Source organism: Marivita sp., from assembly GCF_048006345.1.
In the GTDB taxonomy this organism is placed as follows: Bacteria; Pseudomonadota; Alphaproteobacteria; order Rhodobacterales; family Rhodobacteraceae; genus Marivita.
Genome location: NZ_CP180351.1, coordinates 2,988,888 through 3,044,667, shown reverse-complemented (window position 1 = coordinate 3,044,667; position 55,780 = coordinate 2,988,888). Strand labels below are relative to the sequence as shown.

The window sequence follows — 55,780 nt, the reverse complement described above, 5'->3', positions numbered from 1 at the left end:
GTCCGTTCTTCTCCCAGCCTCAGAAATCTAGCGGAAAGATCCGGTTTGCAGAGGGCAGATCAGTCGAAACCAGCCTGTTGAAGGTATCATTAACTATGATCTGCCCTTGGTGATGATTGAGCCATCCTTGTTCGTCGTCATGTTAGGCGTTTTGGTCACCCGCCGAGCGTCCTGGAAGGTGTACGCCCGGCGAGGCCAAGGGCACTGGTTGATCCGGGCAATAGGAGGTTGCCGCGACACTTGTTGCCCGTTTGAAATCGATAGGGGACCGGGTGCTGCTCCGGCCCCCGAGTCCATCAATTGATGGCACTGTTATAGAAATTCGCCTCCAGTTCGGCCATATCGAGAGCTGCAAGGTCGTCGGGCAGCGCATAGGCCTCGGCATCGGCCTTTACCTGATCGTGGTCAAAAGCGTTCCCTTCCGCGATGAAGTCGTTCAGCACGTAGTCGGCTGCGTTAATCTCGGTCGACAGGAGGCCGATCTCGCGTTGCACGTCGAAGAACCGCTGGAAGCCTGCGATGTCGTGTTCGCCCCAGCCAGAGCGCTGCGACAGGTCGCCCTTGAAGGTGCGGTGGATCTGCATGAGGCTTTCGGTTCCGGAGCGGGCACCAAAGCCTTCGCGGGTGGCCGGAAGCGCTTTGAAGACGATGTCGGCGGCCGCACGCGGGTTGTGATCTGCGAATTCGTGACCCATTGCCATGCCCTTCACATAGGCCTGAAGGAAGGCTCGGCGGTCGGGGTCTTCCACGTCGGCCCGGCGCACCACCTGGCTGTTCGATGGCAGCGGCGAGCCGCGCATGCCCATCCAGTAGTCGAAGGACTGGCCGTTCTTTTCCAGAAGCGCCCGCAGGCCTTCCCAGGCGAGACAGGCATCGCCTTCGCCCGCTGCAAGGGCAGCCGTCCAGTTCGGGAAGCCAGCCTCGACATAGCGCACCTTGGTCACATCGACACCGACCGCCTTCAGCATCGGATCGGCGATGGACTGCCACGCGGCCGAACCGAGCAGGACGGTCTTGCCTTCAAGACCGCGCAGATCGGTCATGCCTTCGCCCTTGCGGAAGGCGATATTGAAAAGGTCAAGGTAGCCGGTGCCGAAGATGGACACGAGGCCCATGTCGTTCTCGATGGAATTGCCGAGAATACCGGGCGCCGGGAAGCCCATGTCGGCCTGTCCGACCGAAACGAACTGCACCACCGCGGTGCCGCCCGGAGGCCCGGGTTGCAGCTCCAACTCCACCCCCAGGTCGCCGAAGTAGCCCATCGCCTGTGCGACCCAGATCGCGTAGTCGTCCATCACCTCGATCGTCCCACGGGGCGAAATCCACGTATGCTTGCCGGAATAGGGTTCGGCAGTTGCGGCGCCGGGCAGCCAGAGCCCGCTACCGATGGTGCTGGCGGTGACGACGCCGGCCCCGCTGACTTTGAGAAACTTTCTCCGGGACAGGCCCGAAATGTTGATCGGGTTCTGCATGACCCACTCCTCCACTGTTTCCGCTCTGATGGATGGAACCGGCCCGCCGAGCGGTTGGGCAAGACCGTCCCGCATCAGCTTTCCCAGCCGGCCAGTTTCTTGCCGAGCCAAGAAAAGAAGACGTAGATGCAGATCCCCATGATCGCGAGGATCAGGATCACGGCGAAGAATTCGGCGGTGCGCAGGGTCGACGAAAATGTCGTCAGCTTGCTGCCAAGGCCAAAGCCGCCGCCCGACATTTCCGCGCCGATGGCGGTGATGACCGAAAAGATCGCGCCCATCATCAGGCCGACGATGATCATTGGCATCGCCATGGGAACGCGGATCTTCGTGAAAATCTGGAACGTCGACGCTCCATAGGATCGCGCCAGCGCGATCTTGTCCTGGTCGACGCGACGAAAACCGGTGGCCGAATTGATCATCACCATCGGCCCCGCCGCCAGGGCGACCGCGATGATGCGCGGGGCATATCCAAAGCCGAAGTTGAGGATCAGAAGCGGCACCAGTGCCAGCATCGGGGTGGTGACCAGCAGCAGGATGTAGGGGGTGATGATCTTTTCCACGAAGGGAAACTGCGTGATCACCGCCGCCAGGATCATGCCGATTGACGCGCCGATGGTGTAGCCGACGGCCAGCTCGACGAGCGTGTAGCCAAGATGCGGCGCAATCTCTCCTGAATGTTCAAACAACGCAGTGACGATGGCCGACGGCGTCGGCATGACGAATTCCTTGACCTCAAAGAAGCGCAGGAGGAATTCGGCGCCTCCGATGATGACGACGGCGACGGAGAGAACGGCCAGGACCTCTGTCATGTTCTGGATCTTCGGCCCGCTGGTCAGGCCGCCCGCCATGTTGACGCCGGTGTTCTTGTCGCTCTCGCTCATGGTGCTCACTCTGCTGCAACGGCTGTGGAGGCCGAGGACGGTTGATGTTGGATTTCGGCCTTGATCTCGTTCACGAGGTCGAAGAAGGCCTTCGTTTCCATGAGCTTGAGGTTGCGCGGCCGCTCGAATGGCACTTCGAAGACGCGATGCATGCGGCCGGGCCGAGCACTCATCACGTAGACCTTGTTGGACAGGAAAACCGCTTCCTGAATGGAATGGGTGATCAGGATGATAGTCTTGCGGGTCTCTTCCCAGATTTCCTCCATCAGCAGGTTCATCTCGTCCCGCGTGAAGGCGTCGAGGGCGCCAAAGGGTTCGTCCATCAGCAGGACTTCAGGGTCGGATGCCAGCGCCCGTACGATCGATGCCCGCTGCTGCATGCCGCCCGAAAGCTCCTTGGGCATCTTCGCGCCAAAACCACCAAGGCCGACACGGTCCAGAAGGGCCGCGATCTTCTTGCGGTCGGGCGTCCTGCGCCGGATCTCGAAGGGAAACTCGATATTCTGCTGGATGGTTCGCCATGGCAGTAGGTTTGCCGACTGGAACATCATGCCGATGGCATGGTGAGGCTTCCTGATCTGGTCAGGCCCGAGGGATATGGTTCCAGCACTGAGCTGGCGCAGCCCCGCGATCGACCAAAGAAGAGTGGTCTTTCCGCAGCCTGAAGGACCGCGACGACAGAAATGAATTCGCCTTGCTCTACGGTCAGATGCACATCCTGAAGGGCACTAACCTGTCCCGTTCCAGTCTCGTACACCTTGGTGGCACCACGAACCCGCAGCGATTTCTGATCTTGTATCATTTCCGTTCGTCCTCCTCATCGTGCGCCCTCAGACATGAAGCGCCCGTTCGCGCGACGGCATTCGCGCGGTCTTTTTGGTTCGTCGGTCTGGGGTCGAGTCAGTCGGCCAGCAGCGCGGCGAGGGCGGTATCGACCTGTGCCATGTAGCCGGGTTCGAACCCGTTCAGGCCCATGTGGCCTTCCTTTGATCTGATCACGGTCAGCGTCGCCTCCGGGATCATCGCTCGATCCAGTTCGCATTCGTCCGGAGGGAAGAAAAGATCGTGATCGATCGGCATGACGCAGGTCTTGGCCGTGATCCGGCCAAGGGCTGCGGCAAGGTCGCCCCCGGCATGGCGGCCCACATCCGCGCGGCGCCACTTGTGCATTTCGCACAGCAGCACGTTCGGATCCATCGGCTCGAAATAGGCCTTCATCACGCCGTTGATGAAATCGTCGAGCGAGGACATGCCCAGCACGCTGCGCCAGCGCTCTTCCTGATAGAAGGCGCGGGACCAGCCAAGCGTCGCGACGATCCGGGCCATCCGGTCCATGCCATTGCGGACGTCGAGGCCGGAGGCATACCAGCCGCCGTTCCAGGCAGGGTCGGACATGATCGCCTCTTCCAGCGCCTGCACGAAGACCTGCTGATGCAGGGAAATGCGCGCTGTGGCGGCGATCGGCGCCGCCCGAGCGACCATGTCGGAATGGGCGACGGCCCATTCATAAACCTGCTGACCCCCCATGGAGCCGCCAACGACAAGGGCGAGTCGGTCGATGCCGAAATGCTGAGCAACGAGCCTGTGCTGGGCAGCGACATCGTCGCCGATGCTAAGATTGGGAAACTTGCTCATCCTTTGCGGTGCGGGGTTGTTCTGGGGCGACGTGGACACGCCGTCGCCCAACTGATCGGCAATGATGATGAAATACTTGCCCGGATCGAGCGCGTGGTTGGGTCCGACGTAGACATCCTCCATCACCTTTGCGGTCCCGGAGAACCATGTCGTGACAAGGATGGCATTGGATTTGTCGGCGTTGATTGTCCCGAATGTGCGGTAGGCAAGCTTGGTACTGCGCAGGGTCTCACCTGCCTCAAGGATCAGGTTGCCCAGGTCGAAAAGCTCGAACGCACCCTGGGTTGCAGCCGAATAGTGGCTGTTGTCGATCATTGGTCTCTCCTCCCTTGCCGCGCCTCTCCCGGGCGCAGCAGAACCGTCGCAATGGCTCTGTCTTGAGGAAGGAAGTTGGGAAAACCGCCCGCGTGCGATCTATCGCGAATATTCGCGATAGGGTCCTAGTGCCTGAAGTTGTCAAGCCCGGCCAGAAGGCTGACAAGCCCCGCGGTGCTCTGCGCACCCAGTTTGGCGCGAATGCTGCGCAGCTGGTGGTCGATGGTCGAAAGTGACCGGTCCCGGATCCGGGCAATCTCCTTGTAGCTCAGTCCCTGAGCGACCAAGCGGGCGATCTCGAGTTCGGAAATTGTCAGTCCGTCCAAAGCACAAATGGCATGTCGCCCGTCGTGGGGAACGCACTTGGGTCCGCGGGTGAGGACCTGTTCCGACCCCACCGTTTGCGAGATGCGCTGCGCTACTGCAATGATGGGGCTCAAGACATCCGTGACCGTTTGTTCAAAGCAATCGAACAAGCCGGACTCGCTCGGAACCTCGTGCTCCGTCCAATCCGCGCAGATCAGACCAAAGCTGTTGCCTCTTACCCGAAGCGCCGCCCCAAATTTCGATTTCGTGCGCGCTCCTGACAGCCGTTGCCGAAGCTTTGGCGTAACACGCCTGTCGTGCTTGAGATCTGCAAAAATAACAGGCCGTTGCCCGGACCACATTGCCTGCATGATCGGATCGCGGTTGTCGACAGCGCCGCACCCGAAGGATGGGACGTCATAATCCCCGTTTTTCGCCTCGGAAAAACTTGGATGGTATTCCGGAGCAGCTGCGTGGCCGAACCCGGTATCGACGCGGTGGCAGGCAAGTTCAGAACGGAGCCACATGGTGCCAATGCTCCAACACCTGTGGAGATCATCAAGGTGCAACAGCATGTGGGCAGCCAGATCCCTTGCAGGCTTGTGCCGAACCACCGGTTGATCGAGGAGTTGACTGCGAAGCTCGCGCTGCGCGCCAAGCACATCAAAGAACCCCGGCTGGTCCTCATAAACCTTGAGGTCTTCATTAACCGGCACTTCGGCAACACCTCCCATGCCGCAGCCCATCCACCCTGTCTGGCTCGGCGTTCATGCAGACTCGGCTTAGAGACAGACGCGAGCCGACGGTCGCGCGTTTATAAGCTGACAGAAAGGAAATTTCCACTTGCAACTCGTTAGTGGACCTGCGGACTCCTTTTCGCGTTTACAAAAGTGCCAAACAATCCGTCGCCGAACCGGCCGGCCTAGGTTTTAGGAAAATAGAGAGGGTCTTCTTTGGACTGATGTCAGCGCCATTTATGCGACCACCAAAGAAGACCCTGAGGAACGTGCTCAACCATTGTCCGATGGCTGGGATCCATCCGTCACCAAAATGGAGCAATGGGGCTCACGCGGCGGCAGAAGTCGCACACTCCACCCAAGACTTTCGATCACACGGCGAAGATTTGGCCCACCTTCGCGGCGATGGCCTTTCCCAAGTCGCGATTGTTGCCTTCGGTGAAGTGGATGCCATCAACGCCGTCGGTTGAAATGACCTTTCCTGCGTCGAGGAAATGCACCTTCATGAAATCTGCCAGATCGCCATAAAGCTTGCCGAACTGCGCAGATTTTTCGTGCGCACCCCCGAAGAGGGACTGGAAATAGGCATGCGGCATCGGCGTAAGTGGCGGTGGCGCGACGACCAGTACTTGCGGCGCGGGGTAGATGGTCCCCACTCCCCCGGCGGACCCGAGCACCTGTCCCACTAGCTTGGACATGCCCGCCGCGATTTCAAACGGTGTGCGGTGGAAATAGGCTTTGGTGTCGTTGGTACCGAGCATCAGGATCACGAGGTCCAACGGTAGGTGGCTGGCCAGGGCCGATGGCAGATAGGCGCTGCCATCCAGTCGCGGGTCAGTCGGGTCGGATAGCATGGTTGTCCGGGCACTCAGGCCCTCCTCGATGACAGTGAAGGCTTGACCGAGTTCCGACTGCAGAACGCCTGTCCAGCGAACGTCGGCCGGATAACGCGTCGTCGGCACCCCCTCGATCACCGGCACCCACCCCCAGGTCAGGGAGTCTCCGAAGCACATGATACGTTTTTCAGTCATAGTCGGGATCCTTTTGTGAATGAGGTCAGGTTTTCCTGGCGTTGAGGCCGTAGAAGATTGCCGCCAGAAGGATGATGAGACCGCGTGCGATCTGCTTGCCCGGCTCGGGCACGCCGAAGCTTGTCATCACGACGAAAAGGAACGCAAAGCAGAGCACGCCGAAGAAGGGCCCCCAGACACCGCCGTCGCCCCGCCCGAACACGACGCCGCCAAGGATCGTCGCCGCGACCGCATCGATTGGCATTTCGAGACCCAACCGCAGGCTGCCGACGGCAACCGACGACGACTGCACAATTGCGGCAACCCCCGCGAAGAAGCCCGCAAGGACATGCGCCGTGAGCACGGTGCGTTCAACGGGGACACCCGAGAAATGCGAGGCGGTCGGGTTCTCGCCCACCGCCATCACGAAGCGGCCAAAGACGAAGCGCGACAGGAATACCGCCATCATCGCCGTCAGGATGATCCAGAGCACGACCGGCAACGGAACCGGGCCCCACTTAATCTTGTAGACCTCGTTCATCAGGGCTGGCATGTTACCCGGCGGCTTGCCGCTGGCGAGAAATTGGACAAAGCCAGTGATGATGACCGTCACGGCAAGCGTTGCGATCACTGCAGACACCCGGCGCTTTGCCACCAGGTAACCGTTAAAGAGCCCCACGAGGCACCCGATCCCAAGCGACAAGACGAGAACGAGGGAGAGGGGTAGATCTCCCAGCATGCCGGACGCGATCAGGTAATTGACCAGCAAGAGCACCCCGGCCCCGGACAGGTCGATGGACCGGACCCGCATGACCAGGAGTTGTCCCAGGACGAGAATCCCGAGTGGTGCCACCTGGCGGATGAAGACGCCAAGCACGTTGGCATTCATCATCTGCGGTTTCGCGATCCACAGGGTCGCAATCAACACCACGAAGACAAAGTATGCTGGCGGCACCCGCAGCGCGGAACGGAACAGGTTTGTCATCGTCACAGCCCCATCCGGTTGCGCGACTGCAACGCCACGACCAGGAGCAGGATGACCCCCTTGATGGCGCCTTGAAGGAAGGCCGAAAGGTTCGCCAGGTTCATTCCGTTGGAGAGGAGCGACATCAGGACTGCTCCGAGGATTGTGCCGTGCAGGCTCCCGATCCCTCCCGAAAGCTGGGTCCCGCCAATCGCGACAGCGGTGATGGAGTCGAGTGCGAATTGCGAGCCGACGCCCGGGTCGCCGGAGGCGATACGGCCCGCGATGAAGACGCCGGCAAGCGCCGCAAAGAGAGCACTGAGAACATAGGCCACGATGATGTTGCGGTGTTCGGACAGGCCGAAGTTGTGGGCCGTGTCGCCCTGCCCCGAGGCGACGCCACCACCGATGGCAAAAAGATGCAGCCCGAAGCGTGACCCGTGAAGGATCTTCCACGCGACCGCCAGAACAACGAGGGCCCAAATCATCGGGGCTGGGATCCCCAGAGCCGAACCGGTGACCATGTCGACCACGATTTGGGGGACAGAGCCGCCCGCCACGGGCCGAAACAGCTGGGCGATGCCCAGCACTATGAATTGCATCGACAAGGTCGCGATGATCGGATGGACATTCAGCTTGACGATGGCAATGCCGTTCACAACTCCGACGCTTGCGGCGGCCACGAAGACCAGCGGGATCAGCACAAGGGGCGAGCCGTCCAGCGCGAGGATCGCGGTCGTCATGCTCATGACCGAGCCGACCGAGAGGTCCATGCCCGCCAGCACAATGACGATCATCTGCCCGATCGCGACGATGATGAGCGGCATCGCCTGGGCCAGCAGGTTTGACGCATTCTGCGGGGTCGCGAAATCGTCCGTCGTGACCACAAGGATCAGCGTGGTCAGGAGGATGACAAGCAGCGCAGCCCACCAGTTTCCGTGCCTGGAGTTCTTGCCTGCGATACGGTGGATCAGTCGACTTTGCATGCGGTCTTTCTCCGGTCCATCAAGAGTTCAGGGCGGCGTCAAGGATGGCGTGCTCGGTCGCATCGGCGCCGCGCATCTCGCGCACGATCTTGCGGTCGTGAACGACCAGCAGCCGGTCACAGAGTCCGATCAGCTCGACGGTCTCGCGCGACAGAAGGAGGATCGCCTTTCCCTGTCCGGCAAGCGCCCGGAGCAGTCGGTAAATCTCGGCCTTGGCCCCGATGTCGACGCCGCGCGTCGGTTCCTCGACGATCAGAACATCCATGTCCGAGGCAAGGTAGCGGCCAAGAAGCACCTTCTGCTGATTGCCGCCGGACAGGGCGCCGACCGCCATGTCGGGGCTTTGGGCCTTCACGTTCAGGTCGTTCATGATCTGGCGGGTCAACTCCCGGAACCGGGTCGCCGGGCGGAACGCCGCCCGCGCGGCCTGGCGCGTGATCACGACGTTCTCGTGGATGGACGCGCCAAGAAGCAGACCTTCCTCCTTGCGGTCCTCGGGCACGAAACCGACGCGAAGCCTTTGCATCAGGCGAATGCCGGCTTGTTGGTCCATCGGGACCTTGATGGCCTGCCCCCCGACGACGACCTCGCCCGCGACGGCAAAGCATTGCCCGACCATGGCTCGGGCCATCTCTCCCTGTCCCTGACCCTCTAGGCCGGCTAAGCCGACGATTTCCCCCGCTTGAAGATCGAAGCTGATCGGTTCGGACCCGCTGGCCAGCGTCAGGTTGCGGCAAGAGAGCAAGATCGGCCCGGTCTCGCCGGTTCGGGGCGGAAAGAGGTCGGATAGCTCGCGTCCGACCATCAATGAGATCAAGCCCTCCGGTGTAAGCTCGTCCAAGGGTCTGGTCGCGACATGCCTGCCGTCCTTCATGACGGTAACGTCGTCACAGATGTTGAAGATCTCGTCCATCCGGTGAGAGATGTAGATGATTGCCTTGCCTGCGGCCTTCAGATTGGCGATTTGCCGGTTCAGGATATCCACGTCAGCAGCGTTCAGCGCGGCCGTCGGTTCGTCCAGAATGAAGACCTGGGCGTCTGCCTTGATCCCGTGGGCGATTTCCACGAATTGCCGCTCCGCGATGCTCAGGTTGGACACGAGCGTCCGCGGGTCGAGGGTCAGACTTAGCTCGGACAGGGCCGCGCGGGTGCGTTCCGTCATCTGCCGACGGTCGGGCTGACCGAAGCGGCCGACAGGCTCCTTGCCCAGGAACATGTTCTCGGCGATCGACAGGTTGGGCAGCAGCGACAGCTCCTGAAAGACCGTTGAGACACCCGCAGCCAATGCGTCGCGTGGATTGGCAAAGGCGACCTTTCTTCCGGCAATCGCGATTTCCCCGCGATCGGGCTGATGGACACCGGCGAGCATCTTCATCAGCGTCGACTTCCCGGCTCCGTTCTCGCCCATCAGCGCGTGGACACGGCCAGGCCTGACCGCGAAGGTCACGTCGTTGACGGCGATCGTCGGACCAAAGGACTTCGACACGCCGGTCATGGAAACAGCGGATTGCATCAGGGCCTCCCACGGGATTGAAAAGTAGCTCTCGCGGGGCGAACCCGCGAGAGCACCGTCTGACAGGGAGGATGTCAGTTGCCGTAGAGCGACTGGAGCGTCTCTTCCGGCAATTCCGTCGGCCACCAGACGTTGGCGGACAGGTCGGAACGGTAGTATTGCGCCGCCTTCGCGGCGTCCCAGCCTTCGGGTTCGTAGATGTAGTGCTTGTGGAGCGCTTCACCTTCAAGGAGCGCCACGGCCGCCCGCACGCCGGCAGCAGCTTGCGATGGGCTATATTCCGCGACGATCGACGGATAGCCCATTTCAAGCCACTGGCCGAAGAAGCCGTTGTTGCCTTCGCCGGTGATCGGCGGGATCGGCGCACCGAATTCCGTTAGCACGTCCACACAGGCACGGGTCATGTCGGCGCCGGAGGACCAGATGCCGTCTACGTCCGAGTCGTTCAGGTAGAATGTCTCGCAAAGGCTCTTGCCCAGATCATAGACCCAGCTGCCGTAATCCTCCTGCGTGATCTGGATGTTCGTGCCTTCGAGCGACTGCATCAGGCCGTTGTAGCGGTTGATGTCCTCGGGGTGGGATGGCAGGCCGCGCAGCACCCAGATCTTGCCTTCGCCGCCCAACTGGTCGACCAGGAAGTCACCCATGACGCGCCCGAAATTCTCGGCGCCGCCCTGGATTTCCACGGTGAAATTCTGGTTCTCGGTGCGCCCCGTATGCACCACGACGGGGATGCCCGCGTCGATAGCCTTCTGGATGCCCGCATCAGCAGAAGTTGGCGTCACCGGCATGACGATCAGCACGTCCGGGCTCTGTGCGATCAGATCCTCTATGTCGGCAATCTGCTTGGCTTGGTCGAAGTTGGCGTCGAGCATGATGAAATTGGCGATACGTTCGTCGCCATCGGCCACGCCTTGCGCTTCATGCGCGGTCTGGACCGTCCAGGTGTTCGCGTTCACCCCGAAATGGCTCATCGCGATGGTCCATGGGCCGTCCTTCTGGAAAGCGCCCGCCTCGACAACGCTATTGTCGTCGGGTCGCGGCTCCACGCCGTTCATCAGGTTCACGTTCTGCGCCATTGCGGACGTGCCCAGAAGCAGCGTGACGAAGGTCGCTGCGGCAGTGCGTTTGGTGGTCATGTCGGGTCTCCTCCCATTGATGTTTCGCGTCCATTGGTGCCGGGCGATGGGCAGGTGACCATGCTGATGGCGGCCCCGATCATGGCGTCCCGGGTCGTCGGATCGACTCTCCTCACGGCGTCTTTTCAAGCAGCGCACCGCAGGCCTGTCAATACTTATTCAGAATGAATGAATAACTATTGTGGTTGAACTTCACCCCTTCCGCTGACATGTTCACTTTGATGGATTAAGTCGCTCGTTCGTCGACAGAGAGCAAAAAGGCCTTAGAAAACAACATGAAAACAGTGCTTTGCTATGGGGACTCCAACACCCATGGACAGGTTCCGGGCGGTTCCCCCCTTGAACGATTTGGCCCCGGCGAACGGTGGCCGGGGGTCATGCGGGTCGCCCTCGGCAACGATTGGCATGTCATAGAAGAGGGCCTGAGTGGGCGGACGACGGTGCACAAGGACCCCATAGAAGGCGACATCAAGAGCGGCCGCCTGTACCTCTGGCCCTGCCTCATGAGCCACGCGCCAATCGACCTCGTGATCCTGATGCTCGGCACGAACGACCTGAAGGCGCGGTTCGGGCAACCGGCCTCCGAAGTCGCGATGGGGATCGGTTGCCTGATCCACGACATCCGCGAGTTGAAGCCGGGTCCGGGTGGTCAGACACCTGAAATCCTAGTGGTCGCGCCGCCACCCATGCTGGACGATATCGGCGAATGGGAGGGCATCTTTTCCGGCGCACAGCCAAAGAGCCACCAGCTGGCTCACGAATTCGAGGTCATCGCGGATTCATTGGAAGTACATTTTTTCGATGCCGGGTCCGTCATCGCCTCCGACCCCGCGGACGGGTTTCACCTCAGCCGCGAAGCGCATGAAACGCTGGGTAAGGTCATTGCGGAGGAAATTCTCAACATCGGGTGGGCAAACTAGATGCCGGACATGCGCTTTGCGCCACCGAACCCGATCCGGATCGCTGACCGCGCCAGCGGTATGAACGCCGTCAGCGTGCGAAGCTACAACGAACGGCTCGTTCTGTCGCTCTTGCTTCAGAACAAGGGGCTTTCCCGGATGGACATCGGCAATCGCACGGGGCTGTCTGCCCAGACCGTTTCTGTCATTGTCCGCTCTTTGGAGCAGGAAGGGCTCGTCTCGCGCGGCGAAGCCGTGAAAGGCCGGATGGGCCCGCCGACCATTCCATTGTCTCTCAACCCGGAAGGGGCGTACTCCGTAGGCATCAGCCTTGGCCACAAGCATACGGACGTTGTCCTGATCGACTTCGTCGGACAGGTGAAGTTCTACACTTCCCTGCCACTGCCCTCCGACGAAACATCGACGAACCATTCCCGTCTTCTCGAAACGGTGAGACAAGCACTCGAAGCTTTGCCCGACAAGCACGAAGGTCGGCTGGCAGGCATCGGCATCGCAATGCCCGAGGATCAAGAGGAATTGGCGCTTGGCCCTACCGGCATGGCGGAACGGTTTGAGGCCATAAGCAAGGAGATCGAGGACGCCTTGGGCATCGAGGTCTATGTCCAGAACGACATCACCGCCGCTGCCGCTGGGGAAAGTATGTTCGGTGCGGCAAAGTCACTGGACGACTACCTTTACTTCTACATTGGCGCCCGGCTCCACCACCGCTTGGTCTTGAACCATCAAATCTTCCAGAGCCGCCAACCCGCGAGCCAGCCCGTGGGCTTGCTGGATCTCGAAGAGAGATTGATCGGAAATGGAGTAGCGTCAGACCCGCTCTGGCGGCGCGGTGGAGACTGGCCGGATTTCGGTGCGGCCAAGGCCGAATGGGTCGCGACCTGCGTCGAGGTTCTCAATTCGGCTGTCTCTTCTGCCTCGCAATTCCTGCCAGTAGGAACGGTCATCGTCTCGTCTTACGCGCCCACGGCGGTCTGCAGCGAACTGGCCTCTGCCGTTTCGGCAGCGAATTCGGACATTGAAGCCAGACCTGGCGAGTTGGGCCTTTCTCCAAAGGCACTCGGTGCGGCCAGTCTGCCCTTCAGCTCCAAGTTTACCGTCGACGCCTAACTGGACGATATGCATGGGGCACTTCCTTTCCAATAAAAGTGCGCGCTATGAACTGAAACTGCAGTTCGATTGGCGCAGTATCGAGGGTCTCGGGGCCCAGACTGAGCCGTGTCGCGTTTGCGGGAGGCTCCAACTCCTGAGTAGCAACTGTGTTTTGCCCGGTGGCGTCGAGGCAAAACGTTGCGGTTTTGGTTAGAGCGCCTTTGCGACCCATTGAGGCTTGGCGGGCAAAACGGGATAATGGCTTGAAAACACCGCGTAGCGCTCGTCGAGGATCGCAGCGCGGCGACGATGGGGTTTGACAAGGCGACCGGGATTGGAGCCTGCATACGTGCGGAAGGTCCTGTAGGCCGGATCAGAAGCTGCGGCAGCGCAGGCCGCCCCCAACAAAACAGGTTCCGCGCAGGCGGGAAGGTAGACGTCGCACTCCGTCGCATCAGCATAGAGCTGTACCAGAAGTTCTGATTTTGCGTGCCCACCGCTCAGGTCGATGGTGTGGATAGGGACGCCTGCCGTGCGCATCGCCTCAATGATCTGCCGGGTTCCGAAGGCAATACCAAGTGCTGTCGCACCATAAATCTTGGGAAGTAGGGTTGCCGGGTCCTCCAGCGTCAGGCCGTGGATTGCGCCTTTGCGGCCCGGATCTGCAAAAGGCGAACGGTTGCCAAGGAAATCCGGCAGCACGCAGAGGTCGGCAGCATAGTTCCGGTCGGCGTTCAGCCCGTCAAGGAAGGCTTGCCCCAACACGCCGTGCGCGTCGGTTTCGGGCGCGCGGAACAGCGCAAGGATCTGGTCAAGTGCTGCGCCGGTGGCACTTTGCCCGCCTTCCAGCGCGTACCAGCCGTCGAGCACCGCGCCCGCGTACGGCCCCCAGACGCCGGGGACTTCGACCCGGGCCCGCGTCAGCGCGATATGGCAGTTCGAGGTGCCAGCGATCAGGGCAAGGCGGTTCTCGATCCCGCTATCGGCCAGTCCGGAGGTGCCAAGCGCCCCAGCATGGGCATCGATCAGGCCCATGCCGACCTTGCACGAGGGGGTCAGCCCGAGGTCCGCCGCCGCCCGGTCCGTCAGGGTGCCGACGAAGGAGCCAATTGCCGTCGCCTGTGTGGGCAGGCCGGCCCGGGCCAACAAGTCCGCCAGGCCAACGGTTTTTAGGAAGGCGTGGTTCCAACCACCCTCATCCGGGTCATAGGTCCATTTGCAACCAAGCGTGCAGACGGACCGCTCTAGCGTGCTGGTGGACTTGAGGCACAGGAAATCCGCAAGGTCCCCGGCGTAGCCCAGCCGCGCCCAGAGGTCGGGGCGGTTGCGCTTGACCCACATCAGCTTGGGGATTTCCATTTCGACCGAGATCGCGCCGCCGAGGTTGCGCAGCACGGGCGAGCCGGTGGCGTTGCAGCGGCGGGCCTCCTCCTGCGCGCGGTGGTCCATCCACATGATGATGTTCCAGGGTGTCTCGCCTTCGGTCAGGGCCAATGGCCGCTGGTCCTGATCGAGCAGGACAAGCGAACAGGTGGCGCTGTAGGACAGTGCGGCGACCTGCGCGCCGTCTATTCCCGCGTCGGTCACCGCACCTCGCACTGCGATGCAAATCGCTGCCCAGATATCGTCGGAAGACTGTTCGACGTGCTCGGGGGCTGGGCGGTTCTGGGCAATGGGATGTTTGCCCACGCCGATCAGATTGGCGCCCGTGTCGAAGACCCCGCAGCGGGCAGAACCGGAGCCCACGTCGATTCCGAGAAGATAGGTCATGGTCGCCCCTTACCGTTTCGCTTGAAATGGGGTGCGCAGGATCATCACGAGGATGAGGAACCCGCCCCATGCGGCTGTCGCCAGATGCTGGCTCGCCCCCATAAGGTTCATGCCCGAAGCGATGACCTGAAGGCTCATCAGCCCCACCGCCAGCGGTAACACCCGTCCGAAACCGCCGAACGGGTTCGCACCGGCAAGGAAGCATGCGAGAATCGTGATTAGCAGGTAGCTTTCTCCGTGGCCCACGCGGACCGAATTAAAGCGCGCCAGCATGATGATCCCTGCAAGTCCGGCAAGAGCGCCAGACAGTCCATAGACCCAGATCAGCACTCGGTTCACGTTGATGCCGGAATAAAGCGCGGCCCTTGGGTTCGACCCGACCATGTGGATGCGGAACCCCAGCTTGGTGAACTGCATGATGTAAAGGCACGCCGCGACCGCCAACAGGAAGACCAGCATTGGGATCGGCACGCCAAAGATGCTTTCATGGCCCAGCGTTTTGAAGCTGTTGGGCAGGCCCGAGATATCGCCGCCGCGTGTCAGAAGTTCACCAAGGCCGCGCAGGAAGATCATCGCGCCAAGGGTCACGAGGATCGGATGGGCACCGACATAGGCGACCATTGCCCCTGTGGCGAGGCCGATCAGAAGCCCGGTTCCCATCCCGATGATCAGGGCGATCGGCAAGGCGGCGATGCCGGCCTGCATCATGTAGGATTTGACGAAGAATGCCGCTGCCAACGCGCAGATGTTGGCCGTGAAGGTGATGGCGAGGTTCAGTCCGCCGGCGATGATCGGGATGAACATGGCCAAGGTCAGCAGGCCAAGCTCCGGCAATTGGAAGGCCATGGACCGGAAGATGCTGGCCGACAGGAACTGCGGGGCAAGAATGCCGAAGAGAACGATGGAGGCGAAAAGAAAGAGGACCATCGCGGACAGCTCGATCCGGTCGCCGGACCAGTTGATGATACGCGCACGCATCTCAGCCCTCCTTCCGGGGTTTGAGGGTTTCTGGCAGAAGCCGCTCTGCATTGCTGGCCGTGATCGCGATCAGGATCACAGCGCCCACGATCATCTTGAAGGCGAAGGGTGTGATGCCCAGAAGGTTCAGCCCATTCTGGATCAGGGCCAGAAGTACGACCCCCAGCACTGCACCCAAAACCGTGCCGCGCCCGCCGCCCAGAACGGCTCCTCCCAGAACGACCGCAGCAAGAATGTCGAGCTCGCGGCCGTATAGGGCGTTGGGCACCACCTCACGCACGATATGGGCCTGCATCAACCCGGCGATACCCGCGCAAAGCCCAAGCCAGCCATAGGCAAACCCTTGAACCCAAGCGATGTTTATGCCCGAGCGACGGGCAGCATCGGGGTTCGACCCGAAGCCGTAGATCTGCCGCCCAAGTCCGGTTTTCGACAGGATCACCCAAGTCGCCGTGACCATCACGAGCATGACCAGTACCGGCAGGTAGAGCGTGGCCGATCCACGCTCAAGCGGGATGCTCAGGATCGTGACGCGGTCATAAAGCCAGTCGGGAATGTCATAAAGCGACCGGCCCCGCGACAGGTACATCAAGAGGCCGAAGAACAGGTTGAACGTGCCGATGGTGACGATGATCGACACGATACGAAACCGGTGAATGAAGACCGCGTTGACGAGCCCGAGCGCCACGCCCAAGGTTCCGGCAAGGAGCAGGCCGAACGCCCAGTTTCCGCCACCAATCTGCATCAGCAACACGACCGTCACGTATTGCACGACTGACGCCGCGACCGAGAAGGAAATATCGATTCCGCCCGCAATCAGGACGACTACTAGGCCAACGGCGAAGATGATGTTCACCGACTGGTTGTTGAGCAGGTCAAATAGGTTCTGAAGCGACAGGAAGCTGTCGGTCGCGATACTCAGAAATACGCAAAGCGCGACGATCAGGGCGGTCAGAACGCCCTCTGGCGAGGCGATGGCCTTACGCATTGATCAGCCCCTCCAGCACTTCTTCTTCGATTTCATGGGGGCGAAGTTCCTCGCGGATTTTTCCATCGCGCAGGATCAGGATGCGGTCGGCGTGGGTGTGGACCTCGCTCGCCTCGTCCGAGATCAGGATAATCGCCATGCCCTGATCGGCCAGGTCACGGGCAATGCGGAAGATACCTGCCTTGGCGCCCACATCGACACCCACGGTCGGGGCATCCAGGATCAGCACCTTGGGTTTGGTGGCCAGCCACTTGGCCAGAACGATCCGCTGCTGGTTGCCACCAGACAGGGAATTCACCGGCAATTCCGGATTGCTGACCTTGGTCTTGAGTTGGTCGATCCAGTGATCGCAAAGCGCTCTTACTCGGGATGGAGAAAGCCAGAATGACGGCTCCGCCAGATGGTCCAGAACGGTTGCGGCGGTGTTCTTGACGATGGACTGCGTCTGATCAAGGCCAAGGTTCAAGCGGTCCTCCGAAACATAGGCGATCCCGGCGTCAATCGCGTCTTGATTACTGGAAAACAGTGCCTTCTTGCCTTCGAGCAGGATATCCCCGCTGGCAGGACGGGTCATGCCGAAAAGGCTCAGCGCAAGTTCCGTCCGTCCCGAGCCCATCAGCCCGGTGATCCCGAGAATCTCGCCCTTGTGCAGGGTAAATGAGATGTCTTGGTATTCACCGGGCCGGGTGAGGTCGCGCAGTTCCAGGACCTTGTCGGTAAAGGTCTTCTGCGGCCTCTGCTGCTCGTTCAGATCCATGCCGGTCATAAGTTCCGACAGGCGTTTCTGGGTCATGCCCGTGGTGGGGTAGGTACCCACGAGTTCGCCATCCTTCAGAACGGTGACCCGGGCGCAGATGTCCAGCACTTCCGCCAACCTGTGGCTGACAAAGACGATGGAAATGCCTTCGGAGGACAGTTTGCGCACGATGTCCAGAAGCGCCTGCGTTTCCTTGCGGGTCAGCGAGGCGGTCGGTTCATCCATGAAAATGATCCGGGCATCAGCGGCCAGCACCCGGCAGATGGCGACGATCTGGCGCTTGGCAATGCTCAGATCACCAAGGCGGGCATCGGGATCGAGGCGAATGCCGATCCGTGCGATGACCTCTTCGGCCAACTGGCGGGACGCAACCTCATTCCGGCCGCCGAATGGCCGGGCGACATACCGGTCGAAACAGATGTTCTCGGCAACACTCAGATCCGGAAAAAGCGCAAGGTCCTGCCAGATCACATGCACGCCATGACGCTTGGCCTCGTGCGGAAAGACGCGGGTGGAGGCAGGTTCGCCATGAAAGGCAATCTGGGCGCCGGGTTCGGGGACGTTCACGCCGTTGATGACCTTGATCAGCGTGCTCTTGCCGCAGCCGTTTTCACCGGCCAGACAATGCACCTCGCCTTCTTCGAGCTCGAACGACACGTTTTTGAGCGCCGTGAACGATCCGAATTTCTGCGTGACGCCTGTTGCGCGTAGTGCGTGCTTTGCCATGACGACCCTTCGCCAGATGAAAAGGCATCTGGCGCAATTCTAGCGTAGTTTCGAAAAAATTGGGGTACGACCAGACCAGCCAGCCACACCCCAGAAAGGCGTTCGGATCACAGGCCCATATCGGCCAGGCCGTCGATGGTCTCGGTGTTCAACGCCAGCGGCTTGTTGGCGAAGATGTTGTTACCATCAAGCGTGACCGTGCCAAGCAGCGGCAGGTCGTCACCATCGGAAACGGTGCCACCTTCGACCAGCATGTTGCCAAGTTCGACAAACACCTTGCCTGCTTCAAGCGGACTCCAGACGAACCCGCCGGTGATCGCGCCGTCATGCACCAGCTTCTGTCCCTGACCGGCCGAGAACAGACCGACCACGGCAATTTCACCAGACAGACCGCGTTCCTCGACTGCGCGGGCGGCACCGATGGGACCTTGGCTGCCGAAGGCGAGGATGCCTGCGAGGTCCGGATTGGCGCGGATCAGGTCGAGTGTCGTGTTGCGGCTGTCATCGACACTCTCGGCCACGCCGAAACGGTCGGCGACCTGAGTCATGTTGGGGCAATTCTTGGCCAGCCACGCGACTGCGGCATCCGCCCATGCGTTATGCGCCGGAACGGTCAACCCTCCGACATAAACGGCATAGCCTCCTTCACAGCCAGTCGCTTCGGCAAAGAGTTCGGCATGCGCGATGCCCAAATCGTCGGACGAGACCATCTCGAAGTTGTAGTCGTTGTTGATGGTGTCCGGCGATTCATGAGTGATGACCTTGATGCCTTGGGCGCGGGCACGTTCCAACACCGGCTCCAGCACGGTCGCGTCATTGGGGACAACACCGATCACGTCAACGCCGCGGGCGATCAGGTCTTCGATGGCGCGCACCTGCAAGGCCGGGTCATCGCTGGTTGGTCCGACCATGAATGCCTCAACGCCAAGCTGTTCGGCCTGTTGCAGGATGCCCTGCTCCATCGCGTTGAACCACGGAATACCGCCGATCTTCACGACAACGCCGATGGTGGTTTCTGCTGCGGCGGCTCCCGCCGTCAGCAGTGCGGCCGCCGCTGCGCCGCTCAGAATCCTAGAAATGCCTTTCATGGCTTCCTCCCTGGGTATGCCCGTCCTCCCGGGCGATTATGGGTGCACAAATTTTTGCGCAACCGGTTGTGCATGGATTGCACAATCGGTTGCGCATCGTCAAGATGGGCTGAGAGCAAAAATCACCAAGAACGCACCGAATGCCGGATAGCCCAAAGAAAACAACGATCTATGACTTGGCGCAGTTGGCGGGAACGTCGGCCAGCACGGTGAGCGCGGTCATCAATGGCAACTGGAAGAAACGCAGAATCAGCGAGGCGCTCGCGACCCGTGTTCTGGAATTGGCCGAGGAACACGGTTTTGCGCTGAATATGCAAGCCAGGGCATTGAGCCGCGAGAAATCCGGGATCATCGGCATGATCGTCCCGATGTATGACAACCGCTATTTCAGCTCGATCGCGCAGGGGTTCGAAGCCCACGCCCGTGATGCAGGGTATTTCCCGATCGTCACCTGCACGCGGCGCGATCCTGAGCTTGAGGTCGCTGCCGCGCGTGCGATGCTGGGCTACCAGGTGGAACTGTTGGTTTGCACCGGTGCGACGGACCCGGACCGCATCCACGACCTTTGCGCCGCAGCCGGGGTCCCGACATTGAACCTCGACCTGCCGGGCTCCAAGGCGAGTTCGGTCATATCTGAAAATTTCCACGGCGCTCTGGACTTGACCCGGAAACTGCTGATCCAATGCGGGAAAGACATGCCGGAAGCGGTCTTTATCGGTGGTCGGCAATCGGACCACAACACGAGAGAACGTATTCGCGGCTTCAGACAGGCACTCGGCGAGGCCGACATTACCATTCGCGATGGAAACATCCTTCCCTGTGGCTACGCTGCAGAGAAGGCCGGTTCGGCCTATCGCCTTTGGCAGCAGAGCCACCACGGTTCGCCCGACCTGCTCTTCGTCAACTCGACGATTTCGCTGGAGGGCATCCTGCCGGAGATCGAGAAACTCAGAGCCGAGGGGGCAGGGGTTCCTATCCTAGGATGCTTTGACTGGGATCCCTTTGCCGCCCGAACCATCGACAATATTGTGATGGTCAAGCAGGACGTGAAGCGCATGCTGGAGATCCTGTTTGGCCTATTCGTCAAGCAGAGTGACGAGATCGAACAGATCGAAGTTGCCACGATTCTCGAATCTCGCGACTAGGCTGCGACTTCGGAGGAAGTTCCCTTTTACGCGCGCCAGTGAGCGAAGAGGCATGCTGAGGTACCCCTAGATTTGCGGACGCTTGGCCCCTTAACATTTAGGCGAAGAGGCCGACATGGGGACAAGCAATTACAGCGACGAGTTCAAGCGGGACGCGGTGCATCCACGGCTACGCAAGGCATTGCGCAGCAATGTCCCGAGGGGGGATCACGGTGCGCGGGTATCAGGTACGGGAGGTATCCCAGCGTTTGGGCGTCAGCACGCATTCTCTGTGCAAGTGGATGTAACTATTCGAAGAAACTGCGTCCAAAGCGCAAAGCATCGTCCACGGAGTTGAAAACTGTCGGCTCAAGCGCGATCTGACCTCGGCAACCGACGCGCGCGACATCTAAAAAACTGTTCCGGGTCGGAGCCCGCCTGGGCGCGGTAGCAACAGCCGGAGTTATGCTCTTTGCGACGGGCAGTTGCCGATCACTTATTGGTCGACACGACTCCGTTAAAAACGTGTCACATGGGCTGATGCGCACTTGAAGGTGATGAAGCAGCTCGCGACGTGATTTCGGTTGGGAAGATGACGAACTATGGGCATTCATAGACCCGCAAGCCATCGCCACATGGACCAAAGGCCGAACATGCTTTAACAGTCGCACTAGTCAGTCATAGGGGGCTGATAAGGCCAATATGGTGCTGTCGTATGTCGAATACTGAACCTCTTTCCGAACTGGCTTGGTTCGCATTCGAAAACGCGGAAGCCCTTTGCAATACCGACGTGGGATGCAAGGATTATCACCGCTTCTGGAGCATGGTTCGCCTCCTTGATCTTGATGGTCGGCTGCCACGCGGATTGAATTTTTTCGCCGAAAACCTTGCCGAGCTCAAGGACACCAAAGGCTGTGTGAATGTCGTGTTGGCCGGAGCGGCGGATACTGGCCTTGCCGCGCTCATTGCGGCAGCAGCGGCGCAATCCGGGGCGTCGCCTTCGATCCTTCTCGTGGACCGATGCCGGACACCTCTAACACTCAATCGCCGATTTGCGGAAATCTCTGGACTGGACATCCAGACGCGGCACGGAACACTGGACGATATGGCCGCCGACAGCATGGATGCGGTCGTCACCCACAACGTAATGGGCTTCAATTCTGAACCCGACCGGGCCGCGATATTGAAGTCGGCCGCCAGATCGCTGCGGCCCGGAGGGCGACTCCTGTCGATCGAATTCCTGTCGGACGTGAGGCCGCCACGTTCGGCCGATGAAACCTCTGCTCTGCGTGCTGGGCTCGAAAAAAAGTTGTTCGACAAGGGCATGGACAAGGATCTCGTAGCGACGTTGTTAGATGCGGCGCAGGCCTACTGGTCAGCCGATTTGACAAAAGGTCCGTATCCCGAAGCTGTCTTTCGCTCGCATCTGGACGCGGCACACCTCAATCTTGTTTCCTTGAACTACAGCGGGGACACAGGTCGCGCCTCGCCGAGGACGCAGCCGGGGATCAACAAGACACGCAAACACGCTTATATCGTCGCTGAACGGCGGCCCTAGAAAGAAAAATTGCGCTCGAACAGTGTTACAATGAACGGGTCCGGCAGACGAAGTCGGGCAAGGAGTTCGACTGCGAAATAAACAATACCAAAGACAAAGATCGACAGGCCAACAACTGAGCGACGTCGCCACGCCGCCTCTCGCGGCACGAAAACCAGCCAGACAAAGGTCAACAGGGCCATCGCAGCCGGAACGCCGACGAAAAAGGTAGTAAACGGAACAGCTGCCACAAGCGCAAAAGGGATCCCACGCCCGCCTGCAAAAACCTCTCCGGTGAAAGACCAGCGTCGCTGGATGATCGACCCCATGGCGATGCCAGAACATACAAGTGTCGTGGTCCATGCCAAGGTTTGTGCATAGGAGCTGTAACTGCCATCGCCTTGAATGGCTGTATAGGCCAGAAGCAACGCAAACACCGCCAATCCCAAAGCCAGCGCGGCATCGGCGGCTCCTTTCGCTGAAAACCGCGCCTGTTGGCTCGCTTTGCGGCCCCAAAGCATCCAACCAAACGAGATCAAGATAAGGGCACTGATTGTCATGGCCGCGGGTTGATCCCAGAAGGAGACTCTTCCAACTTCGGCAAGGCGCAACGTCAGAGCGAAGTTGATTTCGATGAAGCTGCCTAGAATGAAAGCGATGATGAACGGCACCCTTGGCCAGTCAAGGCGTCGAAGGATATACCCCAACAGACCGAAACCGACCGCGACATAGAGGTCAACCAACAGTCCGTTGAGCTGTAGAATGGTCACAAGGCTCGCAATCAGGGCTGGCAAGGCGATTTTGTCAATCCGGAGCCGGGTCAGTCGCGCGAGCCAAGGCGCAAGTGTCACTCCAACGATGGACGTCAACAGGTTTGACATCAGCAAGGCTAGGATCAGGGTCAGGGACAGAGGCAGGTCGTCAGTCAGCATTGGCGTGCCAGGAACAAGGCCGTGGATCGCGAGGACCGTGACGAGGATAACGCCCCCTTCGCTCCCGGGAAGACCGAAGGCAAGAACAGGCAATAGCGACCCGCCATCCTTGCTGTCCACGGCAGCTTCGGGGGCGATGACCCCTCTGATATCGCCAGTCCCGAAACGTTCCGGATTGTCGGACCATTGCACGGCCTGACCGTAGGCCACGAAACTCGCGACTGTCCCACCGACGCCGGGAATGACGCCGATGAACGTGCCGATCAACGACGAGCGTGCAGTAAGCAACGGACGAGTCAAAACAGCTGCGATCCCTCGCCTGACGGAACCAGCGGACGGATCGGTTCCCTCCGCCGAAATTCTGTAACTCTGCCTCCACCCAATTATCTCGGAGAGTGTAAAGAAACCCAATAGCACCGCAACCGTGCCAAATCCGTCAAAAAGCTGAAGATTTCCGAATGTCCAGCGTGGCAAGCCAGTACCAGGATCGGACCCGATCATGGCGCAAAGCAGACCGAGAAGCGTGACCGCCAAGGCCCGACTCGACGAGGAGTTGGGGATCGCAATGATCGTTGATAACCCCCAGACACCTAACAACAGACGTTCAAGTGGACCGAATTCCAGCAAGAGTGGCTGAACCACGGGTAAGATGGCAAGCAAGACCACCACTCCGAAAAGCGATCCGATGGCCGACGCTGTTGCAGCGCAGGCGATTGCCGTTCTCGCCTCGCCGTTTCTCGCCATCGGGTGACCGTCCAAAAGGACAGCCGCGCTTGATGCGTTTCCCGGTACGTTGAACAGTATTGCGGTGATCGAGCCCATGAAAGTCGCGCCGCCGGTCAGGGCGCCAAACATCAACAGAACAGATACCGGATCCCAGCTGAGCGTGGCGACCAAGACAATAGCTGAAAGACTTGCATTGCCGATCCCTGGAAGAAAGGAGCCAATCATCGCGATCAGTGTTCCGGCGACAGGGATCAGGATGTTTGGAAAACTCAGGACATTGGTCAGACCGATTGCGATTGCCGCCAGATAGTCCTGCATCAATTGGACTCGAACTCTTGGCGCATGCGTGAAACTTCGCCGGCATGTTGTTCAAAAGCATTGCGCATGCGCGAAAACAGTTCCTGCGCAGTCGGAGACAAAACGGGTTCGACGCTCCGCCCTTGCGCTTCAAGATCAGCGACAAACGCCTCTGAAGCAAGAACGGTATCCAAGGCGGCCCGCAAACAGGTGAGGATTTCCGCATCAACACTACTTGCGGTAAATATCGCCCTTCGCGTCGTCCCAAGGGTCAAAACGATTTGAGCCAGAGCCTCTCGCTCTTTTCGTTCGGCATCTGTCCAAGAAGCTGAGCGGGCCTCGAAAATGGAACCGGGCCCAAACATCGGCGGCACGTTTGCAGCCTTTGACGACGGGTAGTCTGACACGACCATGACGAGTTCTAAGTCACCGTTTGCGGCACCGCGCAGCGTTGACGTCAGGGACGCGGTGGTGAGGTCGGTTTCGCCCCGCAGCACTGCCGCGATGGCTTCTCCAGATCCGCCGTATCCGGCCACGACCTCAAACGAAAACCCCAGCGCCTTCGCGGCAATCACCAAGGGTACGAAATTGGAGTCAATGGAAGATGTCGAGAATACCAGTTCCGTCAAGGCAGGTTGCCTCAGGTCCAGCCCTGCTTGCGCGAGCCATGCCTCGGGCTCGGTATAGACGATGCCGAGGATTTCGAACGCGTCACTACCAAACTGTAATAAATCCGTGGCGTCTGTCGTGCTCAAAACTTCTTCGACGCCGTCGGTGTAAAGCAGGATTTCATCCTCTGTTTGCCCGGCGACTTGGCTCATGGCCAACAGCCCACCGCCGCTCGGCACATTGCTAACCGGGATGCGCATCCCGATAACTTCGCCCAGATGTTTTGCGACTGCCCGTCCATAAGTATCATAGCCGCCGCCTGCTTGATTTGGAACGATCATTCCGACCGTTCGATCATCCAAAACCTTCTGGCAAGACGTTGAGTGGAATTGAGCGCTGGCTTGATTTGACAAGCCCATCACCACGAACAGCGAAATCGCCCAACAAAGTAGCGCTAACGAAAACCAAACCGTCAATAATCTTGGCAACAGCATGATCGGTTACTCCACCAACTCTGCCTCAAGTGCCTCCAACTGATCGATTACTTCGGCTTGCGACCGCTGGACTGCGGCATAGATCTCAGCGGTCGGTTCCGAAAGAATGGGATCAATGGGTCGGCCTTGTTCCTCCGAGGTCTTCGCCAGGTCGGCTCCCTGCAGGACGATATCTGTTGCAGATCGGAGGCATTGTTTTTCTGCGTCATCGAGATGCGCACCTGTAAGCACCGCCCTGTGCGTCACGGCAAGCGAGATTGCTGTTTCGGCCATTCTGCGTCGTGCCGCGCGTTCATCATTAGACAATCCCGCCGCGCGGGCCTCAACAAGCCCGCCCGCGCCACCGAAAACAAAGGCCTCGGGCGCATCTGGATGTGCTTTGTCTTGAAGGAGCAAAAGGACCTTCAGATCATTCCCTTCCGATCGCCGCAGCGCCGTAGTGACAGTCAATACTGCAATGTCCGTTTCGTTGCGCAGCACAGCCGCTGTCGTCTCGGATGATCCATCATAACCGGCAACAGCGCGCATATTCAGTCCCAAAGCCCGTCCAACCAGACCTGCCTCAATCAAAGTCGAACTCACGGAATTTGCCCCGACAACAATCTTTTCCAGGGATGGATCAGATAGGTCGATATCAGGTCTACCCAGCCAAACCGACGGCTCGGAGACAAGTATGCCCAACGCAGCAAACGCATCGCTATTGAACCCAAGCGCGTCATCGGTGTCGGCCGTGGTTATGAGGTCGCCAATGTTTTCGATCAAGAGAACAATCTCTTGCTGATCTTGCTGGACCACTTCGGTGTAGGCAAGACGTCCGCCCGCCGCTGGCATATTGGAGACGCGAACGTCTCCACCAAAAATGTCTTCAAGAGCAGAAGCGAACGCGCGTGCGTAGATGTCATACCCTCCACCCGCCTCATTAGGAACGACGATCGTAATGGGCGTTTCCGTGAGGCGGGCAGCACACGCGTCAGACAGAGTTTGAGCAACGGCTCCGAAAGGCGCGCAGGTCACGAAGACCGCGACAACAGGCGTCAATATCTTCCCAAATTTCTTTTTCCGCATAAAGTCTTCCCACCCAATCCAAGATTCCCCAAGAATAGTTTATTTCTTTGCTCTAAGGTAACCGAATTACGAAGGCTTGCCGAAAAACGCTACTCTTCAAAACGTTGGCGATCATTGATCTTCAATGCGGGAATGGCGTGCATGCGGTTGCGCAAACCTGCGCCGAAGCCACCATCCCTGGTAAAAGCCATCACGTCAAAAAGAGACATTAGATCAAGGATATCGCGTTTTTGGTCTTTGCTCGATCAAGACCAAGGACTCTGCTTACGTGGGGGATCAGTCGCGTTTCCTCTGTGCTCAGCCCGGCTTGTTTGATGCTGACTGTCGTCCACATTCTAAGAGGCGTGCCCAATTGGAACAGTTCACCGGGCGACATCATGCATGTCATCTCTTCGACATCCGACCGGACGGCAGCAGCCCATGCGGCTGCATAGCCATCCGAGAAGGCAGCAGTGAGTAGCGCACCGCTGCGAATAAGCCCCTCGCGCATCGAGATCGTTTGGTCCCTCTTCTGCGCCTCAACGACCTTAATGAGCGATGCGCGAACCGACAGATCATCTGCACACAGGACCAGATGTGCCGGCACATGAGGCTGAGGTCCGACAACCCTCGATAACAATTCGTGATATAGTTCAGGCGTGCGGCGCGCCGCGAACTGAGGCTTTCCATTGATTTCACAGATCTTCGCGCCAACCTCGCGCCATGATCGCTTGATATCAGTGGTGATGAGATCGATCCCAGCGATGTCTAGACGGATTGCGCGAGCCGCAGACACCGCAAGGTCCAGATTATCCGCGTGTACGTCTTCGAGCGGCACATCACGGTTGCTTCCGCCGGCATTGATGTTGTCGCGGCGCCTCAAGCGCTGAAACTGCCCCTCGGGTAAAACCGTTTCGACCCCAACGTTTTCCTGTTCTAGGAACTCCAGCGCCTCGGCATCCAAATCAACGGGAACGCGCCCTCTGGTGCGCATCCAACGTCAACTCCATTCCGATTGCTTATGAGCTTCGACAAGTTGCGACACAGTGCTTTTTCCGTCACCGGTCACGCCACCCGGAACGCGCTGTCGCACCGAGATAACCTTGCCGTCAACGACCGTCAGGCGGTGAGTAAAGCCGTTCACTTGCTCTTCGATCAGAACGTTTTCCGTCAGCGCACGTGCCTTGGCATAAGCTTCACGAACCGCCACTTCGTCTGCCAGAAAGGCAGCCACGCCTTCGCCGCGATCCAAGTCTGCAGGTTTGATGACAACAGGATACCCGTACTCTTTGGCAATTTGTGCTGCTTCATCGGCAGATGAAACCTGCTGGTTCCTTGTTCCGGGCAGTCCGGACATGCGCAGAACCTTGGCTGTCATCGCTTTGTCACGGGCCAACATGATACTGATGTTGGCAGACCGGTCAGTAAGAGTACTGTTCATCAGTCGAGACTGTGCACCAGTTCCCAAACACAAGACCTCACCAGGCATTCGGATAAGGTTGAGGTTGAGATCAACAGCACCTTTGACAAGCGCAAACTGGTTCACGCTGCTCGCGACAAAAGGCGTGAGCTTGTCACTTAAAGTGAGCCGTAATGCGTCGATGTCCTCGAATTCTTCTCTGGCGGACAAACGGTTCCAAATCTCCGCGCAATACCCATAGGCAATCCGCGTGGCAGTCAGGCTCCAGAAAGGAAGGGTCAGCTCCACCCGGACACCTCGATCCGCGTTTCCTTCTTCGCGTGCCACGAAATCATCCGAGACAGGGATGTAAACCCAGTTCTGCAAACGCGCCACAGCACGTGCAATGGTCTCTACGACCAGCAGAGGAGACCTCGGGCCGGGAGGCGGTGTGTCCTCATCCCCAACGACTTGTGCGATAACGGCGTTGAACGCCTTCGCGACTCTCTCCACGCCCTTTCCAAGAGGAAAGACCTCTTGTGTCTGCATCGAGGATTGCGGAAGCCCGTAGGCATATCCAGGAATTGCACGCCAGGTCGGAAGTGTGTTCAATGCAGCACTGTCTGTTGAATGCATTATGGAGCTTGCTTTATCTCACAGTGCAGGACCGACGAAGAACAACACAGGCCCATTAAATTTGCAATGGTGTTCATACCCGGACTCAATTCAGTCATTCTGGCTTAGCGTTCACATGTTTTCAGTGCACAACGAGAAAGCAGCACCAAAGCCGTTTAACTGCGGCTGACTGCCGTAATCCGATCATGCACTTCTCTGTCTGCGGACCTCCTCCCTGAAACGTCCTCGATTTGAGATTAGGGTCTGGCAACACGTCTGCGCTACCGGAAGTGTCCCCGCTGGGGGCTAGATTTTCCGCCCTTTGATCACGCAGACGGGCTGGATGCGTCTGGCAATTTCGAGAGTGCTGCCGGCTCGTTGTTCCCCATGGCACCGTGCGGCCTTTCTTCGTTGTCGTCTTTTCGCCAGGTCCCCAGCTTTTTTGCGGTATCTTCGGGGTTCATGAACCTATGAGTGCTCAGGCATTTTGTTCGCCGTGCTTGATGGCCAGACCGGCCATCACCTGCGTAAAGTTGCCCTTGTCTCTCTACCGTTTCCAACTGTTGTACAGCGTTTTGTGTGGCCATAGGCAGTAAGGCCATCGCGCCACCTTAAGCTATTGCGATTCAGGAAGATAATCCCACTCAGACCTCGCTTTTCGTCAACGCGCGGCGTGCCGTGGGGCTTCGGAAAGAAGAACTCTAGACGCGCCATTTGCGCAACTGTCAGCCAGAAGAGATCAGACATGGCGAGCCCTCGCTTTTGATCCGTGAATCACGCTCCAAAGCGGGGACCAATGGTTCCTGACCCAAATGAGGGTAGTGCGACATCACCATGCGCGTGCGACAAAAAACGACGTGGGAAAAAACGGTCCCAAGTCCAAGCTTGACCTTGGGTGATCCTGAAACGCAGTCTCGCCCGGACACTAGAATAGCGCCCGCGAGGTGCAAAGCATCCAGAAGGGTTGGCGGGGAATACCTATGGAATTTGTTGAGTTGATCGGATTTGCTGCGTCAGCTTTGGTCTTTCTGACGTTTTGCATGCAGACGCTGCTGCCTCTGAGACTGATTGCAACCGCCTCGAACCTCTTGTTTATCGCCTATGCGTGGATCGCAGGACTCGCCCCTATCATGATCCTTCATATGCTTTTGCTTCCGGTGAATATCTGGCGGCTTGTCCAGCAGTTGCAAATGCGGAACCGCCTTAAACAAAGCCTGGCCGACCAGACAGACATTTCTTTGTTGGTGCCCTTCATGACACTTGACGCCTATCAGGACGGAGCCGTGCTGTTCAACGAGGGAGAGCCCGCCGATCGGCTACTCCTCATAATCCAGGGCGAGGTCATTGTTGACGGTGTCGGAGGCGTGCTTGGCAAAGGCACCATACTGGGGGAAATGGGACTGTTTTCGGACAAAGGCCGCAGGACCGCCACAATATCTGCAGTGGGGTCTGTCTCGGCGGGTTGGATCAACCGGGCAACGGTGATCAAGATATTCCGAGACCATCCCGATTTCGCGCTTGCGCTGACTCGTATGATGGTCACGCGTCTGGCGGACAATCAGCAAGCCCTTCGCCAACAGCTTGCGCCCTCGCAAAACCTGTAAAGATAACGCGCAATCGGGTTCAGCGATTTGCCATGTGACCGGCCCTGACCGTGTTATTCGCACTCTTGAGATCAAAGCTTTGTATGTCCACCGCGTCCTGCCTGAACACAAGCCCAATGCTATTCTCGTCAGGTGAATTCTTCAGTTTCATGAACACCCTTTTTCGGTGTCCGCGAAACCGGCAGCAGGTCAGTCCTATGTTTTCCGTCCATCTAGGCTCTGGACTCAATCCTGCTTTGCAGCCATGCATCGAACCCGGCGCTCACCTGGTCCGGCCGGGGAAGGAAACCGCAGTGGTTCGAAGAGGCTCTCGCGATAAATGAGCAGCCCTATGAACTGGCCGTGAGTTGAAGGGTAGGTAGCACGGTTGGCGTAAATCTGCGGTCGAGGAGCACCGCGGCGAATGGCGGCTCTGGCTAAACGTCGAACCCTCGGTTCCACCAGCGGTTGGGATTCTCTCGGTCCCCGCTTAAATCTGCTCGGCTAGCCCAAACCTGCTGGACCATTATTACCGGTTCTTCATAGGAATGCGCATGTCGAATTGCCTCGACCGCGCTTGCGAGCATAGCCGTATCCCCCGCGACTGTAAACGTGAGGACCCTTGCAGGCATTTCAATGGTTTCCGACCTATCGCCCAGTTTGGACCCTTTCTTTGGGCGAAAGAATTGCACACCTTCACCGCTTTCAAACGCGACGCCCTCAAACGGTCCGTATTCCAATCCTACGGCATCCGTCACGGCTTGCCGAACTCGTTCGTCATCGCGATTGGCCAATTCGACCCAAACCAACCATGATGCCACGAATTTGCAGGTTTTCAGTTCACTATTAAGGTCTGACAAGTCCACCATGGACACTCTCCTATTCGATTTGGAATGGGTCACTAACAGATGCTTACTGACACGTAGCTGGCAGTAGTGATATGCTCCTGTCGGTGGCATCGGGAGAAAGGCATGGCACAGACAGAGCGCCTTTTTGATGTCATTCAAATCCTTCGCAGTGCGAAGAAGCCCGTCTTGGCCGCCGAAATTGCCGAAATCTTTTAGGTTTCCGTACGAACCATCTATCGCGACATCGCGCATTTGCAGGCTCGGCAAGTACCGATCCAAGGTGCAACCGGAGTGGGCTACGTGATGCGTGCCGGGTACGACCTTCCGCCCTTATCCTTTGATGAGAACGAAGCCGAAGCGATAATCGTCGGTTTGCACATGGTTGCGCGAACGGGCGACCGGGGTCTTTGGAACTCGGCAAAAAGCGCCGCCCGAAAACTGCATGGCGTCGCCCCGGGTGTCAGGCATCTGGTCGCCTCGTCCTGGGGAAGCAAGTCACGAGAGACCGACGCATTCCTGATCCGGCGCGCGATCCGTTCGGAAACCAAATTAAAACTCACTTATGCGGACGCATCTGGCAAGCAGACTGACCGCACAGTTTGGCCGCTCGCCATTATCTATTACTGCGACAACGAGGTTCTCGTTGCATGGTGCGAGATGCGCTCTGCCATCAGGCATTTTCGTTTGGACCGAATGCAAAGGTGCTCCGAGCTTGAGGACCGATTTTGTGGCCAGGGTTCCGCCATCTTGGCAAGATGGGAGCAAGACTATAAAGCGTCGGTTGTCGAAACTGAGCGGCTTTTTTGAAACTGCGCTAATGAAGCGGTCGTTCAAACGCACGCAGCGAAAGTCGGAAGAGTGACGCACCGTAAAGTTTTCGTCTCGTGCGTATCGATCGTCTACTCTCTGCTCTGCACGCGCCAATCCGACAGACCGCACGAAAGCGCTCCTCTGATCGGCGTCGCTGATCACGCAGTCGACATTATCGGCTCGCGTTATGCCGGGAGTTCATGGGGCTCTGGCCGCAGAGCCCCACTGTGGCACTATTCCTAGATTGCCGATGCCAGTTCAGACGCGTGTTTCATTGCTGCTGCTTTGACAACTTCGACGTCTGGCGTCAGCACGGTTGGCTGAACGCGAATATCGCTCTGATCGACAATCCCGAGGAAATTCAGCCAATCCCTCAAAACCGGTGTCGAGAAATCTGAACCGAAGTTTTCGCCGACGTCGTTATGCCAGACGCCGCTGGCATGAATGATCACGGCTTTCTTGTTTTTCATCAGTCCAGAGTAACCAGCCACCGGATCAAAGCCAAAACTCCACCCTGGTTGCGTGACGAGATCGATAAGATGCTTTAGCTTGTAGGGTATCCCATTGTGAGGTGCCCCTAGATTTGTAGACGCTTTGCCCCCTTACTTTGAGCCGAGGAGGCGGACATTGGGACAAGCAACTACAGCGATGAGTTCAAGCGCGATGCGGTGCATCAGATAACCGTGCGCGGGTATCCTGTGCGGGAGGTATCCCGCCGTTTGGGCGTCAGCACGTATTCTCTCTACAAGTGGGTGAAGCTGTTCGGGGAGCCGTCGCCGAAGCCGGGCGTGGACCACGAGGCTGAGAACCGACGCCTGAAGCGCGAGCTGGCTCGGGTGACCGAGGAGCGCGACATCCTAAAAAAGGGCGAGTTCATTTTCCGCCATTGGTCCGAGGACAATGGACGAGCGCGTACTTCGCGCGCGAGTCCCAATGAAGTACGCCTTCATCCGGGCGCATCGCGAGGAGTTCGGCGTCCGGGCCATGTGCCGGGTGCTGCGGGTTCACTTCTCCGGCTTCTATGCATGGCTCAAGGAGCCGTGGACTTGTCACGCTTTTGTGCCGCCCCCTGTGCTCGTTTAAGCTACTTTCCGTTCGAAGGCGACCGGGCTTTTCCAGCCTAATGCTGAGTGCCTGCGACGCGGATTGTAGAAGCCGTTGATGTACTGGAAGATGGCCACTTCAGCTTCCCGTCTCGTCGGCCAGGACCTGCGCCAAAGCATCTCAGCCTTGATCGTTTTGAAGAAGGTTTCGACGGCGGAGTTGTCGTAGCAATTGCCCTTGCCGCTCATCGATACCTGGAAGCCGTGCTGGCGTAGGAGCTTCTGATAATCGTGGGAGCAATATTGGCTGCCACGGTCGGTGTGGTGAATGCAGCCCCTGGGCGGCTGGCGTAGCGCCACAGCCATCTGCAAAGCCCGGATGGCCAGGTCGCGTTTCATACGATTGCTGACCGCCCAACCGATGACCCGACGGGAATGCAGATCCAGTATCACAGCAAGGTAGAGCCAGCCCTCTCGGGTCCACACATAGCTGATGTCACCGGCCCACTTCTGGTTCGGCTGATCTGCGCGGAAGTCGCGGTTCAGCAGGTTCGGCGCGATGTTGAACGCATGGTTGCTGTCGGTCGTCACCTTGTATTTCTTGGACCGTTCGACGCGTATGCCATTCTCGCGCATCAGTCGGCCAACGCGGCGATGGCCGATGTTCAGGCCAAGCTCTTTCAGCTCCTCGGTCATTCTTGGTCGACCGTAGCTGCCCAGGCTTAGACGGGATTGTTCCTTGATGTGGGCCAGCACGACCATGTCTGTCCGCTGCCTTTGACTGGCCGGACGGCTGCGATAGGCACGCAGGCCGCGTTCGCTAACATCCAGAACCTGGCAAAGGCGGTTGGTCGGGAAATCGCGGCCATGCTCCTCGATGAACCTAAACCTCATGGCTTTTGGCTCGCGAAGAAGGCCGTGGCCTTTTTTAGGATATCCCTCTCCTCCTTGAGAATGCGGTTCTCCCGTCGAAGCCGCTCGTTCTCTCGGGCCAGGTCCAGTTCCTTGTCCGACACCACATCAGTGTCACGATGCGCCATCACCCATTTGTTCAGCGTCGATAGGCCAACACCCAAATCTGACGCAACCTGCCTGCGTGTCAGCCCGCTCGTCAGCGCGATCCGCACCGCATCAGCACGGAACTCTTCCGTCCGTTTCGTTCCCATAGTTCGTCTCCTTTGCTGCAATAAATGCTATCAAAGGAGCGGCATCAAACCGCGACACGTCCACCGCTGAGCCATCGCGCGCAGGAAGATGCGCGGCAGACCGAGCTGATCCGGCAGGCCTGGGCAGAGAGCGGCAAGGTCTACGGCTATCGCAAGCTGACGGACGATCTGCGCGACCAGGGTGAACGGATCTCGGAGAACCGCGTGGCACGCTTGGCGTCACTGGCCGGGATCGCCGCGCAGGTCGGCTACAGGCGTCGTCCCGGCCGATATGGCGACAAGCCCGCGATCGTTGCCGAGAACAGGCTCAAGCAACGGTTCGAGGCGTCCCGACCCGATCAGGTCTGGGTGACCGACATCACCTACATCAAGACCTATGAAGGCCCGCTGTATCTCTGCGTCGTCATCGACCTCTTCTCGCGCCGGGTCGTTGGCTGGTCTGCCCAATCCCGCATGACCACCGACCTCGCCCTGCAGGCCCTGCTGATGGCCGTCTGGCGACGAACGCCCGACAACCGGGTCACGGTGCATTCCGACAGTCATACGATTGGTGCCAGTTCTCGGGTGGTTTGACTCAAACACCGATCGACCATTCGCTGGGTTGGTGCCGCATGGCTTTCCGGTGTGATCTGACTCTCACTCCGATCGACCTGACACGTGTCTTTCCCTGGACCTGTCGATCATCCGGGAACGCCCTGCGGCGAGCTTGTCTCAAAGGTGCGCCGTGACCCAAGAAGGGCCTGACCATCCGGTCTCATGACTGTTCTGTCCCTGCATTCTTCTGAGCGATGCTCGTTCACGTGCCGCAGGAAAGGATCATAGGATGGCCGAACTCTCAGAAGCATCTCACGTCGTCGGCGGCGTCGATACCCACAAGGACTTGCACGTTGCTGCGGTCGTTGACCACCAGGACCGCGTTCTCGGTGTCGAGAGCTTTCCCACGACACGACATGGGTATCGCTTGATGCTCGCCTGGATGCGGTCTTTCGGCGATCTACAACGCGTTGGCATCGAATGCTCGGGCAGCTATGGCGCAGGATTGTTGCGTTACATGCAGGCGGCTGGTGTCGAGGTTCTGGAGGTCACTGCCCCTGACAAGCATGACCGCCGCCGCCGCGGAAAGAACGACCACTTCGATGCGGAAAGCGCTGCTCATGCCGCATTTGCCGAACGGCATACCGTGACACCAAGGAGCCGTGATGGAATGGTCGAAAGCCTCCGTGTTCTAAGGGTTTGTCGCAAGACGGCCGTCCAGGCGCGCCGCATCGCCTTGCAGATGATCCAGACGACGATTGTCTGCGCGCCCGACAGGTTGCGAGACCCGTTGCGGCAGATGACCCGCATGCAGTTAATCCGCACGTTGGCAGCTTGGCGGCCTGATCTCACGGCGTATCGGGAGGTCGAAGAAGCCTATCGCATCTCGCTCAAATCGCTGGCGCGGCGCTATCTGGAACTCCATGACGAGATCGCCGACCTGGATGACATGATCGAAGCCATCGTCAAGGATCTTGCCCCAGAGCTGCTCGAACAGACAGCGATCGGCCTGAACAGCGCGGCGCAGCTGCTGCTGACGGCTGGCGATAACCCTGAGCGCCTCAGGTCGGAGGCCAGCTTTGCGGCACTTTGTGGCGTCAGTCCTGTCCCTGCGTCATCAGGCAAGACCATCAGGCACAGATTGAATCGAGGCGGTGATCGCGCGGCCAACAGCGCCATCCACATTATCGCGATCGGACGGTTGCGACTGGACCCGCGCACCCAGGCCTACGTTGCCAAACGCATCGCTGCCGGCAACTCGAAGCTGGAAGCCATTCGCAGCCTCAAGCGCTATATCGCCCGAGAAGTCTTCGGCATCATCATGCGGCGTCAGAAGCACATCAATCAGTCCCAAATCGCCGCTTGACTCTTAGAAGGGCGTCCAAGGTTCCCAGTTCACCAGCCGGGAGTGGCAGACCTTCCTCCGCCAGCACGACCTTGAGCCGGCGCGGGAACTGCCACGACAACGCCGTCGCCGAGAGCTTCTTCCAACTCCTGAAGCGGGAGCGCATCCGGCGACGGACGTACCCGACCCGCGAGGCCGCTAGGCAGGACGTGTTCGAGTACATCGAGCTGTTCTATACCCCGAAGCGCAAACACACGAACAACGGCATGCTGTCGCCCGTTGATTTCGAGATCAGACAGCAGAAAATGAACGAGGCAGGTATTTAGGAAACTAGGGGCACCTCAGTCTTGAGCTACAAGAACTACTAGACGTCTTGGTCAAAGCGCTACCCCAGTGATACCCGAGAACAAATTTACGCGTCACCTGAGTTGCTGGATTAGCCGCAGGTATTTGATTTAATTTGATAAAATGGTGCCCGGGGGCGGAATCGAACCACCGACACGAGGATTTTCAATCCACTGCTCTACCCCTGAGCTACCCGGGCACGGGTGAACGATCATCGTTCGGGTGGCGGCGTTCTATGTGACGGTTTGGGGCGTGTCCAGTGGGTTTTCGACCTAAATCGCAAAAACAGACATCGCGGACAGGGTGGTGCGCCGCGGGGGTCTGGAGCGGCTGTGTCCGCTTGCCTTTGCGCGTCATTTGGGCAAGCTGGCGGGATGGCACCAAGCTTTGAATTCGAAAACCATGTGCGCCTGTCCGGGGCCAGCAGGATCGCCGGTGTCGATGAGGCGGGGCGGGGGCCTCTGGCAGGGCCTGTGGTCGCTGCTGCGGTAGTGCTTGATCCATCGGTGGTTCCCGAGGGGCTCAATGATTCAAAGGTGCTGACGGCGAAAAAGCGAATGGCGCTTCTCGACCTCATCCTGACGCAGGCAGAGGTCGGGATCGGCCTCGCAACGGTCGAGGAGATCGACTCGTTGAACATCCTTCGGGCGAGCCATGTTGCCATGTGTCGCGCGATTGAGGATTTGAAAGCACCACCTGATCACGTGCTTATCGACGGAAATCTCGTTCCGCGTGATTTGACCGTGCCGGCGACCCCCATCATCAAGGGTGACAGCCTGTCTTTGAGTATCGCTGCGGCCTCAATTGTGGCCAAAACAAGGCGCGATGCGATCATGTGGGATTTGGCGCAACAGTATCCCGGCTATGGCTGGGATCGAAATCAGGGATACCCGACGAAGTGTCACAAAGAAGCCCTTCGAAATCTTGGTGTCACCCCACACCATAGACGTTCGTTCAAGCCCGTGCACAATATCTTGTGACAAGATAAAATCATAACCACTTGATTCAAAAAAGAAATTGACCGCGAATCGGCTTTGACTCATCTTTCGAGCCAATCACAGAGCGCAAAATCGGCGCCGGGACGATAGGCAGAGAATGACGAAGATGACCAAACCGAACAGCGCTGATGCGCTGCCGATCAACACGATTCTTGCAGGGGACTGCATCGAGATCATGAATGGATTGCCCGCCGCGTCGGTCGATCTGATCTTTGCAGACCCGCCCTATAACCTGCAGCTGAAGGGCGATCTGCATCGCCCCGACAACTCCCGCGTCGACGCCGTTGATGATGAATGGGACCAGTTCTCCAGCTTCAAGGCATATGATGACTTCACCCGCGGCTGGCTGAAGGCTGCACGCCGGTTGCTCAAGCCTGATGGGGCGATCTGGGTCATCGGCTCGTATCACAATATTTTCCGTGTCGGGTCCGCACTGCAGGACGAGGGCTATTGGATCCTCAACGATGTTGTCTGGCGCAAATCGAACCCGATGCCGAATTTCCGTGGCAAGCGCTTTACCAACGCGCATGAGACCATGATCTGGGCGTCGAAATCGGAAGGCGCGAAATACACCTTCAACTATGAGGCGCTCAAATCGCTCAACGAGGGCATCCAGATGCGGTCCGACTGGGTGCTGCCGATCTGCAATGGGGGCGAGCGGCTCAAGGATTCCGCAGGCGACAAGGCACATCCGACGCAAAAACCGCAGGCTTTGTTGCACCGTGTCCTCGTTGGATCGACCAAGCCGGGTGACGTGGTGCTTGATCCGTTCTTCGGAACCGGCACCACTGGTGCTGTTGCCAAGATGCTTGGCCGCGACTGGATCGGCATCGAACGCGAAGCGAAGTATCGCGAAGTTGCGGAACAACGGATCGCGGCAGTGCGCCGTCTGGACAAGGCTGCGCTCGAAACGACAACTAGCAAGCGCGCCGAACCGCGCGTGCCGTTTGGCCAGCTGGTCGAGCGCGGCATGCTGCGCCCCGGTGAAGAACTTTTAAGCATGAATGGTCGTCACAAGGCTAAGGTCCGTGCCGATGGCACGCTGATCGGCAATGACATCAAGGGCTCGATCCATCAGGTCGGCGCGCATCTTGAAGGCGCGCCAAGCTGCAATGGCTGGACCTACTGGTGCTTCAAACGCGATGGCAAGACCGTGCCCATCGACGTCCTGCGCCAGCAGATCCGCGCCGAGATGAACTGACCCATACAGAACACCGCCGGTGCATGCGGTCATGATCCCGCGGCACTACACCTTGCCCCGCCGGTTTTCGGCGGGGTTTTTTCGATTTCGGCCCGTGTCGCGGGCCTCGGAGGCTGACGATTTCCGTGGCGTCCCGGACCTGGCGACCTATAACCACCAAAACCTAAGGTCGGACGCCGACCCACACGACCAACTGAGGGAGGACAGAGTATGAAATGGGCCAGAGCGACAGGTGCCGACGGCAGCATAATGACAGGCGTCATCGCGGATGACATGTTCCACCCTCGCGCCAGCCTTGGTTCCGAGCACACAGCAGGTGACGCGGTCGCGGTTGCCGACGTGACGTTGTTGCCACCGGTGGTGCCGGGCAAATTCATCGGCCTCTGGAACAACTTCAAGGCTGCTGCGGAAAAGAACGGTAACGAACATCCCATGCACCCGCTGTACTTCTTCAAGGCCGACACGTCATTGTCCGGTCCGGGCGCTTCGGTCGAATTGCCAGACTCTGCGGGTCGGGTGATCTTCGAAGGCGAATTGGGCATTGTCATCGGGCAAACCTGCAAGAACGCATCGGTTGAAGAGGCGGAACAGGCCATCTTCGGCTACACCTGCATCAACGATCTGACGTCTCTCGACATTCTTTTCGCCGACCCGTCCTTCCCGCAATGGACCCGCTCCAAGAGCTTTGACGGCTTTGGGGTTGTTGGACCGGTGATCGAAACCGATCTGGCGTGGCAGGACGTGACCGTCACTGTTCTGGTCAATGGCCGCGAACGGCAATCCTATCCCGCCGCGGACATGATCCTGCCGCCTGCGCAGATCGTCAGCCTCTTGTCGCAGGACATGACGCTCAATCCCGGTGACCTGATCGCCTGCGGCACATCGCTGGGCGCGCGCCCTGTGAAGGCAGGGATGGAGGTCGAGGTTGTGATCGAGGGGATTGGCGGTGTCAGCGTGACACTCACCGGCGCTACGGACGGCTGATCGGAGCGCCCGAGGCGGCCCGTCTCGCCGCCTCGGCCATGAGCGGGATCAAGGTTTCTGGATGTTGAAACACCAAGGCAAGCCCAGCGTTCGCCAAAACATCGACCTGCATCCAAGGACGGCCGCTTTCAATATAAAGCACAATCAGAATTCTCAGGGAAATCTGATGCGGCGTGCCTGCGGGCTTGCAACTAGCCTGATGCAGACACACCGCATTTCCTCGGCCATAACCGGAAGAGGTATCATGGCCGGGGAATCTCTAAATCTCGTTACGCTACGCGAACGTCATTCATTCTCCTACAACCGCCAGCATGCCTGCCACCCCTTTGTTCTGCGGCATCAAGTACCGATGTGGTTTCGCGATGCTGGTGATCGGCGCTGCGACTGCAATGAGTATGTAAGTTCCGGCGTACAAAGCTGTGAACATGATCACAGCAACGATCAGAAACTCGGAAAGTTGGATCGTCGTGACGTCCAACACGCCCGGCATGAGCAACCGATACGAGATACTGGTAAACCTCTGACACTTTTCCCCCCAACACATGAGTTATGCTGTTGGGTTAGGAAGTCTCGGGTTTTGCCACATCTCCCAAATGGGGGGTGGCACGTGCAAATGTGACCTAGGGTAAGGATTTCCTTACCATCCTGAAATTGTTTGGATTTTATCGTGTGCGGAACCTCCGTGGACCGCGCCATCACGCGATGCCTTCTGTAGCAACACATTCTGCATCTGGCACACATATTTGTGAGGCAGGGAATTTACGTTTGAACCTATGGCCAAATTGACGGTTTCACTAACAGCATCGCATAATTACACAGAGTGAGGTCCGCTCTGCTTTGGACCCGTTAAGATTGAAAGGCTGCCTATGTTCACCAGACGACAGATGATTGCCACCCTTGGCGCACTGGCCACACCAGCCCTTGCTGGCCCGGCCCTTGCCGCGCCAAGCGAATGGGACGCATGGGATTCACAAGTGACGCCCACGAATTTCGATCTGGGAACAAGCAATCCGTGGGGGCTCCACCCGCGCTACCTGCCGCAGCGTGTTCGCGCCAACGAAGGCTTGACGCCCGGTGATGTCCATGTCGATGCGGTCGCGCGCTATCTCTACCACATTCAGGACGATGGCACCGCGATGCGCTATGGCGTCGCCATCGGACGGGACGGTCTTTATGAACCGGGTGTCTACACGATCCGTCGCAAAGCCAAATGGCCGGGCTGGACGCCGACACCTGCGATGATCAAACGCGAGCCCGAGAAATACGCCCGCTGGGAAGAGGGGATGCCTCCCGGCCCGGAAAACGCATTGGGGTCGCGGGCGCTCTATCTCTATGTCGGCAATCGCGACACCTATCTGCGCATCCACGGCACACCTGCACCTCGTTCCATCGGGACGCGGGCCAGTTCGGGCTGCGTGCGTATGGTGATGGCGCATATCAACACGCTCTATGACAACGTGGATACGGGTGTGACCGCCTATCTTTATCCAACGGACGGCGGGCGGCTCTAGGCCGCCCCATTTCCGTCAGCCGGCAGGCCGAACGCAGATCGGATTGCCGCTGGTCGTGCGCAGGGGAAGTTCGGTCGTCTCGACTGGGCCACGATGTGTGTACCAGTAACAGCCATCTTCGGCCTTCACCCGTGCTGTTGTCAGATCCTGGAAAGGGGCTGCAATGGACGACACCGATTCTGGTACGGTGATGATCCCACCGGAAGATCCACCAGATGTCGGGACCGGTTCGCAGGCCGCGAGGCCAAGCAGGGTCAGGGGGGCCGCGAGAAAAGCCTTGGCTCTGGTCATGTCAAACTCATTCCGCTGTATAAAGTTGCCTCCGAAGGTTGCACTAGACTGGTAACGCCGCAAGCCTGTGCGCAATCATCGCCGTCCGGGCATGGCATGGATGCCGCAACTCGTTGCGGAGTCACATCTCTGCAAAGCCCCTCGGTCGAGCGTGGCAACTACTTGACCACCGGTCATTGCAGTTCCGGCCCCGCGATGTGTAGATGGGCGCAAAGCGACCAGCCGATGCGCAGGTTGCATTTTTCCGTGATCGGAGGCCCAGTTGGACATACGCGCAATCCTCATGGGACTGGCTTTTGCAGCCATGTGGTCTTCGGCCTTCACCTCTGCGCGGATCATCGTGGCCGACGCGCCGCCATTGATGGCATTGGCCCTGCGCTTTGCCATTTCGGGGGCACTGGCGGTTCTGATTGCGCGTCTCATGGGGCAAAGCTGGCATCTTACACGAAACCAGTGGAAGGCGACGATCGTCTTCGGCATCTGCCAGAACGCGCTCTATCTCGGTCTCAACTTTGTCGCCATGCAGAGGATTGAAGCCTCGCTTGCCGCCATCATCGCATCCTCGATGCCGCTCCTTGTCGGAGTGGCGGGCTGGGTCTTTGCTGGAAAACGCATATCGCCGCTGGGGATCATCGGGTTGATCGCAGGGTTCTGTGGCGTGGTGATCATCATGAGTGCGCGGCTTGGCGCAGGCGCGGATCTGGTCGGCGTTGGTCTGTGCCTGCTTGGCGTGATCTCGTTGACGGTGGCCACGCTCTCGCTCAGCAACGCCAGCTCTGGCGGCAATTTCATGATGATCGTCGGTCTGCAAATGCTGATCGGCAGCGCCGTCCTCTGGCCCGCCGGGCTGCTGCTCGAGACAGCAGCCGTCACCCTTTCGCTCAAATTGGTGCTGGCCTTCATCTACACCACGCTCGTGCCGGGACTGATGGCCACCCTGGTCTGGTTCTGGCTGGTCAACCGCATCGGAGCGGTCAAAGCTGCGACGTTCCATTTTCTCAACCCGTTCCTTGGCGTGGCCACGGCAGCGCTGATCCTGTCGGAACAACTGGGTGCAATGGACATTCTGGGCGTGGTGATCATCACCTTTGGTATTCTGGCGGTGCAGATCTCGCGTCAGACCGGCGGGACTGAAACAAACTCAACGCCGAAGTGAAAACACGTCAGCATGAGTTTCAATGACAGGCCGTGTGTTTGCAGATTACGTCTGCAACCATGGAAATCGTGTTTGCATATCTTGCGGGGCTTCTGACCCTCATCAACCCCTGCGTGATCCCGGTGCTTCCGATCGTGCTGGCAACGGCCGTGCAGGCAGACAAGCGCGGCCCTCTCGCGCTTGCCGCCGGCATGAGCCTGTCCTTCGTTGTTCTTGGCGTCAGTGTCACCGCGTTTGGTCACCTGATCGGCCTGACCGTCGACACGCTTGCGCAGATCGGGGCATGGCTGATGGTGGCCTTCGGCCTGTTGCTGCTGGTGCCCAAGGGCAGTGCCGTCATGGTCGCGGCGACATCCGGCCTGTCTGCACGAGCCGATGCAGGGATGAACGAGCTCGACGGCCAATCCCTGCGGGGCCAATTCGCTGGTGGTGCGCTGCTCGGCGCGGTCTGGAGCCCTTGCATCGGCCCAACCTTGGGCGGAGCCATCGCGCTGGCCAGCCAGGGACAAAGCCTTGGTCATGTCACCCTCATCATGTCGGCCTTCGCGCTGGGTGTGTCGAGCTTCATGCTCGCGCTGGCCTATGGCGCACGCGGTGCGATCGGCAGGCACAATGCCCGTCTGCGCAAGATCGCAATGGCCAGCCGCCCCGTGCTTGGGCTGGCTTTCCTTCTGGTCGGTGTTGGCCTGCTTCTGAAATGGCACCACGTGATTGAAATCTGGCTGCTCGACAACCTGCCGATTTGGCTGGTCGATCTGTCCGTTCGTTTTTGACCCAACAGGAGACTGATATATGGATCGTCGTACGTTTCTGACCCTCACTGCCGCATCTTTGGCCGTGCCATTCGCAGCTCACGCCGAGGCACTCTCCTACACACCCGGATTGGTGCAGGAACGGCTCGCCAAAGGCGAAACGCTGTTCCTCGATTTCACCGCGAGCTGGTGTTCGACCTGCAAGTCGCAAGCGCGCACGATCAACGCGCTGAAAGCGGAAAACCCGGCCTATGCGCAGGGCGTGACCTTTATCGACATCGATTGGGACACCTACGGTACGTCAGAACTGGCGCAATCCCTCAAGATCCCGCGCCGGTCGACGCTGGTGGTGTTGAAAGGCGATCAGGAGCTGGGCCGCATCGTTGCCGGCACTGGCACGGCAGAGATCAAGGCACTGATGGACACGGCGCTGGCAGCAGCCACATCGTGACCTGATCAGCCGATCTTTCCCCGATTCTCGCCCACCTGTCCGCGATGCAGCAGCAGGTGGTCGAGGATCACGCAAGCCATCATCGCCTCACCCACGGGCACCGCACGAATGCCGACGCAGGGGTCGTGACGGCCCTTGGTGATGATCTCGGTCTCTTCACCCGACTTGGTGATCGTCTTGCGCGTCGACAGGATCGACGAGGTCGGCTTGACCGCAAAGCGCACAACGATGTCCTGACCGGTCGAGATGCCACCCAGAATACCGCCCGCGTGGTTTGACGAAAACTTCGGCTTACCGTCATTGCCCATGTAGATCTCGTCCGCGTTCTGGGTCCCGGTCAACATGGCCGACGCCATGCCTTCGCCAATCTCCACGCCCTTGACCGCGTTGATGCTCATCATCGCGGCCGCCAGATCCGTATCCAGCTTCCCATAAATCGGCGCACCCAGCCCAGCAGGCACACCGCGCGCCACAACCTCAATGATTGCGCCGACACTTTCGCCGGACTTGCGCAGCCCGTCGAGATAGTCTGCCCAGTCCGCTGCGGCCTTGGCATCGGGTACCCAGAAGGGGTTGTTCTCGATCTCGTCCCAGTCGAACCGGTCCCGGTCGATCTGATGTGGCCCCATCTGGGTCATGTAACCGGTGATCTGCACGTCCGGCAGCATCGCCTTGATCGCCTCACGCGCCAGACCGCCTGCCGCCACCCGTGCCGCGGTTTCCCGCGCCGAAGACCGCCCGCCCCCGCGATAATCGCGGATGCCGTATTTCTGCCAATAGGTGATGTCCGCATGGCCGGGGCGGAATTTCTCCATGATGTCGGAATAGTCTTTCGACCGCTGGTCCGTGTTCTCGATCATCAATTGCACCGGAGTGCCGGTGGTCTGGCCTTCGAACACACCCGACAGGATCTTTACCTCGTCCGGTTCCCGCCGTTGCGTCGTGAACTTGTTCTGCCCCGGTTTGCGCCGGTCCAGCCAGTGCTGGATCATGCCAGCATCAATAGGCACACCCGGAGGACAGCCATCTACCGTCGCCCCAAGCGCAGGCCCGTGGCTTTCGCCCCATGTGGTGACACGGAAGAGATGTCCAAATGTGTTCAGGCTCATTGCGCGGGTCTCCTTGGCTCTGACGTGTCCTAGGGCAGGGCGGGGTTGGTCTCAAGGTGTTTCGAATGGGCTGCGCCCATCCGACAGGTTGGGGGACCAGTCCCCCAAACCCCCTGGAGTTTATCCAGCAAGATGAAGGAACAAAGTTTTCTGCTTGAAGACGTAAGCGCGCAGGTCTACGTCTTGCGCTACCTCGGGGTGCCGGTGACCAGGCTGAGATGCGTGATGCGAACCCGTTGAACCTGAACCAGTTAACACTGGCGGAGGGAAGGTCTGGATACGCTCCTGCTTTGCCCTCTCGTCGCAAAACAGGAGGATGCCATGAAAACGGCCCTTTCATTTGCTGCGGGACTTCTTGCGTCGACCACGATGGTCTTTGCACAGGATAAACCCGTTCTGACCGTTTATGCGGGTGATTACATCGTCTCGGAATGGGGTCCCGGCCCAAAGATCGAAGAGATGTTCGAAGCGCAATGCGCCTGCGACCTGCAGTTCAAGCCGGGCGATCTCTTGCCCCGGATCCTGCTTGAAGGCGCGCAGACCGATGCGGATATCGTGTTTGGTCTGAACACCGACGTCACCAAACGCGCCCGTGAAAGCGGTCTGTTTGCACCGCATGGACAGGACGTATCAAGCCTGACCCTGCCAGTCGAATGGACTGACGACGTGTTCTTGCCCTACAATTACGGGCACACCGCGTTCATCTACAATGAAGAGCGGATTTCGTACGTTCCTGAAAGCTTTGACGCGTTGCTGAATGCGCCGGACGATCTGAAAATCGTCATTCAGGACCCGCGCTCGTCGATTTCGGGGCTGGCCTTGGTTCTGTGGGTCAAGGCGATCTATGGCGATGAGGCGGAACAGGTCTGGGAACAGCTTGCGCCAAAAATTCTGACCGTCACCAAGGGCTGGTCGGAAAGCTATGGCCTGTTCACCGATGGGGAGGCGGACATGGTGCTGAGCTACACAACCTCGCCCGCCTATCACATTATCGCCGAAGAGGACCGCACCAAGAAAGCCGCGATCTTCCCGGAAGGACATTACTTCATGGTGGAACTGTCGGCAAAGGTGGCAGGCACCGACGTGCCCGAGCTGGCGGATCAGTTTCTGAAATTCCAGCTCTCCGAAGAGTTCCAGACCATGATTGCAACGGGTAACTGGTCCTTCCCGGCCAAGCTCGATGCCTCGAAATGGCCTGAGGGGTTCAAGGAGCTGAACCTGCCGGAAAAGGTGCTGTTCTATTCCGAAGATGAAGCCGCCGCGTTGCGGGATGAAACGGTCGAGGAATGGCGACGCGCGCTGTCTCAGTAATCGCGGCGTTGACCGTGGCCGGTCTGGTGATCGGCCCGGTCACGGCTGTGATCCTGCGGGCGGAGGCGTTCAGCGGGTTTCGCCCGGCAGATTGGCAGGCGTTGCGGTTTACGCTTTTGCAAGCCACGCTGTCTGCCTTGCTCAGCGTGCTCTTCGCGATCCCCGTGGCGCGTGCATTGGCCCGGCGTCGGTTCATCGGACGCGGGCTGCTGGTGGCGCTTCTGGGGGCGCCGTTCATCCTTCCGGTGATTGTTGCTGTGCTGGGTCTGTTGGCCGTGTTCGGGCAATCAGGATTGCTCAATCGCCTGTTGGCCCCGTTGGGGTTACCTGAACTGCAGATTTATGGGCTGCACGGCGTTCTGTTGGCGCATGTGTTCTTCAACCTGCCGCTGGCGACACGGCTTATCCTGCAGGGGTGGCTGGCCATTCCGGCGGAGCAATTCCGCTTGGCGGCCACGCTGGGCATGGGACGCCGCGCCATGTGGCGATCCATCGAAGCGCCGATGCTGCGCCGGATCGTGCCGGGGGCATTCGCGGTGATCTTCGTGATCTGCCTATCGTCCTTTGCCGTCGCACTGACCCTCGGAGGCGGGCCTCGGGCAACCACGTTGGAGCTGGCGATCTACCAGTCAATGCGGTTCGATTTCGATCTGGCAAGGGCTGCGGTTCTTGGCCTTGTGCAACTGGCTTTGGCATTGACCGCCGGATTGATCGCGCTGCAAGTCACCACTTTACCGGTCGCCGCCAAGGGCCTGGACCGGCAGGTGCCACGCTGGGACCGTACGGATCGGCGCGCAATCTGTACGGATGCGGTCTGGATCGGCTTCGCGGCGCTCTTCCTGCTGACACCGCTCGCGATGGTCACTCTCAACGGTCTGGCCGGGATCACAACGCTGGGCGCATCGGTCTGGCAAGCGGCTGCGCATTCGATCCTCGTGGCGCTGGGCTCCACCGCGCTGTGCCTGCTTTGGGCGTTGCCCTTGGCGACACGGTGGGGGGAATGGCTGGGCCTTGCCGGGATCGCGCTGTCGCCCTTGGTTCTGGGGATTGGCCTGTTCCTGATCGTCCGCCCCTTTGCGAACCCGTTCGACCTTGCGCTTTACGTCACAGCAACAGTCAACGCCTTTGTCAGCCTGCCGTTTGTGCTGCGCATCCTGCGCCCCGAGGCCGAGGCGATCCGGGCTGACCACACCCGTTTGCGCAAAGCGCTCGACCTGTCGGATTGGGCATGGCTGCGCTGGGTGCTGCTGCCCCGGCTGAAGCGACCCCTGGGCTTCGCGGCGGGCCTGACAGCGGCCCTGTCGATGGGCGACCTTGGTGTCATCGCGCTCTTTGCCGATCCCGACCGGGCGACCTTGCCGCTGAAAGTCTATCAGTTGATGGGGGCTTACCGCATGGAGCAGGCGGCAGGTGGGGCGCTTTTGTTGTTGATCCTGAGCCTTGGGTTGTTCTGGCTGTTTGACCGGGGAGGGCGCGTTGGCTCTGCATCTTGACCATATCAAAGCCCGGACCGGGTCGTTCGATCTGTCCGCGGACCTGACGGTGTCGGCTGGGCAGCGCGTCGCGATCATCGGTGCGTCGGGGTCGGGCAAGTCCACGCTGCTGGATGTGATTGCCGGATTTCTGCCTCTGGTGTCAGGGGTGGTGCGCTGGGCAGGGCAGGACATCACCGCGATGCCGCCGGGGGCGCGACCCATCAGCATCCTGTTTCAGGACACAAACCTCTTTCCGCATCTGACGATTGGGCAGAACCTTTCGCTGGCACTGAACCCGGCAACGGGGCGGCTGCGCGCAGGAGATGCAGATCGGATTGACGCTGTTCTCGCGCGGGTCGGTCTGTCCGGTTTCGCGCCACGGCGCTTGTCCGAGATGTCGGGCGGTCAACAAAGTCGTGCGGCGCTCGCCCGGGTATTGCTGCAAGGGCGGCCCGTGCTGCTTTTGGACGAACCTTTTGCGGCGCTGGGTCCGGCGCTCAAGGTTGAGATGTTGGACCTTGTGGCCGAGGTTGCTGACGCGGAAGAGTTGACCGTGCTGCTGGTCTCGCATGATCCGCAAGACGCGCGCCGGTTTGCGGCGCAAACGATCGTTGTGGAGGGCGGACAGGTGAGCGCCCCGCAGGAGACCGCAGCGTTGCTCGACAACCCGCCCCCCGGTCTGCGTGCCTACCTCGGGGCTCGGTGAAGCTTCTTCCAAGACGCTTCAAGCCTGTTCCAACAGGCTTGCCCGCAAACGAAAAAGCCCCGCCAAATCGGCGGGGCTTTTCCAAATCTTTAACCGAAGGATTACTCTTTCGCGCGGGCCTTGACCGGTGCCCAGAGGCGTTTGTTGGTCAGGTAAAGCAGAACCGAGAGAACCGTCAGGAACACAACACCGACAAAGCCGGCCTGCTTGCGGGCCATCAGCTTGGGCTCTGCCGCCCACATCAGGAACGCTGCCACGTCCTGTGCTTGCTGTTCGATCGACGCTTCGGTCCCGTCGGAATATTCAACGTCATCGCCGTAAAGCGGCGGCCCCATCGAAATCCATCCGCCAGGAAACGCGGTGTTCTCGTAAAGAGTGACGCCGGCTTCCTCTTTCTCTTCGCCGGTGTAGCCGTGCAGAAGTGACGCGATGTACTCGGGTCCACCCATGCCCTTGAAGAACTGGTTGATGCCCAGTCCATAGGGGCCATGGAAGCCTGCACGAGCCTTGGCCATCATGCTCAGGTCAGGAGCACCAGCAGCGGTGTTCGCCGGGAAGTTGTCGGTCGGGCGGGCCGGGCGGAAGTCTTCCAGCTCGTCGTCATAGACTTCGAAGAACTGCTCCGCATAGGCGCGGACCTGATCTTCGGGCATGCCGGGGCCATCTTCGGCCGACAGCGTGCGCAACGGCACGTATTTCATGCCGTGGCAGGCGGAACAGACCTGAGTGTAGACCTGAAGACCACGCTGCAATTGCGCCTGGTCGAAGGTTCCGAAGGGGCCTTCGAAAGAGAATTCGAAATTCTCGACATGGCCTGTCGCTCCGGCGGCATATGCGCCGGAGACAGGGGCCAGGGCCAATGTGGCCGCGAGGGCAAGTTTCTTAAGCATTGTTCGCTCGTCCTTTCTTACTCGGCCGGGGTCGCTGCATGAGCGCCGCTGTTGGTCGAGGACTTGCCATAGTGCGCCTTGAAATCGTCCTCGATGGTGTCCGGCTGCGGCAGCGGCTTTTCAAGCACGCCAAGCAGCGGCAGGATCACGAGGAAGTAGGCGAACCAATAGGTGGACCCGATCAGGGCGATGTAGGGATAGATCCCTTCGGCAGGCATTGCGCCAACCCACATCAGCACAAAGAAGTTCACCACGAAGAGCCAGAACCACCACTTGAACATCGGGCGGTAACGGCCAGAGCGTACCGACGATGTGTCAAGCCACGGCACCAGAGCCATCACGACGATCGCGCCGAACATCGCCAGAACACCAAAGAACTTGGCGTCAACGATCCCGCCGGTCAGGAAGTTCGCCGCGATCACGACCCAGACGTCACCGTCAAAGGCACGCAGGATCGCATAGAACGGCAGGAAGTACCATTCTGGAACGATGTGCGCGGGTGTCACCAACGGGTTGGCTTCGATGTAGTTGTCCGGGTGGCCAAGGTAGTTCGGCATGAAACCGACAACCGCGAAGAACACCACCAGGATCACCGCCAGCGCGAAGAGATCCTTGATCACGAAATAGGGCCAGAAGGGCAGCGTGTCTTTCTCGGCATCTGCCTTAGACGTGCGGCGCACTTCGACACCGGTCGGGTTGTTGTTGCCCGTGGTGTGGAAGGCCCAAATGTGCACGATCACGAGACCGGCAATCACGAAGGGCAGCAGATAATGCAGTGAGAAGAAGCGGTTCAGCGTCGCATTGTCCACAGCCGGTCCGCCCAGCAGCCATGTCTGGATCGATTCACCGATGAACGGGATCGCGCCAAAGAGGCCGGTGATCACGGTCGCACCCCAGAAGGACATCTGTCCCCACGGAAGAACGTAACCCATGAAGGCTGTGCCCATCATCAGCAGGTAGATCAGCATGCCGATGATCCATGTGATCTCACGCGGGGCTTTGTAGGAGCCGTAGTAGAGACCGCGGAAAATATGCGCATAAACCGCGACGAAGAACAGCGATGCGCCGTTCATGTGCAGATAGCGCAGCATCGCGCCGCCGTTCACGTTGCGCATGATGTGCTCGATGCTGGCGAAGGCCAAATCGACATGCGGCGTGTAATGCATCACCAGAACAACGCCGGTGATGATCTGCAGCGCAAGGCAGAACGTGAGAACAATGCCCCAGATCCACATCCAGTTCAGGTTCTTCGGTGTGGGGATCATCAGGGTGTCATAGAGCAAACCAACGATCGGTAACCGCGAGTGCAGCCACTTTTCGCCGTTGCTTGACGGCTCGTAATGGTCGTGTGGAATTCCAGACATTCGCGCGTCTCCTTATCCCAGCAGGATGGTTGTTTCGTCGACGAATTCGGCTGGCGGCACCGGCAGGTTCTGCGGTGCTGGCCCTTTGCGAATCCGTCCAGACGTATCGTAGTGAGACCCGTGGCAGGGGCAGAACCAGCCGCCGACACCGCCATCAAGGGCGTAATCGCCGGCATTGCCGAGCGGAACGCAACCGAGGTGCGTACACACGCCCATCTGAACCAGCCATTCACCGGATTCATCCATGGCGCGGTTTTCGTCGGTTGCTTCAGCCGAGCCATCGCGATTGGCGTTGCGCGCAACCGGATCGACCAGGTCGGACACATCAACGCTGCGTGCAGCTTCGATTTCGTCAGGGGTGCGGCGGCGGATAAAGACCGGCTTGCCGAGCCATTTGACGGTGATCTGAGAGCCTTCCGATACGCCTGACACGTCTACTCGAATCGAGGACAGGGCCAAAACGTCTGCCGATGGGTTCATCTGGTTGACCAGAGGCCAGACCGCGGCACCGGTTGCAACCGCGCCTGCACCCGCTGTTGCGTAGTACAGGAAGTCCCTCCGGGTGCCTTCGTGGTGTTCTGCGTTGGACACGAGGTTATCTCCATTTAACGGCCGATCGACTGGCCACAATACGGGTAAGGCCACCCACCGGGCGGCACACTGAGGCGCTATTTAGCGGGCTACCCCCTAGCCGTCCACCTCCAGAACACCTAGGTTAGGAATAAGCGCCGAAGTGTCGCGGTATATGGCACTGACCTTGCAAGAATGGCGTGGTAGTTACGTGAGAAAATCGGATCGGACGGCCCACCATGCAGAAAACGATTCTGTCAGGTATACTTGTACTTAGCACATTGACCATTGCTGCCCCGGCAATGGCAGAAATGGAGCTGTCGATCTATTCCGGCTGGCAAACCGCACCGCACAGCCGCCTGTATGGCGACTATCCGGGTACCGGCGCTGACATCGATGCACTGATCGGCTGGGAAGGCCGGTCCTTCGAAATGCCGCCCTATTATGGCGTTCGTGGCACTTGGTGGAAAAACGAAAGACTTGGGTTCGGACTCGAGTTCACCCACGCCAAGGTTTACGCACCTGATAGCGAAAAGGCCGCGATCGGCTTTTCCGATCTTGAATTCACCGATGGCCTGAACATCGTGACGGCCAACGTCTACCAGCGGTGGCCCGGTCTTTGGGCGCAAGGCGCGGTCACACCCTATGTGGGCGGTGGCCTCGGAATCGCGGTGCCGCATGTCGACGTGGACACGACCACCGGGATCGACACGTATGAACTGCAGATCACGGGACCAGCGGCACGTCTGACCGCAGGCGTGAGCTATGACATCAATGATCGCTTCGCAGTGTTCGGCGAATACCAGTTCACCTATTCCAGCAACAATGTTGATTTGCCCGAAGGCGGCTCGCTGGAAACAGACATCAAGACCAATGCTCTGAACATCGGTCTGACGCTCAAGTTCTAGGCGTCGTCCCGCGCCTCGTTGTCGCTCTTGGCCTGTGCCAATGCGCGGCGCGAGGACGGCAACATCCAGATCACCGCGCAGATGTAGATCAGACTCAACACAACCAGAGCAATCCAGGTGTAGATGGCCACGGCCGCGCCGATTGCGGCAAAGCCGACAAGAAACATTTTGACCCGACGTTGGCTGATCTTGGTGGTCTTGAACGACCAGACGGGAAACCGCCCGATCATCATCATGCCGATCAACCCGATATAAAGTGCCAGAAGCACATCAGGGATGATCTGTTTGCTGTCGAAAGCAAAGGAGGCATACATCGGCAGCATCACCAGAATAGCACCGGCCGGTGAAGGGATTCCGATGAAGTAGGCGTTCTCGGCTGATCCGTTCTCGGCCTTGCGGGCCACGTTGAACCGGGCGAGGCGCGTCACCGCGCACACCGCATAGACCAGCACTGCAAGCCATCCCAACTGCCGCGTGTCGTCCAGAGCCCAGACATACAGCAGCAGCCCCGGTGCGACCCCGAAATTCAGGAAGTCGGCCAGCGAATCGAGCTCTGCTCCCATCTTGCTGTCGCTGCCAAGCGCGCGGGCAAGCCGCCCGTCCAGCCCGTCAAGGATGGCCGCCAACAGGATCAGCTGAACCGCCAGTTCGTAATTGCCCTGCAAGCCGAACCGGATCGCGGTCAGCCCCGCGCAAATGGCGGTCACGGTCAGCATGTTTGGCAAAAGCTGAACCAGCGTCAGTTTCTGTCCGTTCTGCTCGGTGTTCATTTCGACAGGTCCGCAATCACCGTTTCACCTGCGATCATCGTCTGGCCGATCTTCACAGACGGCTCCACCCCCTCGGGCAGATAGATATCCAGCCGCGATCCGAACCGGATCAGCCCGAACCGTTCCCCGCGGTCCAACACAACGCCTTCTTGCGTGAAACTCACGATACGCCGGGCCACCAGACCGGCGATCTGGGTCACGGTCAGGATGCGATCGTCGGCCATCCGGATCACCAGCGAATTGCGCTCATTGTCCTCGCTCGCCTTGTCGAGGGACGCGTTCAGGAACTTGCCGGGCTTGTAGGCGATCTTTTCAACCTTGCCCGCCACAGGCGCGCGGTTCACATGGCAGTTGAACACCGACATGAACACGCTGACCCGCGTCAAAGCTTCTTCCGGCAGGCCCAACTCGCGCGGCGGCACCGCCGGTTCGATCAAGGACACAACCCCGTCTGCCGGGCTGATCACCAGCCCTGGCGCATCCGGTGTGATCCGCTCGGGATCGCGGAAAAAATAGTAACACCAGACCGTCAGACCCACGCCGATCCAACCCAGCACGTCTTCAATGGCAAAAAGAACCAGAGTGACTGCCGCGAAGATCGCGACGAACTTGCGCCCCTCCGGGTGCATTGGTTTGATGAATGTATCTGTCATCCGCATCGCGGTACTATCCTTTCAAAGCATTTCAGGTCGGTAAACCGGGGATCACCGACGCGCAAGCTTTGCTGTGATGACTTGGCGTCGCGGATCACGCCTCGGGATGGGTCGCCACCATGCTGTCCCGCTTGGAAAAGGACTCAAACCACGCCGCCAGACCATCCCGGCCTGTCCGCCAGGACCGCGCATCGTGCCGCAAGTCGAGATAGCCAAGCGCACAGGCCACCGCGATGTGTCCCATGTCTATGCGCCCGTTCAGATGACTCATCCACCGCGTATTGAGCGCATCAAGCGCGCGGGACACCTTGCCCCACTGGCCTTCGACCCACTCCATCATGACCTTTTCTTCGGGACGGAACCGGGTTTCGTAGACCATTAGCACCGCCGCATCGAGAATGCCATCCGCTGTCGCCTCAAGCGTGAGCGTGTCCCAGATGCGATGTTCGGGGTACAATCCGGCATTCGCCCGCGCATCCAGAAAGCGACAGATCACCCGGCTGTCATAGATCGCCGGCCCGTCGGACCGGATCAACGCAGGGATCTTGCCCACCGGGTTCGCCGCGATGAGTTTCGAGTCTGGCGCAAGAGGCGTGCTCAAAACATTCACATGCTCGATGTCATCATACTGTCCGGTCTCGTGCAGCATCACGAGAACCTTGCGCACGAATGGTGATGGTCCTGAACGAAGAAGTTGCATCAGCCTGCTCCCAATATCTGTAATGCCTCACGTAATCCTGTTGCGCGCGAAATGCCAAGCGGCGTGTCGCGATGCGTCGACGCATCGCCTCTTTCCGTTGACGGAAAGAGCCCGCTCACAGCACCGGCGGTTCCGCCATCAAAGCCGCCAGCGCCTCAAGCTCGGTGCCCATTCCGCCCGACACCTGCGCTGCGGCGCGCACGCGCACCGCGTCGTCCTTGTTCTGTCCCAGCTTCCATGTCGCCGCTATGTCCTCCACCACCATCCGGCAGGGCACGATCATCCGCATCATCTTGTCCAGCACCTCGGGCGTCATCTTGCCTGTTGTCCATGGCGCCTTTCCCGCCAGCCGCGTCTCGAAATGCGCCGTCTGCGTGTCCAGCACCTCGCGCATGGCCTCATGCGGCAGAAGCTCCAGAACGCCCGTGATCTGCACCGCCACGTAATTCCACGTCGGCACCTGATCCACGACCCCGTACCAATCCGGCGAAATATAAGCGTCCGGTCCTGTCACCGCGATCCGGGCGGGCAGGGGTGTTTTCAACGCCCGCGCAATCGGGTTTGAGCGCACCAGATGGATCAGCACCTCGCGCCCGTCCTCGGACAACAGAACAGGCACATGCGCCACCATGGGGACAGGGTCACCATTGATCAGCAAGGTCCCAAAGGCGCGATCCCGCACAAAGGCAATGTCCTTGCCGTGATCGTGGCTGTGGAAGGTCGGGTTCGGATGCATGAAGCGGCCCTCGCAGCGGCGTAAAAGCACCGCAGAGCTTGCACAGCCAAAGCCAAAAATCCCGCTCTAAATTGTACCCGAGACAATCATCCCGCCTTGGGATGCGTCGCCTCGTAGACCTTCATCAGATGCACCGTATCGACCGATGTGTAGGCCTGCGTGGTCGAGAGCGAGGCATGGCCCAACAATTCCTGAATCGCCCGCAGATCGCCCCCTGCTGACAACAAATGCGTCGCAAAACTGTGCCGCATTGCGTGTGGCGTTGCAGTCGCCGGCAACCCAAGCTGCAACCGCGCCTGTTCCGTCACCTTTTGCACCAGTCTCGGGTTCAAGGCACCACCGCGTGCGCCCCGGAACACCGGCGCATTCGGCGCCATCTCGAACGGGCACTGCTTCACATAGGTCGCCACCGCCTGCCGCGCGACGGGCAGTACAGGAACCACCCGTTCCTTGCCGCCCTTGCCGACAATCCGCATCGCCTCGCCCAAGGGAAGGTCACGCCCGGTCAGGCTCAAAGCTTCGGAAATCCGCAAGCCGCAGCCATAAAGCAGCGTCACCACCGCCATATCGCGGGCTCCGACCCAATCTTTCTGTGATTGCAGACCCACCGTGTCGATCATCTCGCGCGCGGCATCCTCGCTCAAAGGGCGCGGCAGCTTTTTCTGGAACTTGGGCGCACGGGTGGACAACACGGCAGTGGGTTCGAACCCCTCCCGCTCGGCCAGCCAGCGATAGAACGACTTGACCGCCGACAGTTTACGCGCCAGCGACCGGGCGCTGGCCCCTCCGCTGCGCGTGTGCGCCATCCAGGCCCGCATGTCCGGCACGGTGATCCGTGCCAAGGGGGCCAGCCCCTGCGCCTCGCCTTTGTATTCTGTCAGAAACGCGATGAAATCCACGACATCGCCCCGATAGGCGGTCAACGTGTTCTCTGCCGTCCCGTTCAGCGCGCGGCTTGATGCAAGCCATCCCTCCAGCGCGTCCCGCGCCGCCGGAGAGATCATCAATGTCACGACAACCAGCGCCGCATCTGGCGCTCGAACACACCTGTAAAGAAGGTCAGAAGGTCGGTGCCCTGCTGCGGAGTGAACTGGTGCGGGTCTTCCGCACCCATTACGAGCAATCCAGGCAGACGCCCCGGTCCGAAATCCAGCTTGAGACAGGCCTCGGAGCGGATCCAGTCCGCCTTGTCGCCGTAAATCTCGCGCGTGCCGGTGTCGATCTGGCGCAGCGTGACCTGCCGCGGCGGCGCATTGCGCCCCGTGCTCAGATAGGCGTCGATGAAACCGGGGGCCGCGACGGACAGAACCGATCCAAGCCGTTTGATGGCCGGGTCTTCATCGTTCTGAACGGATTCGAGCACCAGCTTGATCACATCGACCCGCAGAATCTCGGCCACGTCACCGCCCAGATCACGCAGAAAGGATTCAAATTCCACCGGATCGAGCATGCGCAGGATGGCCCGATGCACCTGATTGGTGCCCGCGAGGTTTTCGTAGGCCGCGGCGATCACCGA

The 55,780-nt window shown here is 59.4% G+C and carries 54 protein-coding genes, 1 tRNA gene, 5 pseudogenes and 1 riboswitch (1 of these 61 running past the window's edge); of the genes and pseudogenes, 23 read left to right on the top strand and 37 right to left on the bottom strand.

From position 1 onward, the window contains the following. Positions 1-296 precede the first annotated feature (296 nt). The 10 genes from ACMVPR_RS14975 to ACMVPR_RS14930 all read right to left on the bottom strand — a co-directional run bounded on the left by ACMVPR_RS14975 (position 297) and on the right by ACMVPR_RS14930 (position 10,961). Positions 297-1,472, bottom strand: coding sequence for an ABC transporter substrate-binding protein (locus tag ACMVPR_RS14975; RefSeq protein WP_416883519.1), 1,176 nt, complete (start codon positions 1,470-1,472; stop codon positions 297-299). Positions 1,473-1,546: 74 nt separating this feature from the next. After that, the gene (locus ACMVPR_RS14970) at positions 1,547-2,356 is read right to left on the bottom strand and encodes an ABC transporter permease (protein ID WP_416883518.1); all 810 of its coding nucleotides are present in this window, start codon (positions 2,354-2,356) and stop codon (positions 1,547-1,549) included. Positions 2,357-2,361: 5 nt separating this feature from the next. Next, positions 2,362-2,979, bottom strand: a complete 618-nt coding sequence (locus ACMVPR_RS14965; RefSeq protein ID WP_416884666.1) for an ABC transporter ATP-binding protein — start codon at positions 2,977-2,979, stop codon at positions 2,362-2,364. 277 nt (positions 2,980-3,256) lie between these two features. Continuing rightward, positions 3,257-4,306: an alpha/beta fold hydrolase gene (locus tag ACMVPR_RS14960; RefSeq protein WP_416883517.1), complete on the bottom strand. Its 1,050-nt coding sequence runs from the start codon at positions 4,304-4,306 to the stop codon at positions 3,257-3,259. A gap of 125 nt (positions 4,307-4,431) precedes the next feature. Continuing rightward, complete coding sequence (locus ACMVPR_RS14955; protein WP_416883516.1) at positions 4,432-5,346, bottom strand: helix-turn-helix transcriptional regulator; 915 nt, start codon at positions 5,344-5,346, stop codon at positions 4,432-4,434. 374 nt (positions 5,347-5,720) lie between these two features. Further along, a complete protein-coding gene (locus ACMVPR_RS14950) occupies positions 5,721-6,380 on the bottom strand; it encodes an SGNH/GDSL hydrolase family protein (protein WP_416883515.1) in 660 nt (219 codons plus the stop codon). Positions 6,381-6,405: 25 nt separating this feature from the next. After that, positions 6,406-7,344 (bottom strand): ABC transporter permease, encoded by a 939-nt coding sequence (locus ACMVPR_RS14945; protein WP_416884665.1) that lies wholly within the window; start codon positions 7,342-7,344, stop codon positions 6,406-6,408. A gap of 2 nt (positions 7,345-7,346) precedes the next feature. Beyond that, positions 7,347-8,309, bottom strand: a complete 963-nt coding sequence (locus tag ACMVPR_RS14940) for an ABC transporter permease (RefSeq protein WP_416883514.1) — start codon at positions 8,307-8,309, stop codon at positions 7,347-7,349. Positions 8,310-8,328: 19 nt separating this feature from the next. Next, positions 8,329-9,804, bottom strand: a complete 1,476-nt coding sequence (locus ACMVPR_RS14935) for a sugar ABC transporter ATP-binding protein (RefSeq protein WP_416883513.1) — start codon at positions 9,802-9,804, stop codon at positions 8,329-8,331. A 92-nt stretch (positions 9,805-9,896) separates the two neighbouring features. Continuing rightward, positions 9,897-10,961 carry a substrate-binding domain-containing protein gene (locus tag ACMVPR_RS14930; RefSeq protein ID WP_416883512.1) on the bottom strand — a complete coding sequence of 355 codons (1,065 nt, stop codon included), beginning with the start codon at positions 10,959-10,961 and terminating at the stop codon, positions 9,897-9,899. A 275-nt stretch (positions 10,962-11,236) separates the two neighbouring features. Here ACMVPR_RS14930 and ACMVPR_RS14925 point away from each other — a divergent pair, with 275 nt between their 5' ends. Together ACMVPR_RS14925 and ACMVPR_RS14920 are read left to right on the top strand one after the other, a co-directional pair. After that, positions 11,237-11,881 (top strand): SGNH/GDSL hydrolase family protein, encoded by a 645-nt coding sequence (locus ACMVPR_RS14925; protein WP_416883511.1) that lies wholly within the window; start codon positions 11,237-11,239, stop codon positions 11,879-11,881. A gap of 9 nt (positions 11,882-11,890) precedes the next feature. Then, on the top strand, positions 11,891-12,988 hold the full coding sequence (locus ACMVPR_RS14920; protein WP_416883510.1) for an ROK family transcriptional regulator: 1,098 nt from the start codon (positions 11,891-11,893) through the stop codon (positions 12,986-12,988). A gap of 192 nt (positions 12,989-13,180) precedes the next feature. On the opposite strand, the gene ACMVPR_RS14915 is transcribed toward ACMVPR_RS14920, so the two are convergent. The 5 genes from ACMVPR_RS14915 to ACMVPR_RS14895 form a co-directional block, all read right to left on the bottom strand. After that, the gene (locus ACMVPR_RS14915) at positions 13,181-14,740 is read right to left on the bottom strand and encodes an FGGY-family carbohydrate kinase (protein WP_416883509.1); all 1,560 of its coding nucleotides are present in this window, start codon (positions 14,738-14,740) and stop codon (positions 13,181-13,183) included. A gap of 9 nt (positions 14,741-14,749) precedes the next feature. Continuing rightward, complete coding sequence (locus tag ACMVPR_RS14910) at positions 14,750-15,718, bottom strand: ABC transporter permease (RefSeq protein ID WP_416883508.1); 969 nt, start codon at positions 15,716-15,718, stop codon at positions 14,750-14,752. Between the two features lies 1 nt (position 15,719). Continuing rightward, positions 15,720-16,706, bottom strand: coding sequence for an ABC transporter permease (locus ACMVPR_RS14905; RefSeq protein ID WP_416883507.1), 987 nt, complete (start codon positions 16,704-16,706; stop codon positions 15,720-15,722). After that, positions 16,699-18,189: a sugar ABC transporter ATP-binding protein gene (locus ACMVPR_RS14900; RefSeq protein WP_416883506.1), complete on the bottom strand. Its 1,491-nt coding sequence runs from the start codon at positions 18,187-18,189 to the stop codon at positions 16,699-16,701. The genes ACMVPR_RS14905 and ACMVPR_RS14900 overlap by 8 nt, the downstream gene beginning before the upstream one ends. 107 nt (positions 18,190-18,296) lie before the next feature. After that, positions 18,297-19,277: a substrate-binding domain-containing protein gene (locus ACMVPR_RS14895; RefSeq protein WP_416883505.1), complete on the bottom strand. Its 981-nt coding sequence runs from the start codon at positions 19,275-19,277 to the stop codon at positions 18,297-18,299. A 140-nt stretch (positions 19,278-19,417) separates the two neighbouring features. Between ACMVPR_RS14895 and ACMVPR_RS14890 the strand changes: the two genes are divergently transcribed. The 3 genes and pseudogenes from ACMVPR_RS14890 to ACMVPR_RS14880 all read left to right on the top strand — a co-directional run bounded on the left by ACMVPR_RS14890 (position 19,418) and on the right by ACMVPR_RS14880 (position 21,959). After that, positions 19,418-20,422 (top strand): LacI family DNA-binding transcriptional regulator, encoded by a 1,005-nt coding sequence (locus ACMVPR_RS14890; RefSeq protein ID WP_416883504.1) that lies wholly within the window; start codon positions 19,418-19,420, stop codon positions 20,420-20,422. 115 nt (positions 20,423-20,537) lie between these two features. Further along, positions 20,538-20,811: pseudogene (locus ACMVPR_RS14885) on the top strand (transposase); the annotation flags it as partial. 305 nt (positions 20,812-21,116) lie between these two features. Next, complete coding sequence (locus tag ACMVPR_RS14880; protein ID WP_416883503.1) at positions 21,117-21,959, top strand: class I SAM-dependent methyltransferase; 843 nt, start codon at positions 21,117-21,119, stop codon at positions 21,957-21,959. Here ACMVPR_RS14880 and ACMVPR_RS14875 read toward each other — a convergent pair. The 7 genes and pseudogenes from ACMVPR_RS14875 to ACMVPR_RS14845 all read right to left on the bottom strand — a co-directional run. Continuing rightward, positions 21,956-23,914 (bottom strand): tripartite tricarboxylate transporter permease, encoded by a 1,959-nt coding sequence (locus ACMVPR_RS14875; protein ID WP_416883502.1) that lies wholly within the window; start codon positions 23,912-23,914, stop codon positions 21,956-21,958. The two genes, ACMVPR_RS14880 and ACMVPR_RS14875, sit on opposite strands and share 4 nt — an antisense overlap. Continuing rightward, positions 23,914-24,996, bottom strand: a complete 1,083-nt coding sequence (locus tag ACMVPR_RS14870; protein WP_300582063.1) for a Bug family tripartite tricarboxylate transporter substrate binding protein — start codon at positions 24,994-24,996, stop codon at positions 23,914-23,916. The genes ACMVPR_RS14875 and ACMVPR_RS14870 overlap by 1 nt, the downstream gene beginning before the upstream one ends. A gap of 6 nt (positions 24,997-25,002) precedes the next feature. Then, the gene (locus ACMVPR_RS14865; protein WP_416883501.1) at positions 25,003-26,061 is read right to left on the bottom strand and encodes a hypothetical protein; all 1,059 of its coding nucleotides are present in this window, start codon (positions 26,059-26,061) and stop codon (positions 25,003-25,005) included. A 208-nt stretch (positions 26,062-26,269) separates the two neighbouring features. Then, positions 26,270-27,034: a hypothetical protein gene (locus tag ACMVPR_RS14860; RefSeq protein WP_416883500.1), complete on the bottom strand. Its 765-nt coding sequence runs from the start codon at positions 27,032-27,034 to the stop codon at positions 26,270-26,272. 6 nt (positions 27,035-27,040) lie between these two features. After that, positions 27,041-28,075, bottom strand: coding sequence for an acetate--CoA ligase family protein (locus ACMVPR_RS14855; protein WP_416883499.1), 1,035 nt, complete (start codon positions 28,073-28,075; stop codon positions 27,041-27,043). A gap of 305 nt (positions 28,076-28,380) precedes the next feature. Then, positions 28,381-28,518, bottom strand: coding sequence for a hypothetical protein (locus tag ACMVPR_RS14850; protein WP_416883498.1), 138 nt, complete (start codon positions 28,516-28,518; stop codon positions 28,381-28,383). 23 nt (positions 28,519-28,541) lie between these two features. Then, a pseudogene (locus tag ACMVPR_RS14845) lies at positions 28,542-28,801 on the bottom strand (transposase); the annotation flags it as partial. Between the two features lie 233 nt (positions 28,802-29,034). Here ACMVPR_RS14845 and ACMVPR_RS14840 point away from each other — a divergent pair. Together ACMVPR_RS14840 and ACMVPR_RS14835 are read left to right on the top strand one after the other, a co-directional pair. Then, complete coding sequence (locus tag ACMVPR_RS14840) at positions 29,035-29,658, top strand: Crp/Fnr family transcriptional regulator (RefSeq protein WP_416883497.1); 624 nt, start codon at positions 29,035-29,037, stop codon at positions 29,656-29,658. A gap of 219 nt (positions 29,659-29,877) precedes the next feature. Continuing rightward, positions 29,878-30,009: an H-NS histone family protein gene (locus tag ACMVPR_RS14835; protein ID WP_416884664.1), complete on the top strand. Its 132-nt coding sequence runs from the start codon at positions 29,878-29,880 to the stop codon at positions 30,007-30,009. Between the two features lie 65 nt (positions 30,010-30,074). On the opposite strand, the gene ACMVPR_RS14830 is transcribed toward ACMVPR_RS14835, so the two are convergent. Further along, positions 30,075-30,737 carry a hypothetical protein gene (locus ACMVPR_RS14830; RefSeq protein ID WP_416883496.1) on the bottom strand — a complete coding sequence of 221 codons (663 nt, stop codon included), beginning with the start codon at positions 30,735-30,737 and terminating at the stop codon, positions 30,075-30,077. Between the two features lie 39 nt (positions 30,738-30,776). Between ACMVPR_RS14830 and ACMVPR_RS14825 the strand changes: the two genes are divergently transcribed. Next, positions 30,777-31,292: a helix-turn-helix transcriptional regulator gene (locus ACMVPR_RS14825; RefSeq protein ID WP_416884663.1), complete on the top strand. Its 516-nt coding sequence runs from the start codon at positions 30,777-30,779 to the stop codon at positions 31,290-31,292. Positions 31,293-31,534: 242 nt separating this feature from the next. Here ACMVPR_RS14825 and ACMVPR_RS14820 read toward each other — a convergent pair whose 3' ends face one another. Next, positions 31,535-31,855, bottom strand: a complete 321-nt coding sequence (locus ACMVPR_RS14820; protein ID WP_416884662.1) for an NAD(P)H-dependent oxidoreductase — start codon at positions 31,853-31,855, stop codon at positions 31,535-31,537. A 66-nt stretch (positions 31,856-31,921) separates the two neighbouring features. Between ACMVPR_RS14820 and ACMVPR_RS14815 the strand changes: the two are divergent. Further along, positions 31,922-32,336: pseudogene (locus tag ACMVPR_RS14815) on the top strand (transposase); the annotation flags it as partial. A 38-nt stretch (positions 32,337-32,374) separates the two neighbouring features. On the opposite strand, the gene ACMVPR_RS14810 reads toward ACMVPR_RS14815, so the two are convergent. Next, a protein-coding gene (locus ACMVPR_RS14810) for an IS3 family transposase (protein WP_416883152.1) occupies positions 32,375-33,504 on the bottom strand; the annotation gives its coding sequence in 2 pieces (ribosomal slippage) (positions 32,375-33,261 and positions 33,261-33,504; 1,131 coding nt in all). 57 nt (positions 33,505-33,561) lie between these two features. Here ACMVPR_RS14810 and ACMVPR_RS14805 point away from each other — a divergent pair. The 3 genes and pseudogenes from ACMVPR_RS14805 to ACMVPR_RS14795 form a co-directional block, all read left to right on the top strand. Beyond that, positions 33,562-34,041 (top strand): annotated as a pseudogene (locus tag ACMVPR_RS14805) (IS3 family transposase); the annotation flags it as partial. Positions 34,042-34,327: 286 nt separating this feature from the next. Further along, positions 34,328-35,404, top strand: a complete 1,077-nt coding sequence (locus tag ACMVPR_RS14800) for an IS110 family transposase (protein ID WP_416883495.1) — start codon at positions 34,328-34,330, stop codon at positions 35,402-35,404. 16 nt (positions 35,405-35,420) lie between these two features. Next, positions 35,421-35,709 (top strand): annotated as a pseudogene (locus ACMVPR_RS14795) (IS3 family transposase); the annotation flags it as partial. 143 nt (positions 35,710-35,852) lie between these two features. Here the strand turns inward: ACMVPR_RS14795 and ACMVPR_RS14790 are convergent. Next, positions 35,853-35,927: transfer RNA gene (locus tag ACMVPR_RS14790), tRNA-Phe, on the bottom strand. A gap of 175 nt (positions 35,928-36,102) precedes the next feature. Here ACMVPR_RS14790 and ACMVPR_RS14785 point away from each other — a divergent pair. The 4 genes from ACMVPR_RS14785 (at position 36,103) to ACMVPR_RS14770 (ending at position 40,422) form a co-directional block, all read left to right on the top strand. After that, entirely contained in the window at positions 36,103-36,708 is a 606-nt protein-coding gene (locus tag ACMVPR_RS14785) for a ribonuclease HII (protein WP_416883494.1), read from the top strand. 115 nt (positions 36,709-36,823) lie between these two features. Continuing rightward, positions 36,824-37,927, top strand: coding sequence for a site-specific DNA-methyltransferase (locus ACMVPR_RS14780; RefSeq protein ID WP_416883493.1), 1,104 nt, complete (start codon positions 36,824-36,826; stop codon positions 37,925-37,927). Between the two features lie 210 nt (positions 37,928-38,137). Continuing rightward, positions 38,138-38,911 carry a fumarylacetoacetate hydrolase family protein gene (locus ACMVPR_RS14775; RefSeq protein WP_416883492.1) on the top strand — a complete coding sequence of 258 codons (774 nt, stop codon included), beginning with the start codon at positions 38,138-38,140 and terminating at the stop codon, positions 38,909-38,911. 866 nt (positions 38,912-39,777) lie between these two features. Further along, on the top strand, positions 39,778-40,422 hold the full coding sequence (locus ACMVPR_RS14770) for a L,D-transpeptidase (RefSeq protein ID WP_416883491.1): 645 nt from the start codon (positions 39,778-39,780) through the stop codon (positions 40,420-40,422). A gap of 15 nt (positions 40,423-40,437) precedes the next feature. On the opposite strand, the gene ACMVPR_RS14765 is transcribed toward ACMVPR_RS14770, so the two are convergent. Continuing rightward, positions 40,438-40,713 (bottom strand): hypothetical protein, encoded by a 276-nt coding sequence (locus ACMVPR_RS14765; RefSeq protein ID WP_292268612.1) that lies wholly within the window; start codon positions 40,711-40,713, stop codon positions 40,438-40,440. Between the two features lie 262 nt (positions 40,714-40,975). Here ACMVPR_RS14765 and ACMVPR_RS14760 point away from each other — a divergent pair, with 262 nt between their 5' ends. The 3 genes from ACMVPR_RS14760 to ACMVPR_RS14750 are packed head-to-tail and all read left to right on the top strand — an operon-like array spanning position 40,976 to position 43,072. Further along, positions 40,976-41,869, top strand: coding sequence for a DMT family transporter (locus ACMVPR_RS14760; protein ID WP_416883490.1), 894 nt, complete (start codon positions 40,976-40,978; stop codon positions 41,867-41,869). Between the two features lie 38 nt (positions 41,870-41,907). Further along, on the top strand, positions 41,908-42,642 hold the full coding sequence (locus tag ACMVPR_RS14755; protein WP_416883489.1) for a cytochrome c biogenesis CcdA family protein: 735 nt from the start codon (positions 41,908-41,910) through the stop codon (positions 42,640-42,642). Between the two features lie 19 nt (positions 42,643-42,661). Then, positions 42,662-43,072 (top strand): thioredoxin family protein, encoded by a 411-nt coding sequence (locus ACMVPR_RS14750; RefSeq protein ID WP_292268609.1) that lies wholly within the window; start codon positions 42,662-42,664, stop codon positions 43,070-43,072. Between the two features lie 5 nt (positions 43,073-43,077). Here the strand turns inward: ACMVPR_RS14750 and aroC are convergent, their stop codons facing one another. Beyond that, the gene (gene aroC, locus ACMVPR_RS14745) at positions 43,078-44,181 is read right to left on the bottom strand and encodes a chorismate synthase (RefSeq protein ID WP_416883488.1); all 1,104 of its coding nucleotides are present in this window, start codon (positions 44,179-44,181) and stop codon (positions 43,078-43,080) included. A gap of 184 nt (positions 44,182-44,365) precedes the next feature. Beyond that, positions 44,366-44,467: riboswitch (TPP riboswitch) on the top strand. Between the two features lie 35 nt (positions 44,468-44,502). On the opposite strand from aroC, the gene ACMVPR_RS14740 reads away from it, so the two are divergent. Genes ACMVPR_RS14740 through ACMVPR_RS14730 form a run of 3 tightly spaced genes read left to right on the top strand, consistent with a single transcriptional unit; the run spans position 44,503 to position 47,673 of the window. Then, positions 44,503-45,492, top strand: coding sequence for a thiamine ABC transporter substrate-binding protein (locus ACMVPR_RS14740; protein WP_416883487.1), 990 nt, complete (start codon positions 44,503-44,505; stop codon positions 45,490-45,492). After that, a complete protein-coding gene (locus ACMVPR_RS14735) occupies positions 45,468-46,985 on the top strand; it encodes a thiamine/thiamine pyrophosphate ABC transporter permease ThiP (RefSeq protein WP_416883486.1) in 1,518 nt (505 codons plus the stop codon). Before ACMVPR_RS14740 ends, ACMVPR_RS14735 begins: the two co-directional genes overlap by 25 nt. Next, positions 46,969-47,673: an ATP-binding cassette domain-containing protein gene (locus ACMVPR_RS14730; RefSeq protein WP_416883485.1), complete on the top strand. Its 705-nt coding sequence runs from the start codon at positions 46,969-46,971 to the stop codon at positions 47,671-47,673. Before ACMVPR_RS14735 ends, ACMVPR_RS14730 begins: the two co-directional genes overlap by 17 nt. Positions 47,674-47,774: 101 nt before the next feature. Here ACMVPR_RS14730 and ACMVPR_RS14725 read toward each other — a convergent pair whose 3' ends face one another. From ACMVPR_RS14725 to petA, 3 genes are read right to left on the bottom strand one after another with little or no spacing between them, the layout of a single operon-like run. Continuing rightward, entirely contained in the window at positions 47,775-48,563 is a 789-nt protein-coding gene (locus ACMVPR_RS14725; RefSeq protein ID WP_416883484.1) for a cytochrome c1, read from the bottom strand. Positions 48,564-48,580: 17 nt separating this feature from the next. Next, positions 48,581-49,927, bottom strand: coding sequence for a cytochrome b (petB, locus tag ACMVPR_RS14720; RefSeq protein WP_416883483.1), 1,347 nt, complete (start codon positions 49,925-49,927; stop codon positions 48,581-48,583). 12 nt (positions 49,928-49,939) lie between these two features. Further along, complete coding sequence (gene petA, locus ACMVPR_RS14715; protein ID WP_300582114.1) at positions 49,940-50,518, bottom strand: ubiquinol-cytochrome c reductase iron-sulfur subunit; 579 nt, start codon at positions 50,516-50,518, stop codon at positions 49,940-49,942. Between the two features lie 218 nt (positions 50,519-50,736). Here petA and ACMVPR_RS14710 point away from each other — a divergent pair, with 218 nt between their 5' ends. Next, positions 50,737-51,405, top strand: a complete 669-nt coding sequence (locus ACMVPR_RS14710) for an outer membrane beta-barrel protein (protein WP_292268600.1) — start codon at positions 50,737-50,739, stop codon at positions 51,403-51,405. Here ACMVPR_RS14710 and pssA read toward each other — a convergent pair. The 6 genes from pssA to ACMVPR_RS14680 form a co-directional block, all read right to left on the bottom strand. Next, complete coding sequence (gene pssA, locus ACMVPR_RS14705; protein ID WP_416883482.1) at positions 51,402-52,175, bottom strand: CDP-diacylglycerol--serine O-phosphatidyltransferase; 774 nt, start codon at positions 52,173-52,175, stop codon at positions 51,402-51,404. The two genes, ACMVPR_RS14710 and pssA, sit on opposite strands and share 4 nt — an antisense overlap. Then, on the bottom strand, positions 52,172-52,834 hold the full coding sequence (locus tag ACMVPR_RS14700; protein ID WP_416883481.1) for a phosphatidylserine decarboxylase: 663 nt from the start codon (positions 52,832-52,834) through the stop codon (positions 52,172-52,174). The genes pssA and ACMVPR_RS14700 overlap by 4 nt, the downstream gene beginning before the upstream one ends. A gap of 88 nt (positions 52,835-52,922) precedes the next feature. Further along, complete coding sequence (locus ACMVPR_RS14695) at positions 52,923-53,528, bottom strand: glutathione S-transferase (RefSeq protein WP_416883480.1); 606 nt, start codon at positions 53,526-53,528, stop codon at positions 52,923-52,925. Between the two features lie 115 nt (positions 53,529-53,643). Further along, the gene (locus tag ACMVPR_RS14690) at positions 53,644-54,264 is read right to left on the bottom strand and encodes an FMN-binding negative transcriptional regulator (protein ID WP_416883479.1); all 621 of its coding nucleotides are present in this window, start codon (positions 54,262-54,264) and stop codon (positions 53,644-53,646) included. A gap of 86 nt (positions 54,265-54,350) precedes the next feature. After that, on the bottom strand, positions 54,351-55,268 hold the full coding sequence (locus ACMVPR_RS14685; protein WP_416884661.1) for a tyrosine recombinase XerC: 918 nt from the start codon (positions 55,266-55,268) through the stop codon (positions 54,351-54,353). Positions 55,269-55,273: 5 nt separating this feature from the next. Then, positions 55,274-55,780: the 3' portion of a DUF484 family protein gene (locus ACMVPR_RS14680; RefSeq protein WP_292271250.1), read on the bottom strand. 198 nt of this gene lie beyond the right edge of the window; the window shows 507 of its 705 coding nt (coding positions 199-705); the start codon falls outside the window, past its right edge; the stop codon is at positions 55,274-55,276.

Excerpts from the sequence above, each read along its gene's own strand:
- ACMVPR_RS14895 (WP_416883505.1), bottom strand. The coding sequence starts at position 19,277 with ATGAAAGGCATTTCTAGGATTCTGAGCGGCGCAGCGGCGGCCGCACTG.
- ACMVPR_RS14940 (WP_416883514.1), bottom strand. The coding sequence starts at position 8,309 with ATGCAAAGTCGACTGATCCACCGTATCGCAGGCAAGAACTCCAGGCAC.
- ACMVPR_RS14700 (WP_416883481.1), bottom strand. The coding sequence starts at position 52,834 with ATGCGGATGACAGATACATTCATCAAACCAATGCACCCGGAGGGGCGC.
- ACMVPR_RS14830 (WP_416883496.1), bottom strand. The coding sequence starts at position 30,737 with ATGCGCGATGTCGCGATAGATGGTTCGTACGGAAACCTAAAAGATTTC.
- ACMVPR_RS14915 (WP_416883509.1), bottom strand. The coding sequence starts at position 14,740 with ATGACCTATCTTCTCGGAATCGACGTGGGCTCCGGTTCTGCCCGCTGC.
- ACMVPR_RS14975 (WP_416883519.1), bottom strand. The coding sequence starts at position 1,472 with ATGCAGAACCCGATCAACATTTCGGGCCTGTCCCGGAGAAAGTTTCTC.
- ACMVPR_RS14855 (WP_416883499.1), bottom strand. The coding sequence starts at position 28,075 with ATGCATTCAACAGACAGTGCTGCATTGAACACACTTCCGACCTGGCGT.
- ACMVPR_RS14875 (WP_416883502.1), bottom strand. The coding sequence starts at position 23,914 with ATGCAGGACTATCTGGCGGCAATCGCAATCGGTCTGACCAATGTCCTG.
- ACMVPR_RS14785 (WP_416883494.1), top strand. The coding sequence starts at position 36,103 with ATGGCACCAAGCTTTGAATTCGAAAACCATGTGCGCCTGTCCGGGGCC.
- ACMVPR_RS14905 (WP_416883507.1), bottom strand. The coding sequence starts at position 16,706 with ATGCGTAAGGCCATCGCCTCGCCAGAGGGCGTTCTGACCGCCCTGATC.
- ACMVPR_RS14935 (WP_416883513.1), bottom strand. The coding sequence starts at position 9,804 with ATGACCGGCGTGTCGAAGTCCTTTGGTCCGACGATCGCCGTCAACGAC.
- ACMVPR_RS14950 (WP_416883515.1), bottom strand. The coding sequence starts at position 6,380 with ATGACTGAAAAACGTATCATGTGCTTCGGAGACTCCCTGACCTGGGGG.
- ACMVPR_RS14770 (WP_416883491.1), top strand. The coding sequence starts at position 39,778 with ATGTTCACCAGACGACAGATGATTGCCACCCTTGGCGCACTGGCCACA.
- pssA (WP_416883482.1), bottom strand. The coding sequence starts at position 52,175 with ATGAACACCGAGCAGAACGGACAGAAACTGACGCTGGTTCAGCTTTTG.
- ACMVPR_RS14695 (WP_416883480.1), bottom strand. The coding sequence starts at position 53,528 with ATGCAACTTCTTCGTTCAGGACCATCACCATTCGTGCGCAAGGTTCTC.
- ACMVPR_RS14890 (WP_416883504.1), top strand. The coding sequence starts at position 19,418 with ATGCCGGATAGCCCAAAGAAAACAACGATCTATGACTTGGCGCAGTTG.
- ACMVPR_RS14970 (WP_416883518.1), bottom strand. The coding sequence starts at position 2,356 with ATGAGCGAGAGCGACAAGAACACCGGCGTCAACATGGCGGGCGGCCTG.
- aroC (WP_416883488.1), bottom strand. The coding sequence starts at position 44,181 with ATGAGCCTGAACACATTTGGACATCTCTTCCGTGTCACCACATGGGGC.
- ACMVPR_RS14910 (WP_416883508.1), bottom strand. The coding sequence starts at position 15,718 with ATGCGTGCGCGTATCATCAACTGGTCCGGCGACCGGATCGAGCTGTCC.
- ACMVPR_RS14955 (WP_416883516.1), bottom strand. The coding sequence starts at position 5,346 with ATGGGAGGTGTTGCCGAAGTGCCGGTTAATGAAGACCTCAAGGTTTAT.
- ACMVPR_RS14840 (WP_416883497.1), top strand. The coding sequence starts at position 29,035 with ATGGAATTTGTTGAGTTGATCGGATTTGCTGCGTCAGCTTTGGTCTTT.
- ACMVPR_RS14725 (WP_416883484.1), bottom strand. The coding sequence starts at position 48,563 with ATGCTTAAGAAACTTGCCCTCGCGGCCACATTGGCCCTGGCCCCTGTC.
- ACMVPR_RS14800 (WP_416883495.1), top strand. The coding sequence starts at position 34,328 with ATGGCCGAACTCTCAGAAGCATCTCACGTCGTCGGCGGCGTCGATACC.
- ACMVPR_RS14945 (WP_416884665.1), bottom strand. The coding sequence starts at position 7,344 with ATGACAAACCTGTTCCGTTCCGCGCTGCGGGTGCCGCCAGCATACTTT.
- ACMVPR_RS14860 (WP_416883500.1), bottom strand. The coding sequence starts at position 27,034 with ATGCGCACCAGAGGGCGCGTTCCCGTTGATTTGGATGCCGAGGCGCTG.
- petB (WP_416883483.1), bottom strand. The coding sequence starts at position 49,927 with ATGTCTGGAATTCCACACGACCATTACGAGCCGTCAAGCAACGGCGAA.
- ACMVPR_RS14775 (WP_416883492.1), top strand. The coding sequence starts at position 38,138 with ATGAAATGGGCCAGAGCGACAGGTGCCGACGGCAGCATAATGACAGGC.
- ACMVPR_RS14925 (WP_416883511.1), top strand. The coding sequence starts at position 11,237 with ATGAAAACAGTGCTTTGCTATGGGGACTCCAACACCCATGGACAGGTT.
- ACMVPR_RS14850 (WP_416883498.1), bottom strand. The coding sequence starts at position 28,518 with ATGAACCCCGAAGATACCGCAAAAAAGCTGGGGACCTGGCGAAAAGAC.
- ACMVPR_RS14750 (WP_292268609.1), top strand. The coding sequence starts at position 42,662 with ATGGATCGTCGTACGTTTCTGACCCTCACTGCCGCATCTTTGGCCGTG.
- ACMVPR_RS14685 (WP_416884661.1), bottom strand. The coding sequence starts at position 55,268 with ATGATCTCTCCGGCGGCGCGGGACGCGCTGGAGGGATGGCTTGCATCA.
- ACMVPR_RS14900 (WP_416883506.1), bottom strand. The coding sequence starts at position 18,189 with ATGGCAAAGCACGCACTACGCGCAACAGGCGTCACGCAGAAATTCGGA.
- ACMVPR_RS14865 (WP_416883501.1), bottom strand. The coding sequence starts at position 26,061 with ATGCGGAAAAAGAAATTTGGGAAGATATTGACGCCTGTTGTCGCGGTC.
- ACMVPR_RS14880 (WP_416883503.1), top strand. The coding sequence starts at position 21,117 with ATGTCGAATACTGAACCTCTTTCCGAACTGGCTTGGTTCGCATTCGAA.
- ACMVPR_RS14960 (WP_416883517.1), bottom strand. The coding sequence starts at position 4,306 with ATGATCGACAACAGCCACTATTCGGCTGCAACCCAGGGTGCGTTCGAG.
- ACMVPR_RS14690 (WP_416883479.1), bottom strand. The coding sequence starts at position 54,264 with ATGCATCCGAACCCGACCTTCCACAGCCACGATCACGGCAAGGACATT.
- ACMVPR_RS14710 (WP_292268600.1), top strand. The coding sequence starts at position 50,737 with ATGCAGAAAACGATTCTGTCAGGTATACTTGTACTTAGCACATTGACC.
- ACMVPR_RS14780 (WP_416883493.1), top strand. The coding sequence starts at position 36,824 with ATGACGAAGATGACCAAACCGAACAGCGCTGATGCGCTGCCGATCAAC.
- ACMVPR_RS14740 (WP_416883487.1), top strand. The coding sequence starts at position 44,503 with ATGAAAACGGCCCTTTCATTTGCTGCGGGACTTCTTGCGTCGACCACG.
- ACMVPR_RS14765 (WP_292268612.1), bottom strand. The coding sequence starts at position 40,713 with ATGACCAGAGCCAAGGCTTTTCTCGCGGCCCCCCTGACCCTGCTTGGC.
- ACMVPR_RS14920 (WP_416883510.1), top strand. The coding sequence starts at position 11,891 with ATGCGCTTTGCGCCACCGAACCCGATCCGGATCGCTGACCGCGCCAGC.
- ACMVPR_RS14735 (WP_416883486.1), top strand. The coding sequence starts at position 45,468 with ATGGCGACGCGCGCTGTCTCAGTAATCGCGGCGTTGACCGTGGCCGGT.
- ACMVPR_RS14870 (WP_300582063.1), bottom strand. The coding sequence starts at position 24,996 with ATGCTGTTGCCAAGATTATTGACGGTTTGGTTTTCGTTAGCGCTACTT.
- ACMVPR_RS14930 (WP_416883512.1), bottom strand. The coding sequence starts at position 10,961 with ATGACCACCAAACGCACTGCCGCAGCGACCTTCGTCACGCTGCTTCTG.